The organism is Bradyrhizobium liaoningense, assembly GCF_018130825.1.
Classification (GTDB): Bacteria; Pseudomonadota; Alphaproteobacteria; order Rhizobiales; family Xanthobacteraceae; genus Bradyrhizobium; species Bradyrhizobium liaoningense_B.
On sequence record NZ_JAFCJS010000015.1, the window covers coordinates 1 to 57,671 of the forward strand.

Below are 57,671 nucleotides of genomic sequence, written 5' to 3' on the forward strand. Positions count from 1 at the left end.
CTGGCGCTGTCCTGGTGCAGCGACAGATACTGCTCGACCGTCACCGCGCCCGTCGTGCCGTCGATCGAGATCGCAAACGCGGCCTGGGTGGCAAAGCTGCCGGCCTGCACCACGCCCACGATCACGCTGCCGTCGCCGTTCACGTCGACGAGGCTGATCGCCGAGCCGTCGGTCACCGACAGACCCGACACCGCATTCGTCACCGTCAGCTTGTAGGCCGTCGACCCCGCGGTCGCCGGACCGTCCGCGCCGAACTCCGGCGTCGCCGTCACCAGCGACACGTCAACCGCGTGCGCGATATAGCCCGTGCCCGTGACGTCGGGATCATCGCCCTTGGCGATCGCCCCGGTGTCGATGGTCGCCGCCGTGCTTGTCGGCGGCGAGCCTGCATCCGTGTTGCCCTCGTCCAGCAAGACCCGGGCTTCGTCAGCCAGGGTCGCCGTGACCTTCGGGCCGTCATCGTCGAAGGTGATCTTGCCGGACACGTCGACCGGCGCGCTTGCCTGGTCGCCGTCGCCGTCCGTGATCGTCACCGTCACGGCCAGCGAGTTGGCGTTCAACGACACCCCGTCGTCCGGTGTGTCGCTCGCGCTGTCCTGGTGCAGCGACAGATACTGCTCGACCGTCACCGCGCCCGTCGTGCCGTTGATCGAGATCGCAAATGCGGCCTGGTTGGCAAAGCCGCCGGCCTGCACCACGCCCACGATCACGCTGCCGTCGCCGTTCACGTCGACAAGGCTGATCGCCGAGCCGTCGGTCACGAACAGACCCGACACCGCATTGGTCACCGTCAGCTTGTACGCCGTCGCATCCGAGGCCGCCGGGCCGTCCGCGCCGAACTGCGGCGTCGCCGTCACCAGCGACACGTCCACCGCATGCGCGATGTAGCCCGTTCCCGTCACATCCGGATCGTCGCCCTTGGCGATCGCCCCGGTGTCGATGGTCGCCGCCGTGCTCGTCGGCGGCGAGCCCGCATCCGTGTTGCCTTCGTCCAGCACCACCTGCGCTTCGCTGGCAAGGGCCGCCTTCACCGACGGGCCGTCGTCCAGGAACGTCACCTGCGGACCGAGGTCGATGCTCGAGGCCGCCGAGTCACCATCGTTGTCGATGATCGTTGCCGTCAGCGTCACCACGCCGCTGGCCAGGCTGATACCTTCGTTGCCATCCGGATTGGTGCCGTCGGCTTCCTTCACCGCGCGATTGTCCGTGAACGTCACGTTGCCGTCGCTGTCGACCGACAGCGTGAACACCAACAGGTCGCTCGACGCGGTGTGGCCTTCCACCGTCGTGCCGTTCATCACCAGCACGACATCTTCGCTGGTCTGCGCATCCACCAGGCCCGTCGACTTGGAGGTATCGATCGACAGCGCATAGCTGATCGGATGCTGCGGATCCGCCACACCGTCCGCGCCGGTCACCGCCGCGAAAATGGCGCCGAACGAAGCGGTCGCCGTGTTGTTGCCATTGTGGATCGAGCCGTCGATGCCGTTGGTCGCAGCCGTCAGGTTGCTCTCGTCGACGATCAAGTACGGAAGCGGTCGCTCCTCACCCTCCAGGACGATCTGAATCGACGGACCGTCGTCCAGGAACGTCACCTGCGGGCCGAGGTCGATGCTCGCGCTCGCCGTATCACCGTCGTTGTCGGTGATCGTCCCCGTCAGCGTCACCGCGCCGCTGGCGAGGCTGACGCCTTCGTTGCCGTCCGGACTGGTGCCGTCGGCCTCCTTCACTGCGCGATAATCCGTGAACGTCACCGTGCCAATGCTGTCGACCGACAGCGTGAACACCAGCAGGTCGCTCGCCGCGGTGTGGCCTTCCACCGTCGTGCCGTTCATCACCAGCACGACAGCTTCGCTGGTCTGCGCGTCCACCAGGCCGCTCGACTTGGAAGGATCGATCGACAGCGCATAGCTGATCGGATGCTCGGAATCCGCCACCCCGTCCGCGCCGGTCACCGACTGAAACAGGTTACCGAAGAACGCGCTCGCCGTGTTGTTGCCATTGTGGATCGAGCCGTCGATGTCGTTGGTCGCAGCCGTCAGGTTGCTTTCGTCGACGACCAAGTTCGGAACCGTCTGCTCCTCACCCCCCAGAACGACCTGAATCGACGGACCATCGTCCTGCAACGTCAGATGCGGGCCAACGTCGATGCTCGCGCTCGCGCTCTGACTGCTGTTGTCCGTCACGGTGACCGTGAGCGAGACGAGACCGGCAGGCACATGGATGCCCTCGCTGATGTCGCCATCCTCGCCCGTGCCTTCATGCACCGCGCGCAGATCCGTCAGCGTCAGCTTGCCGGTGGCATCGACGGACACCGTGAAATCCTGCGGGCCATTGGCCGCTGCAGCCGCGTCCTTGCCTTCGCGGCCGACCACGACGCCGTTCTCCAGGAACAGAAACACGTGATTTCCGGTCTGCGAATCGATCAATCCGGTGTCCACGCCCGGCGCACTGATCGACAGCGCGAAGGTCAGGGACTGCTGGCCGCCCGGCACATTGAGCGTGACGGGCAAAACGCCAAACGCCACCGTGCTCGCCAGAAAGGGCGTGGAGCCGTCGATGCCGTTCGTCGCCGATGTCAGGAAGCTCTCGTCCACGACCAGCTCGGGCAGCGTGCCCAGCGAAATCGTCGGAGCCAGCGGGGTCGGCGTCTGCGGGATAAAACCGGTTGGCGGCTGATCTGGAGTCCGCGGCAGATCCTCCGGGCCAGCCAGGATATTGCTGGGCACCGGCGGCAGCGGATCGACAATGGGAGCGCTGAAGTTCGCGCCGCTCGCCTGCGCATTATTTTGACCAAGCGAGCCGCCGGCTGCGGGGAGAACGGACGAATCATTGATGATCGGGAAGGCGCTGGCGAACTCCGCGACGGTCAGGTCGCGACCCGGCGCAACCTGGATGGTGAGATTGCCGAGTTGATCGTGGCGGGAGTCGAAGAACGGCTCGACCGTCACCGTGGAGTGATTGTCGAAAAGAATGATCAGCTTCTCGCCGATATGAACGAGCGTAATCTTCTCGTTCGCAATAGCCGAAAAGTCGACTTGAACCTTCTGGTCGTATCCGAGGTTCAAAACGACCGCCTGATCGGCGAACGGCTTGGTCAGCTTGAAGATACGTGGCGGCGAGGAGTTGTTCGAATTTCCAGCAGTAACCTGGGCAACCCGAAATTGCTCATTCATGAAATCTCTCCGCCAAAAGGACGTGAAGTGAAAAATTGCAAGCAAATTTACGTCGAAGTGTATCTTTAAGCTATTGTTAACCCCGGCGAGGGTCAAGAAAACTATTTGGTTAATCAATACTTTCGATCAGGATGTGGTAAAGGGAGCGCGCGGCCGCGATATGTCGCGAAACGGGCCAGATGAACGCCGTTTTGGCGCATGTCGCTCCAGGCCCTGAGGCGCGGCAGCTGGAGCAAAGGATGAGGAAACTACTGGTAACGGCCGTGCTGGTCGGATCTTTTGGATTGCATGCCGCCGCCGCTCAGAACCAGCCGGCGCCGGACGCCCAGATGGTCGAACGCACGGTCAAGGCCCAGCCGAACAAGGACACGCAAATCGGGCTTTACGTTAACGTCAGACCCGATTGCACCTCCGGCCCGCTGCCAACCATCCGATTGGCGACCTCGCCGACCTCGGGAAAGGTCGTCGTAAAGTCCGGTAAGGTGAAGGCGACCAACTACAAGGCCTGCCTTGCGCTGGAAGTGCCGGCTTACGTCGCCTTCTACAAATCGCCTCCGGACTTTGTCGGCGACGATACGCTGACCATCGAAGTCAAGTATCCCGGCGGACGGACCGAGATTCAAAAGATTACGGTCAACGTCGCCGGCCCCGGCGGCCAGAAGATCTAGGGCTAAATATCATTGCGGGGTCGGCACTGACATTACGCGTCCGTCATCGACCGGGCTTGAATTCAATCCACCCGCGTGACCTCGCATTGGCTGCGTGAGTTCGGCCCGACCACGCCGATATTGACGTTCTTGAACTGGTAGCTCGCACGCGCGGGAACGGGCTGGTTGGCCCACACCAGAACTTTCGTGGCGCGCTCCCGATCGTCGTCCATCCAGCAAGTCAGCTCGATGCTGTCGATCTTCTTGTCGGTGCCGTTGGACAGCACAAAGCTGGCGATTCCGTAATTGTCGGCCCGCCGCGTCGCCTGGAATGAGTCGATCTTGACCAGCTCGCCGAGGCTGGAGTCTGCAGCGGCCGGCCGAGTGTCTTGCGCCGCCACTGCATCAATCAGGGCGCACAGCCCCACACAGCAGAAGATTCCGGTCAACGGCCTCATGACACGCCTCATCCCCGAACGCAGCGATATTTCCGCGTCTGCTGGTTTGGCGCAAGGGCCAGCCGCCATTGCGACGCGGAAACTGCGCAGCCGCCGTGCGGCGGCGCAGCGTCAATGCGACAGCGTCTTCGCGCCGGAATTCTGCTCCGGGCCCGCACCGCAATCGCCGATCCGATGCGCCACGACCAGCTCGACTCTCGGCATCTGCCCCTCACTGAGCTCGTTCTGCTCGGTGTAGGATTCCTCGCTATGAACCGTGATCACCGTGCTGACGGGGCCCATGAAATCGCAACGGTTTGCGAAAGTGTACTGATTGTTCTTCTTTTCGGGTCTCGCAGAGACGCAGCTGCCGACCGAGGGAGACGAGAACGTCGCCTTCATCGCGACGGTCGGATCGACACAGGCCGTCAGCTCCCGCTCGAGCAAACGGTGCTTCGGCTTGCGATGAGCGACCATATCGAGCGTACGAACGAAGTGCCAAAGACCTTTGCGGAAGGTCGGCCCCTGGAATTCATCCGCCTTGGCTACAGTGCTGATCGAGGTGATCAGAAGCGCCAGAGCGCCACAACGAACGAAAGAGGTCGCAAGGATTGAACGCCGGCCTGTGGTCATCGTCTCCATACCCGCTCGCTTGCTCCCCAAGGAATAGCCGCACACTCGAAAAGCACAGCCTCAGGTTCAGGCACCGTCGTAAAGCAAACATTAACATGGCGAGAGGCCCGTTAAATTACGGAAAACCCGCCTGCCCGACCTGCTGTTTCGAATCGCGCGTGACCACACCTGCTCCCCACGCGACTTCTTGTCACGGCGTCGGACGGTCGGTCAACCACGCACCATTACGGAAGATCAATGCCGAGGCTTAACGGGCAGTTCACGCGCCATTAATTCCTGCGACCGCGGCATTTCGGTAACAGTGGGCCGGCGGGATCAGGGGGAAGTCGACCGCCTAACGGACCGGCCGCTAGCGCGACTGCGTTTCACTGGATTCGGGCAAGACCTAAATGCGCCCGGCGTGATCGCAAGGCCAGCCGCAACTCGCGGGGCTAAATCGGATTTATCCGGGGCTCACCAAGAATCTCCCGCATCAAAACACGTTTTCGCGCGAACGACGGCGGCAGCGGCAATGGACTTCTGAAAAGCTGAAATGGCCGATCCCCAGCGCCCCGCGCGAAGCGTTGGGGATGACGCGCCGCGAGTGGTCCGCGCACACCGAAAGGAGGCCGCGCTGATTGACCTTTGATGCCATTTTTGCTCTTTTAGTCGAATATTTCTCGCTATTGGGGGCTGCGATGCAGAGCAGATTCAACGGATTTCTTTGGGCAGCGGCCTTCTTGAGTCTGGCGATCGGTACGAACCAAGCCAGTGCGGCCGATCTGGGCCTGATGGCCTCACCCGCGGCGGTCGGAAATTGCAGCGAACTGGTGTTTGTCTGCGAGAACGGCAAGCAATATCCGCTTTGCCCGATCGCGGTCTCGGTCGTCGGCGAGGTTGTTACGGCATCTCTGCACACCGGACGCCATGGCGGCGCGCATGTCCGGCTGGTTCCCATGGGCGTCGGGTATCGCTACGCCGGACGGGGCATCTGGCTCGACGGCTTCCGCGAGAATGCCCTGCTGAACTTCGGCAAACATAGCCAAGTCGCCTGCACCCTCGCCCGCTAGAGCCTTTCCCGTTCCGATGGAATCGGAACGGGGCTCTAGATTCTTTGTTTTGACGCGTTTTCTTGGCGCGAACCGGTACCCACTTCGCCGGAAAACGCTCTGGGGCGAGGAGCGCCTGAGGCGGGCTGATCAGCCCTTGGTGCGCAGCACGGCTCCCTGCGACCTCGGGTGCATATAGGCCTTGGGCTGAACGTAGACCGGGCAGTAATTATTCCATTGATACTGCTGCCAGTTCCACTTCCAGCAGCCGGCGTCGATCTGCGGCGCGGGGCCGAAATCCAGACGATACGGCTCGTCGCCGAAGGGATAGGGACCGCTGTGAGCGGCGCTTGAAACGAACATAACTGTCAGGGAAATGGCGGTCGCGGCCAGCAATTTCGGCATGTTGCCCTCGATCTTCACGCGCTAATGCGCAACAGTGCCAAAGCGGGAGTTTCCAATCAAGGCCCTGGCGTGCGAATAGTTGATCGCCGTCCGGTTGTTCGCTCGTTTCGCCTGTTTTGGCCTGATCATCGTGGTCGCCGTGCAAGCCAGTCTCGCCATCCTTGCTGCACTTGCGAGTCGTCCGAACGGACGGATTGCGTTTGCCGAGCTCGAGCGGCAACTGCAGGCGCATGACGAGAATGGTGAAGTCGAAGACCGGATCGAGGAACAGGTCTCCGCCGGAATCGAGCTGATTGAGGCCGGCCTGGCCGTCGTGGATGGCGACAGCCTGGAGATCACCGAGGCGGGCCGCTCGGTCGTCGGGGCCCTCCCAAATCAGTCGAACTCTCTCGGAAACATCGATCATCTGGTTGGCGCCGAAGTGCGCTCGAAGATGTTCAATCTTGATCTCCGCGGGGATACCGAACCCCACTCTGCCCAAGGCTCGAACGCTCCCAGGACAGGCGGCACCGACGGCGCACCGAGGCATGTGGCCAAGCTGGGCCCTGCCGAGCTGGATGTGAACGCTGCTGTTGCCGAACCGGCAATTCCGCCAGCTGTAGCGGCTCCGCCATCGACAACGGCCCGCCCCCTCACCTCACGCGAACCAGATCCAGAGCCGGACAATGGCAACTGGCGAGCTCGCGCGCTGCAGGCAATTGCCCGGCCGCTGCATCGCCTGGCCGCGCTATGGCGGCGGCACCTCGAGGAGGATCTGCCGAAAGCGCGGACCGTCAGCCGTAAAACCAACGTCAATGGAATTTTAGTTGCGCTCATCAGCCTGCTGGTCGTCATCATCTGCGCCGGCGCCGTGATTGCCCTGCGACAGATCAGGTCGCTGCAGACGGAAATCTCCTCCCTGCAGCGAGAACTGTCGCCGCTGAAGGAGCGGCTTCTGCGGTTTGAGACAGAGAAAGCACGGCAGGCCGAGGAAAAGGCGCGGGAAGAACGCAGCAAACGGACAACAGACAATCCGCAGCAAGCGCCTCCTCTCGCTCTGTCGCGGGAGGAGATTCAACTCATTCGCGACTATATCAAACCCGCCCCTAGCGTCGGCTCCTCCACAGCGCCGGCGGTTGGCGATCCGCTTCCCGGAGCGACGATCCCCTTCCCTTCACCGGTCACGGAAAAAGTGCCCAAATTGCTCGGCGCGAGATTCGCGATCCGCAACGGAGCCATCATCATCGTCAGAAGGGACAGCCGTCAGATCGACGCTGTACTTGGGCCGAACTGACCGCTCCGGTCCATCAGAGCGCGAGCGCGTAAGGAAATTGTCGCGTCAGATCGAGATCGAGGTAACCGCTGCCGTCGATCCATTGATGCGGGCAATAAGCAAGCGTGGATGGATCGACAAGCAGACCGTCTCGAAGAATTGCCTCGCGGGTGCCTATTCTCCCCGTCGGTATCTCGCCTTCTTGTGGGTCGAAGCGCAACGCATCAAAAACAGCGGTATCGTTTGTCACCCGAAGCCCCTGCTGAAATGAACATCTCGAAAGTAACAAAGACTATCGATCCGATTAACCGAGGCAAGCCTTATCGTTTTTGCAGCTGCTAACTCACCGCCGTCCAGACGCCGAACCACAAGCGCAAACCGCGTGGTCCATGAACAGCAGCTGACCTCCCCCTTATCCGCTACCGCTATCACGCGAGAGCGGATAGGCTCACGTGCGTCTACTCCTGTTTCTGACACCCAATGTGAGAGGAGAAACGCGATGCGAGGCACTTCATCCATCCTGGCGGCTGCCGCACTTCTTGGGATCGGCACCCTCGTGACATCAGGGTCGGCCGTTGCTGGCGGAACGCGGATGGGAACGGGCGGCCTTCCCACGGTCGAAAATACGTGGGGGTTTGGATACGGCCAGGGCCCGTCCTTCTATGGGCAGTATGCGCCGCTTGCAGAAGACAGCTACGCCTTCGGTTACGAATATCCTGTTTTTGCAGGCTACGATGTGCGAGCGATCGCCGTCGACCTCTCCAATTCGCGCTTTCGACACCGGCCGGTCGCCGGACCTGGAGTTATCTACTACCGCGGCCAATATCCCCGGCCGTATCGCATGAACCAATACTGGTGAGCTGATCGATCGTGCTCTCCTGCGCGGCCGCCAGCGCCGCGCAGGCGACGGAGGCGCGTCATCCCTCTCCCGCTTGCGCGTCATGGCCGGGATCATCCCGGTCGCTCTTCGATCCATGCCCGCGCCTGCTCACCCATCCCTTGATCGCGTCGTAAGCTTCGAGCAAGGGCGGCGTTAACGAGAAGAATGCGCCGAGCGCAATTGCGATGACGACATGCCGTAGCAAAACGCTCTCGTCCCGCGCTTCAGTCGTGCCCGAGCTCATCCCGGCTGCGACAGCCGTGGCGTCGCCCGCCCTGCCGGCAACGTTCGCCATCCGCGGCTTACGCGGCGGGATCATCACGACGACGAAGAGCACGTTAATCAGCAACCAAATGCCGAGAATGATTAAGAGCGTCCTCATTCGCAAAATCCAAAAAATCGATACGACTATTCTCTCGCTACCCGAAGGCTAAATGTGCCTATGGATCAGTCACATTTGTCCAGGCCACCCCCTGATGCAAGCCTAAATCTTGGTCGTTAAATATTAAATCTGCCAATAAAAACGTGATCGGCGCGGACGCCCAGGGCTTCCCTGGCACCGGCACGGCTCCCTTTGCTCGGCCTCAATGGCGGTCTTGAGGAGCACGACCCGGCATGCAGCGCATCGCCGGCCGTGATCGCGATCCTCAGTCCAGGAATTCAACACCGATACGATTTCCGCTGGACCAGACGACACGGCAATCCCGGATGATGCGATCCTTCTCCAGCATCAGCTTGATGCGGGGTCTGACGTAGACCTTGTCCGCCAACTCGATGGCGGCGCCATGATCGGAAAGGCTGACCACGCGGCATCGCATGCTGGATCCATCGCCGGCGATGTATGCGACCTCGTCGACTGTCGCGCGCTGCTGCCTGCGACGCTCCTCCACGACGACTCACCCCTTGCTCAAGTTCTTGCCGCGCAGGAAGTGAACCCCGATATGGTCGCCGTTGATCCAGGCCAATTCGCAGCGGCGGAAGGCGGCGCCCGTCGTCGAAAGGAGCAGGAAAAACTCCTTCAGCGCAAGCCCTTCGATCGATCCTTCAATCCTGAGCTTTGCTCCGGCCTCGGCCACGTCGGTCATCTGACACTGACGGCTCCACGTCCCGTCGATCGCCACGATGTGCACGTCGACGCCGCGCGAGAACTCGATACGTGCAGTCCCACGTTTTTCGGGTTGCGGTGAACCAGCCATACCTGGTCGAAGCCTGGGTTAAAATCTTCAATCATGCCGCCGCTCGCTGATTGCTCGCCAGGACAGACTTGGCCTGCCGGCACGCGAGAAGCTCTTTCAAAAATGGAGCGGCTTCGGCCGCAGTCGAAGCGACTCAGCACTGCAATTGCGCGTCTCCCGATAGTGCGAGAGAAAAATTCAGGAAAGGCTAATGCGCCTGTCGGATTTCGGCAAACGGCGACCGGAGTTTGCGAAACGGCCCGCTCGGCGCCATTGCACGCTCGGGGCACTTCCTACTTTTTCGGCATTTACGAGCATAAATTTGTGCACCGAATCTTCGCAAACCCGGCTTAAAGTCCTTAAATCCGGGATTTTGCATGACCCTCCCGGGGCTGGCGCAGCGCCGCTCGCGACTATTTAAGCGAGCGGCGTTGTTGTTTCGGTATTCCTGCGGATTTCGGCTCGGGTTCCATGGTGCTACGGTTCCATCGCGAGCGACGGGCCCCCTAGCCAGCCCCGGGTGGACCGGCGCCGCAAACGGCCTTGGCCCGCCTCCACTGCGCTATTTTGCCGGAGGCGGGCTTCCTTTCTGCCCGCTCAGACTGAAAGGGGCCGCTCATAGAGCGGCCCCTTGCCGGTTGAAATGGGTGTCCGTGATGAAATGCCAGCCCCGGCATCAGCACCCTAGCGGTACTGAAGTGCCATGTGGATTCCGTTCGACTACGGTGAACCATACTGCCGTAATTTCGGGTCGGTTCCGGGCGCCGGGACGGCCCGGCTTGCCAGAGAAACCGGCGGTCAGCGCGCAGGCGCGGGCGTGGACGCGGCCGCCGGCGCAGTCGGCCGCGCAGTCGGCGGCGGCTTCGGTTTTGCGGCCGCCGGCTGAGCTGCGGCCTGCGGCGACGAGGCGGCTGCCGCGGGACCCGGCGCAGCGGGAGCCGCGAGCCGCGGCGGAGGCGTCACTCTCTTCGCCGCCGCAGCCTGCTCAAGACGGGTCAGCTGATCCCTGACCGCCTTGATCTGCTCGACGGCACTCGCATTGTCGCGCTCCGCCAGCTCCTGGCCGGCCTTCACTTGATCGGAAAGCCGGGCAACGGCGCGGCTCACCTGGTCCTGGCTGGCCTTGAGCTGTTCGCCAAGACTTGCGTTATCGCGGATCGATTGATCGCGATTAAGCTTGAGCTGCTCGATCTCCTTTTTCAGGCTTGCGATATCGCGCGACATCGATTGGAGCAGCGGGGTCAACTCCGGCGGCAGAGACCCCGGCCCGGCCACGGCTGCGGGCGAGGTTTGCGAGGTCGCCTTGGCGACATCGCCGGGCGAGCCCAGCCAGCCCACAGCGGCGACACCTGCTCCTGCGGCCAGCACGACGCCTGCAAGCGCAAACAAGCCCCACCGTCGCGGTGAAATCCGGTTGCTTGACGCGGCGGAGCGTTGGGCGTTTAGCGTCTGCGGGTCAGGCCGGAGGCTTGCGGCTTCCAGCTTCGATGGCGGCTGCTCGGAGGCTCTGCTGGCGCGTTCGTTCTCATGGGGCCGGACGATGTGCGCGTCGGGCGGCGGATTTCGCGAAACGCCGGCTTCGCGAGAACTCAGCTTTCCGAAGCTCCCCTTCGGAGCCTCATCGACATGCGCTGGACCGCCAAAAGCGCTTGCTGCGCGTTCGCCGGCCGCATTCCCGTCGTGCGGCTCAACGTCAAAATAAGTAACGGGTGATGGCGGCTCGTTGAGTATGCCGGCAATGGTATCGCTCAACGCCTGCAATTTATCTGTACTCATCTGCTACCTTCGGCAAACCCGAACAAAGTGCGGTCGGTCTCAACGCGACGGGGCGGGAACGTTATTTCTGCGTTAATGTTTGTCAAGATCGGGCGCTGCATTCGAGCGCCCTCGATCCTCGGCCATCTTCCGGGACACGGTCGCAATTCACGACCCGCAGCTTCAATCAATGCACATCGCGAGACCGCAAAATGCCGTCACGCCAAAGGGTTTTACGACGAATTAGTTGGGCGCCTGGACGATACGAGCTCCTCGCAGCCGATGAACCAGAGCTCCGATTTCCTGATGGACGGCACGGAAATAGAGCAGATGCGTAATCGCAAAGGACAACATGCAGGTGCCGAGAATGGTCGCCATCACGAACAGGCCACCTGACGGGACGGCGATCGCTCCAAGCGACGCCTGCCTGACAGTGGGCATGCCGACTTGCCAGGATGCAACCAGAAAAACCGCGTAAGCAGCACTCAGATGCGTTGCGATCGTGAAGAGCGGCCGCGACCGGGCAACGAGCCCGAGGCAGGCAAGCACGAAGATCGGAAGCGCAAGTCCGAAGAGCTGAAATCCCTCAATGCTGACGAAGTAACTCAGATACGCGTCGCTGCGCTGAAAAATGCCGAACAGCTTGAGATTGATGAACCAGAGAACCTGGGAGCTCGGGGCGTATTCGAGAGCGCGCGCAGCCAACTCGGCGCAGAGCGTGGTGGTGAAAAGCGCCAGCGGTCCCAAAAACTGCAATTTAAAGAGCCGGTTCATAGGACAAGCCATACGTCAAAAACGTTGAGCTAGTCTTAAGGTTCCCGGGTGGTCGCGCCGGCTCCGGCGGCTGAAACCGCTTTAATTATAGGCTCTCTTGAAAAGGTATTTCGACAATCCGAATTTATTGGTATTCAAATGCTCCAGACCTGCGCCGACGTCAGGTATCCACGTCGGCCCCGTTCCGCGGATTGCGGCGGGTCTCGTCTGCGCCTCGCAATAATACTCGCACTATGAGCCAGAGCAGAGTGACGAGCAACAAACCGTCGAACGCGGGCTGTTCAATCGATTTTCCGTCTTGAATGGTCAGCCGTAAAATCTGGAACAAGCCGTAGAACCCTGACATGAACGTCAGGCCATAGATTGCAGCGCGCTCGCCGCCTGTTGCCAGACGCGTCAGATCCGGCAGCAACAGGGCCATTCCTACACCGAGAATTGGCAGGTCGTAGTCGTAGGCGTATGGGCTGATCAACAGCGTGGCGACGGCCGAAATGCCCAGGGACCAGCGCGCCGGAAAGTCGCGATAGATCGCGAAGGCGACAACCGACAGCGCGACTACGGCAACGGCCGCTTGGCCCAGAAATGCCCATGAAGCAGAAAAACCGACTGTTCGCATGATCGCATAGAGGGAAATCGAGCGAAAAACATCGAAGCGTCCGCTTCCCAGAAACACGGCGGACTCGTGTGCACTCGTGAGAAACGCACTCCAGATTGAGACCCCGAACAGCAAGGTGCACAGGATCGAGCTCAAAAGGATGACCGTCATTGCAGTCATGACGGCGATCCAGCGACGCGCGAGCAACGCATAAATCCCGATAGCAACCGCAAGATGAGGCTTGATTACCATCATGCCAAGGCCCAATCCGGCGGCGATCTGCTTCCGCTCCATGGCGAGGCAGGTAACGCCGATGAGGCTGCCGGTCAGAAAGCCATTTTGACCGCCGAAAAGCGTGAGGAGCAGGACCGGCGCAAGCAGAATCACCACCAGAGCGAAACAGCTTCTCGAGATGGCCCTCAATGTCAGGAGATAGCAGCCAAGCGTGCCCGCGACGAACAGAAAATATGAAGCGCCGACCGGAAGCAGCGCCAAGGGAGCGACCAGCAGAGTGAACTGGGGAGGATAGGTCCAGTACCCGAAAATGTTGATGTCGCGGCCTATGGTATCGATCTGCAGTTTTGCGAACTGATCGAAATAGTAGACTTGCGCGACGTCGCCGAGCCAGACTCTTTGCGCAACGATGTAGAAGGCGTCAAAATCGAGAAGGTGCCTGAATTGCCCTGCCTGCCAATCGGAGAGCGAGGCAGTCATCAGGACAAGAACGATCGCCAGCCCGTAAAGGATGAAGCGCGCGCCCATCGCCCATTTGCTGCTGGAATTTGGGCCGGGTCCACCAACTTGACTGACTCGGCCCTCTCTCATCGGTCGAAGAGCCCCCAAATTGAGGTCCAGAGGCGCCGTCGATGATGCGGCCCTCTGGTGGTTCGTTCTGAAATAATTTCGACGGTAATCCTATTTCGTCACGGAGGGTGAAAGCAATCGATCTTGGTGCAATGTTAGCGGGGGAGTTAACGCCCCGGACAAGGACACCTTTGTTCGGTGACAGTCGTTCCCGGTTCAGCGAGTTTTGCAAGGGTCTTATTGTGGGAAATGAGATAAAGGCGAAGCGGGAAACGAAATGGACCACGGCCTTCGACCTGCGGACGGCCTATTTTGTCCTGCTCGTGGTAATGACCCTACCGGTGCTTTTCCTGATCCCGCGCACGGTGGATCTCGTAAACCACTGGGCTCGGCTGACTATTCTCACCATGCCGGCGTCCGATCCGCTCAACGCTTTTTACGTCGTCCAATGGGGTGCCTTTCCCAACCTCGGCATCGATCTCATCTACGTTGCGTTGGCGCCGCTGTTAAGTCCCGAGTCGGTCGCACGGCTCGCCTTCATCCTGGCGTTCTGGCTGCCGGCGGTCGGCGCCTGGGCCTTGCATCGCGTATGGGCGCGGGAACCATCGCCGACAATCCTCATCGCGCCAGTTCTCAGCTACAATCTCGTAACAACGGTGGGGCTGATCAATTTTGGATTGGGCATCGGTGTCGCGCTGATCGCACTTGCCTGGTGGATCGCCCAGACGCACCGGCAAATCGCGCGCGATCTTCTGGTGATGAACGCCGTGGCCGTCGCGTTATTCTTCTGTCACATCCTGGCGCTCGCCGCTTTCTGCGTCATTTTCGGACTGCTGGAAGCCACGCCACGTCCGGGCGAGCCGCTCAAGCCGGCATTCCTGCGCGCGCTGCGATCTCCGCTTTACGTCGCGGCTGGTTTGGCCCTCGTCTGGTCGATGCCGCAACTGCCGCAAGGCTATGTCATCGCGAGCGACAAGTCCTGGATCGTCATTGCGCCCTTCTTTGGTGGCCTCCCGCTCGACCATAAATGGGGCCTCGGGTTGCTTGTCCTGCTGCTTGCAGTCATGCGCTTCATCGCCATTGCAACGCCTGCGAGGCTCACCGTGTTCGGCTTCTTTGTCGTCGCTGTTTGCGCGCCTTCCTCCTTGAGCACGGCGAACCTGGTAGATGCACGCCTCGTCGTGCTTTGGGTATACCTGGCGCTGGCCGCGACCGTCACGCGTGTGCCGACGCCAGGGCGTCTGGCCGGAGCGGTTTCGATTGCCGTCTTCGCCTTCGCTTTGGTGCGGCTTGCATTGCTGATCCCAACGTGGAGCGCCTATAACGCGGATATCGTGGAGTTGCGGACAGCGTTCTCCGCCATTCCAACCGGCTCGAGCGTGCTCGCCGTGGCGCCACCGGATTGTCGCGATCCGAATATCTACTTCGAGCACAACCTTTCGACTTTCGCCGCCATCGACCGACGCGCACAGGTGAACATGCTGTTCGCCGGACAGGGCCTGCAGCCTGTGCGCGCGAAAGACCCGGCGATCGCGGCCGCACCGCAGGTCATCGTGAACTCCGAGTGGCTTTCAGCCTCGGGACAGTCGAAACTGATGGCGGATGCGCCCGTGCCGTGGGTCGATATCATGTCGCGTTGGCGCGACCATTTCGACGTCGTCGTCGACATCCATGGCACTTGCGAGAGCACGATTGCAGCAACGGGCCTCGAGCGCGTCGCACGTTCGAACATCGCGGATATCTATATCGCTGAACGACCGCGTTGAATATCGGCCACGGCCGATACATTCACGGCTGATTGTTCGGCGGCCTCTCGATGAACTGCCGACTGCCGTTGAGAAGCTCGAGGTTGTTCGCGATGACCGGATTGCCCGGATCCAGCGAGTATGCCTTCTCGAACTTCCGTCGTGCCGCATTCAGGTTGCCACGCAGCATGTACGAATAGCCCTGGTCATTCAGAACCTGCACGGTTTCGCCGCCGAGGCGGATCGCTTGCGCATAAGCCTGATCGGCGAGATCAAAGCGGCGGATCCGATCATAGCTTGCTGCAAGCCCGATCCAGGCCGTTACGTCCTTTGGCGCCTTTTCGACGGCGTCCCGGAAATAGCGATTGGCGATGCCGAAGTTGCCGCGGTTGAAATGCTCGAGGCCCATCCGCACCGGCTCGTCGGAGGGATAGTATTTGACGTCCGTGGGTTCCTGGACAGGGTCAGGACCGGCGGGAGCAACGGGCGCAACCACGGCAGCGTCGCGGACGGTTGCTTCCTGCACCGTTTCGCAAGCCGCCAAGGCTGTCGCCAGCACGGCGCAGGCCAGCCATACAAGAAGGCGCCCCATAACCATTATCCCCGTCGCACCACCGGCAACAAATCAATCATCAAAATCATCGGGTGGGACCTGCGCCCACAGTGGCCGCAGCCGTGCCTACATCGACGATGCCGCCTGCGTCCACAATAGCCCCCGTCGCACCGGCGACCCCCATTGGAGGATGTCCCGTTGCCGGCGTATTTCCGCCAAACGCCGGCAGCGGATCGCGCGGCTGGTTACCGCTGCGATAGCGCCTGATAGCACCACTGGTCTTCGCCGCATCAACAACAATTCTGCGATCGCCGACACCTCTCGGCCAGGGATGAATCGTGTGGATGGCGGCGTTGACTTGTTTGGCGTCGCCGGCGCTCAGCGTAATGGTGTCAGACCGCTGAAAGTAGCGGTCCATCTCGTCGTTGCCGGCCAGGCCGTTGCAAGCCCCGAGCGTGAAGACCGCGAGTAACGTCGTGCATGTCATATCGGTCGCCCCTTAATTGAGTGTCTTGACGACGGGCTGGTCGGTTACAACCGGCGGCGGTGCGGGCAGGCGCGCTTCGGGCGCGATGATGTGGCCATACGGTCCCTTCAGCTCACCACCGGAACTGACGTAGTCGTTGTAGCGCTTCTTCACTTCCATCTGGCCGTTGAGGAAGAAATCGACGTCATTGGCCGGCATGCGCGAATCCAGCGGCGAGGCCAGTGGCTGGCCGGGCGCCGCCGGCGCGACAAGGCGCGGCGTCACGATGATGACGAGATCGGTTTCCTGCTGCTGGTAGGACGACGAACGAAACAATGTCCCAAGCACCGGCACCGACCCAATCCAGGGCAACTGCGAGATATCCTGCCGGTTACGGGTCTGCAGCAGGCCCGCGATGGCAAAGCTCTGGCCGTCACGCAACTCGACCGTGGTCCGGGCGTTGCGGCTGGTCAGGGCGGGAATCGTCGTACCGGCGATCGTGACGGCGTTGGTGAAATCGAGTTCGCTGACGGACGGCTCGACGCGCAGATTGATCACGCCACGCGAAAGCACCGTGGGAACGAAGCCCAGTTCAACACCGAACGTCTTGAACTGGATCGAAACAGTCGCCAACGCGCCGTTAGCGGGCGGCGCCGAAGCCACCGGCACCGGGAATTCGCCGCCGGCCAGGAACCGGGCCGCTTCACCCGACAGCGCCATCAGGTTTGGCTCGGCGAGCCGACGTACCAGCCCCTTCGTTTCCAATGCTGTCACAAGCAAATCGATGGAGGCGCCGCTGCTCGTTCGGAGGATGCTGGTCAGGAGGCTCCCAAACGGGACAGCGGGCGCTCCCGTTACCGTCGCCGCCAACGTGCCGGCCGTGCCGAGCAGAGGGATCGAGCCTGCGGGCGGGCCCGTGTTCGGCAACGCCACGCGACCGCTGTTGGTATTGATGGAATTGGGCCCGCCAAGCCCGGTATTGCCAATGTTCGTTCCGTTTGCATTAGCACCATAGAGATTCATTCCGAGCTCACGTCCGGCAGACCGGTTAACCTCGAGGAAGCGAACCTCGAGCATCACCTGCTGCGGCCCCGCCACGTTCATGGCGTTGACGACGACGCTGGTCTTCGGAACTGTGCTTTGCGCGATCTCCATCGCGCGCTGGGCGGCGACCGCATCGGGGGCCGTTCCGCCCACGATCACCTGTCCCTCGGAGGCCGTCACGCGGATGCCGCGGATGCCGGTCGAGGACTGAATGTTCTGCTGCAGATTGCCGATGTCGATCGTGACCTCGACATCGAGGATGCCGATCTGTCTCATCGAGGAATCGAGCAGGATGACGTTGGTCGTGCCGGGCTGCTTGCCCTGGATGTAGATCAGGTGATCGCTCAGCGACTTCACGTCGACGATGTCGGTCGAGCCCGCCACGATGGTGGAAAAGGGAGTCTCGACCCTGAAGGTGCGCGACTTGTTGACGGTCACCTTGATCCGCTGGACGTCGTTCGCTTCGCTGACGAAGACGCCCCCGCCGGAGCTCCGCCGATCGGCCGCGTCGGCACGGTCAACACAGGGACCGACAAGGACGGCACCAAGCAGCAGCGCGCTCACGGCCGCGAACTTTGCCTTCCCTTGCGTCGAAATACGGACGCCACCCATTCCAGTCCCCCTCGCCGCGATCCGCGGCCATCCCGCAACGCACACTTGGCGGGTCAACAACCCTCCCCCGAACGACCCGGGGTTGCACAAATCGTCTACGTAAAAATCGTCAGCCTGGGTTTATGTCCCCAGACTCCCTGCATTGCGATCATCGTCCGCCGGGCGCATCCGCCGCAAGGCGAGAGCCCTCATATCCCACGTCAATTCGCGAGAAAGTCGCCAAATGTTGCTTGCAAGCACCACTTTTGCGGAACCCGATCCCCTGGGTTCCATCCGCCGGCGGCTAGTTCCCCTCGTGCTTATTGGGCCGCAAATAACATTCTTTTCCGTTAAATTCGTAAGACCCCTCTGGACTCGGCGGGCGCGGCATTCGCAAAAGACGCGATTCGGGCAACGGTATCCCATTACAACCCCTAATAGGGGATCGACGTGCTCGCCGTCGGCGTCGAGTTCAATCCGCTCCACAGCGGCGTCATCATGGCGAAACCGGGCAGAGACGCCGTAATGGTCAGCGCGGAACCGCTGTCGCTCGCGCTCAATGTAGGCGTCAGCCCCATGATGTTCGTCACCGACGTCAGGTAGGTGCTGGTGTAGTAGGTGCTGACACTGGTGCAGCCCGACGGCGACAAACTCTGCGTCACCTGAGGCGTGTAGCACTGAATCATCGTCGCTCTAGCGCCTTCGCTGGCGAGCGTGCGCAACAATTGCATGGTGATCGCATAGCGTCCGAGATCGAAGATCGCGAACACGAATGTGAAAAAGAACACGGCGACGAGGCAGAACTCGAACGCTGCCGAGCCGCGCTGGTCGAGCCTTTTCATCAACGTACCATCGCAATGACCTTGGTTTTGCCCAAGGTGTTGGACGTGCAACCGGACGAACTCAAATAGGTATTGCCGTTGATCGTGAGAGAAGCGGCAATCACTTCCGTACATTGTGTATTCGCGCTTTGAGCCGTACCGCCGTACGACACATTGGCATGCGGGAAATACATCGCACCGCCCAGGGTCGACGTATTGCTGCCGCCTATGTTGACTGCAATCTTGTTCGCGTTGGTGTTGTTTGCCTGATCGTCGATCAGGATACCATTGAGGTCACTATCGTACGAATTGGTCGTGGGCGCGGAAAGGTTGACGGTGCCGCCACTGATAGTGAGATTTGAGCTGTCCCCAAGCAAGACGAGCGTTACGTCCGTGCCGGTGACAGTGCCGCCAAAGTTGATCGTTGCGTTGTAGAAAAAGTATGTTCCTGCTGCGAGATTCAACGTGCCGCCGGAATTCACCGTCAGGTTACCGTAGACCCCGCTACCGGCGTTTGGAGTCAAGTTGCAGGTGTTGCCGTTGGTCACTTTGCCCTGCGCGTTGCATGCGGTTAATACGGGGCCCGTCGTTGAATTGAACGATTTCGAATCCAGCACGGATAGCGGATTCTTTGCGGTAAGCGTGTTGTAATTGTATCCCGCACCGGTCAGGGCGCAATGTCCCGATGACGCCTTGCAACCGTCCACCGCATTCACAGCCCAGCCCGAGCCGCTGAAACTCGCGGTGCCGTTGTACTTGACGTTGGTGTTCGACATCATCGCGCAGCCGGTGCCGGTGATGGCGCTGCTGCCGCCGATCGTGAGCGCATCGTTTCCAGGTCCCAATCCAAACGCGCATATCGGCTTTGGATTCTGGATCTCGACCACCGCGGACGACCGGATGGTGACGCTGGACATGCCAAGTATCTGCGCAAGATATCCCGGCTGCTGCTGCGCCACGGTCGCAAGCACATGCATGCCGGATGCCGAGCTGGTCCAGGTGCCGGCAGAGTAGGTTCCTCGATCGATCAACACGGTTTGCGTGGTATTTGCCTGCGCCGTACCGCAATTCGAGCCCGGATAGACGGGATCGCCGCTGGAGTTGCAGAACTTGTTCTGCGCGGCCATTTGCTTGCCGCGGTAGATGTAATCCTGCGATCTGTCGCAGTCGCTATCGGTTATTGAGTTCAGCGAACATGCCACCGACAAGCCGCCCGAATAGGCCGCCGCATCGGCGGCATTCTGCGCATTCTGCTTGGTCACGTACCACGACCCCGCCTCGGCGCCGAGAGCGATGAACCCGATCAGCGGTACCAGCGCAATCACCGTTGCGAAGGCGACGGAACCGCGTCGGCAGCGAGCCAGTTTGCGCACGGCGTCCTCCTACTGAAATCGCTGGGTGTAAGTGATGGTACAGGACGTGCACAATGCCGAGCCAAGCACCATGGGCGTCAAGGTAAAGGTGGTCGAGAAGGTGTAGTATTTCACGATCGATGCCGCCCCCGAAGTACAGGGAGCCTCCGTGCTGTCGGGAGGAGCACCGCAGTATATCCGCGGAGTAATCGTAAATCCGCTGATCGTCGCGGGCAGCGCGCTCTTCCAGGCGCTGATGACGGAGGAGTCGGTGACGTCCGCCGGCGGGGAATATTGGGTCCGCTGCCCCATGTCGCGAAGCGCCTGTTGCGCCGAAATGAACCGGAAGCCGGCAATCGCCAGATCGGCCAACGGCAGCAGCAGACTGAACACCAGGACAAGATAGATAATGGCCATTTCGAACGCGGCAGCACCGCGCTGATCGCCAACGAAAGAGCGTTTGCCGCTCTTGTGCCTGCCTGTCCGAACTTCACTCATGACGCTTCGTTCGTGACTAGAGTCCCTTGAAGGAACGAATGAGATGCAAGAATGAACTGCCGCCGAGAATGACGAACATCGCGGGCAGCAGGAACAACACCATCGGCACGGTGAGCTTGGCACCCAGCTTGTGAGCGCGCTCTTCGAGGCTGGTGATCCGCTCCCGCCGCAGGTCGGCCGCGATGGTGCGCAGCGCCTGGCCCAACGGCGTTCCGTATTGCAGGCTCTGGCTGACCATGATGCCGAAACGGCGAAGCCCTTCCGAGGTGGACGCCAGTTTCTCGAATGCCTCGGCTCTGCTCGGCAGGATCCGCAAGTCGTCGAGCAAACCGCGCAGAACGCGCGAGATGGCCGGATTGGTCTCGCCCATTTCCTCGGCGACCCGCTGCAGGGCGCTTTCCAGGCCCATGCCCGCCTCGGCGCACACGACCAGCAGGTCGATCGTATCGGGCGTGCCCGACCGGATAGCGGCATCGAAACGCCGCTTCATCACCAGCAGTATCAGCCGCGGCCCCATGATCCCGATGGCCAAGCCAAAGAGGGCGATCATCAGCACGCTGGCCGGCGCCCATCCCGACAGTTGCGCGAAAAGGAAGAAGACGATCGGGAACAAGACCATGCTGACGATCTTGACGCCGATCCAGATCGGCAGGACGCGGTGATGGTTGAATCCGGCCGATTGCAGAACGGTCCGCAGTTCGTCGAGATTCTCCTCGGCATAGAACTTTCGGTACCGCATGCCGATCGACGAGAACCAACCGACCATGCCCTGGGACCGCGTCGACCGATCGGAAATGCCGAGCACCGCATTCGAGACGCGCGCGTTCAGCGTGCGAATGTGGATTTCGCGGATCACCAACAGGAACGTCACCGCGACGGCGATGACCATGAGGGCTGCCACACTCGCGCCGGCAGTCATAGCGACGTCTCCCTCTGGATCATCCAGCGTATGACAAAATGCCCGAGAAGGACCGAGCCGACCGCGTAGGCCAGCAGCATGTTGCCGGTCGGATCAAGAAACAGAAGATTGATCGATTGCGGATTGATCACGTACAGCAACCCACCAATGATCACCGGCGACAACGAAAGCGCGCGCGAGGAGAAGATCACCTCTCCCGCAAGCGCCTTCGCGCGGGCGGCCAGTGCGACGCGCTGGCTCACGGTTTCCGCGAGGATTTGCAAAGTCTCGGCCAAGCTGCCGCCGGATTTCAACTGGACGGCAAGCGTCACCGAAAACATCGCGTACTCCGCAACCTGCGTACGCCGGTAGACGGCCTCCACAGCGTCCTCCGGGGCCACGCCCAGGCCAATCTGGCTGCAGACGATGGCGAACTGACCCGCGGTCGGCTCCGGCATCTCGCGAGCGATCGTGCGGAATGCCTCGTTGACCGGCAGACCGGCACGGACCGTGCTTGTGACCAGCTGGATCGTATCCGGCAGCTGCCGGAAGAGGCGATTGGCGAACCGCCGTTGCTGCCATCCAAACAGACCACGCACCACCAGTACCGCGACGATCGCAGCCGCGATGGACACGTTGGAACTGGAAAACCCGAACGGCTGATTGGCATAGAACACAGCCAACGCGGCGAGCGCACCCGCAAGCAGCACATAGATCGGGTGCAGGACGTAGGCGATGTCCGGATTGTAGTTCGCCAGACGGTACAGCAGCATCGAGCGGGCCCCGGTTTCAGCCCGGCGGATCGAGGTCAGGCCGGCGGTCGGCGCGGTCTGCAGAGCGACCGAGAGCTGGCGGTTCATGCGCCGTTCCCGCTTGTCGAGCCATAGCGTAACGAGTGCCGCGCACAGCAGCAGGCCCAGGACGATCGCGATCACGTAGTTCGGAATCATATCTGTCTCATTGCATCGGACCAGGCTTGCTGAAGCCCGTAATAGGCAAGACGGCTCTTGAATTTTGGAAGCGCGTGGGTCGACTTGTAGGTTCCCATTATCCGGCCGTGAGTGTCCTCTTCCTGATACTCGAAAGCCGCAATGTCGTTGGTCGTAATGACTTCGCCTTCGAGACCGATCACTTCGCTGACCTGGATGATCCGGCGCTGGCCGTCCCGCATGCGCTCGACCTGGACGATGACGTCGAGCGCAGCGACAATCTGCGACCTGATCGCCCGCGTCGGCAGATTGACCTGCCCCATCTGCACCATGTTCTCGATGCGGGTCAGGGCATCCCGGGTGCTGTTGGCATGCACCGTGGAGATCGATCCGTCATGGCCGGTGTTCATTGCCTGCAGCATGTCGAATGCCTCGGCGCTGCGGACTTCGCCGACGACGATGCGGTCGGGACGCATGCGCAGGGCATTCCAGAGCAGATCGCGTTGCGTCACCTGCCCGGTGCCTTCCAGGCTCGGAGGCCGGGTCTCCAGGCTGATCACGTGCGGCTGTTGAAGCTGCAATTCCGCCGCGTCCTCGATGGTGACGATGCGTTCGCTGTGATCGATGAACTGGCTCATGGCGTTCAGCAGCGTCGTCTTGCCGGAGCCGGTACCTCCTGACACGAGAACGTTGAGCCGCGCCCGCGAGGCGATCTCCAGCAATTTTCCGATCGCCGGCGTCATCGAGCCGTTCGCTATCAGGCCAGCCATATCCAGACGACGGCTCGGGAATTTTCGGATGGAGATGCAGGGGCTGTGGATCGCGAGCGGCGGCAGAATGATGTTGACGCGGCTGCCATCGGGCAGGCGGCAATCAACCATGGGACTGGATTCGTCGACACGCCGCCCGACCTGCGCGGCAATCTTCTGGGCGACCGATGTGATGTGATCGTTGTCACGGAAGCGTACGGCGACCCGCTCCAGCCTGCCGCTCCGCTCGACATAGACGTTGCTGGGACCGTTGATCATGATGTCGTTGATCGTTTCATCGATCAGAAGCGGACGGAGCGGCCCGTATCCGGTCATGTCATCCGCGATATCGTCCGCCAGCTGGATCTGCTCGCGGCCGGACAGCTCCAGCCGCTCGTCGTTGGCGATCCCGTGGATGATTTCCTCGATCTGGCGTCGCAGCACGTCGCGCGAAACGGTTGCCGCCGCCGACGGATCGATCTGCTCCATGACCCGGTCCCGCAGCGAGTTGAGCATCACGGGATGATGGAGGGACGGTTCGTTGCCACGCCTCGGCGTGACGCCCGGCGCCGGTGCAGGCGAACCCGGACTCAGGGAAGGAGGTCGAGCGGCCGGTGCGGGCAAGTCCGGAGGCGAAGGAGCGTCCGCTGTCAATGCCGGCGCATCCACGGTCGGCGAAGCCGCGTTTTCGGTCGACCCGCGCAAGCTCGACGTCAGCGCGGACAAATCAACCATGGGCGACTCGTCTGGGCGTCTCCCGAACTTTTTCATAGCCCGAGCAACCTCCTGAGCCGTCCCTTGCGCTCGCCGGCGACGCCCGTGATCTCCCGCACGATTGGCTTGAGGTGACGCCGCAGTGCCGAGACGTGCTTGAGCGCGGGAATGCCGAGGTTGACCGCCTGGGTCATCCCCTTCCCGAGATCAGGGATCACCATGTCCGGCTCGGCGCCCAGGGCCTTGACGATCGTCGCCTTGGGAAGACCGCCGGCACGATTGGCGCGGTTGAGCAGAGTAAAGACCCGGTCCTTGCCGGCGATGTTGGTGACGGCGGTGCGAAGCGCGTGCGCGTTACGGAGACCCGTCACCTCCGCTTCCAGCAGCACCAGGACGTGACGAGCAAGACTGATCACCGGATAGATCGAGGGAGGAAACGGGACGGGTACGTCGACGACGATGTAGTTGAACCGTTGACGCAGCAAGCCCAGAACATGTCTCACGCCAGCTTCGGTGATGTTGAGCTGCGCATCCAGCTCCTCGTCCGCGGAGATCAGGCTGACCCGATCGTTGATTTCAATTGCCGAGCGCTCGAGGAACAGCGTGTCCGCACGCATCGGATTTTCCAGCGCGATGCGCAGTCCCGGTCCCGGCCGAACGCCCAGCATCACGGCAGTTTCGCCGTTCTGCAGATGGAGATCGAGCAGCGCGACCTTGGCCTTCGTCGTCTCCGCCAGCTGCAGCGCGAGGTTGATGGCGATGCTTGTCGCTCCGGCTCCGCCCTGCGCGCCGCAGATCGAGATCACGTGCCCGCCGCGATCCGGCTGGGCCGGCGCCTCGCCGCCGAGCAGCTTCGGGCGCAGCAGATCCAGCACCATGTCCCGCGTCAGCGGCCGCGGCAGGTACTCGGTCACGCCGATGTCCATGAGCTCGCGGTAAAAGCCGATCTCCCTGCTCTCTCCGATCAATGCGACCCGGACATCGGGCGGACAGACGCTGGCCAACCTTTCCAACTCGGCAAACGGATCGTCGTACCCACTGATGTCTGCGACCAGTGCGAACAGGTCCGTGTCGGTCTCGAGCATCCGTACGGCGTTGCGAATTGTGCCGCGCCTGAGCGACAAGTGGGCGCCGTCGAGACCCTTGCGCAGAGCCGCGGCGCTGTCCTCGTCGTTGACGAAGCAGACGATGCGGTCGCGCGTGACGACAGATGCTGTTTCAAGCGGATTCACGACTGCCATGTTCATCATCATCGCTTCTCCGCCGAATTGCCAGCACCTGCCGATACGGCGGCCTGACGCGCAACATCCGGCAATCCGTCGCAGTTGACGCTTGCATTGCCGACGCCTGTGACCTGCTTCCTGACCGTGAACTGCTTGGCTTCGCCGCCGGAATAGAGCACCACTGCAGTGGTCTGGCCGGCAAGGGCATTCTGGCGGGCGAGCTCCGGCGACACATCGCAGCTCGACATGACGCCAGCATCGGCATTATCGCGCTTGTCGACGGCGGCCCTGACCGAAAGCGAGAGCTTTCCGAGTTGCTTGGCAACCGTGATTCTCTGCACCTGCTCAGGCGTGAGCTCCAGCGACACCGTCTGGGCGGGCTTGCCCATGGTGGTGGCGATGCCTCGCCCACCCTGCGCGATTTCCTGGTCGATCGCGATGATCCGGACGTTGCGGAGCACGGTTTCCGTCAGCGCGCGACGTGAGGGGTCCGCCTTCTCGAACACCTGGGTCAGCAGGACGTCCACCTGGTCGCCCGGCCTGATCAGACCCGAGACGCCGGACTCTTCGTCGACCTTGATGCTGATGGCGCGACTGTCGGGCGCCAGCACACTCGCAAGGAAACCCCGATCCTGAGGGCGCACAATGTCTTGCAGGTTGATCGGATGGCCGGCCTCGACGAACTTGCGCACGAGCGAACCGGCAAGCGAAGCCTTGGAGTCGGGCGTTTCCAGGATCGCATCCGCCGGAACATGATCGGCCTGCACCGAGCGCACCGCGAAATCTTCGTCACGGGCCAAGGTCCCTCGCGGCAATGGCCGCGCCGCGACATAGTATCCCACGACCTTTGCGACCGGCTGCGCGACTTCCGTCGTCGCCGTTGCCTTGGGCGTGCTCAGGTTGAGCGCGATGAGGCCCAGCGCTGTGATCGCGAGAAGCAACACCGCAATAATCGAAAGCCGCAAAGCCGATGACATATCAAAAACCCCTGTTCAAAATCGCTCCGATACCGCCGCAGGCTATGGCGACGCCATAGGGAAGCGGCGCACGCCGCAAATGACGCCAGCGCTCGACCGCATAGACGCGACGCGGCAGCGATGATCCGGCTGGCGCTACGCTGGGATGAGGCAGGCTCCGCATCATCACGTGCACCAGGGCAAGAACGCCGCCCGCCAAAGCCGTGATCGTCAGCAGCTGAACGACGCCCATCCACGGCAGACCAAGCGCCAGCGCGACCAGCAACTTGACATCGCCCCCGCCGATCGATCCGTGCCGGTAGACAATGAACAGCACCATAAACAGAACCGTCGCGATCAAGAGCGACCCGGCGATGCCAGCAGGATTGGTCAAATGACCGGCGATCCCGAGGATCGCCAGGGCCAGACAAATCTCATTGCTGATTATGCGTGTCGCGACGTCCATGGTGGCGACATAGAGAAGCAGCAAGATCTGCAAAATGGCGGCTATGGAGACGATCCAACTCATCAAGCACAAACCCCGAGCACGTCCAATAAAGCGGCCTTAAAGAGGCCCAATTAGAACGGGCCACGGCGGCCGTATAAACAATATAAATCGCAGTGGCGCCTATGGCGGCCCTGAATCCGTCAATGCAACCTTGATGGGCTGAACGCCAAACCGGAAAAATATATAGTCAGCGTCCAATCCATCATCGAGTGAAACTCACTGAAGCAATCGCCATACTATCCGGCGGCAGCGATGACCTTCGCAGAGATGCTCGAGATTGCACTGCTCAGCGCGGCTGAGATCGGACCGCTTCCGCCGGCACCGAACGCAAGACCGACCGCGGCGACGATACAAGCGGCAACGATGACGTACTCGAACGACACCACGCCCCTCTCGTTCTCGCGAAGACGCTTCAGAGCTTCACTGACTTCGACAAAATGCCTCAACACGTGACACCTCTTCAGTTGAGTTCAACGCCGTGGCCGCCCTGGTTCGGAACGAACGACGTCAGCTCGCACCATCCATGGATCACCCTATCGGAATGTCTGCCGACGAGGTCTTCAACGGTAGACTGGCTGGTGGCACAATTGGTTCAACCGACATGGCCACGAAGCAGTCGCGCTCGAGCCGTAGAAGACAGGGCCACAATTCACTGACCCCGTCTTCTAGTCCCGATCAATCGCTTATCCGACCGCCGAAATGACCTTCGCGGAGATGCTCGAGATTGCACTGCTCAGGGCGGCCGAGATCGGACCGCTTCCGCCGGCACCGAACGCAAGACCGACCGCGGCGACGACACAAGCGGCAACGATGACGTACTCAAACGACACCACGCCGCCGTTGTCGGCCCGCAGGCGCTTCAGGGCTTCCGTGGTCTTGATGTAAAGCTTCAACATGGGAAATTCCTTCTACTAAGATTAAAACCTGAGGGTGCGTCGGCCGATGAAAGCCTGAGCCAACAATTTAAAATTTATATACAGAACGTAAATCTTGTCACCTGCTAATCCTTTATTAACCTTACTCCATAAGGGCTATTCCTGTATTCCTACGGTGATTGGAACCATAAAAGGAGGCGATTTGCCGCTTTTTGCCGCTCCCTGCCGGCTACCGAGGCACTCCTAACTCAGAAGCCAGAACTTTGCGCTTGCCGTAAAAGAACCGTCAGCGGTCTTGTCGGATTTTTTAATTTTCGAACTTTTTTTATTATTCCGAATTGATCCGCAGCGCGAATTCGCAGAGGCCGAATTCTCCGATGCGCCAATAAAGCGGCCTTACAACTCCGACGCCGTCACAAACCTGGGATTGCATCAGTTGGAGACGGACGGACGCTTCCTTGCGCAGCCATCGGTCCTTTTGCTGGGCGAACTTCCGTGGACGCCCCTATTTCGAGGTCGCTACGCTTTCCGGGTGCCTGCGCCGAACGTGGGCGACAGCCACGTCGTCGGAATACGCGCGTTCCCATTCAGGCAACCGGTCGAGCAGACCGACAGCCGGGGTCGTCGGGAAGAGCAGTGTCGAATCGATTTTGTATTCATCGAGCAGCTTGATGAAATCCGGGATATCCTCAAGCGAGAGGACCCGCATGTAGCGGCTGAGAAATTCCGGACCATACAATTCGGCGCGCGAATCGATGAATGTCGGCATGCGCTGGAAGATCAAATAGCCGCCGAAGTAGTAATCATTCAGGACGCGCTCTGCCTTTCGCTCCTTGAGCTTCTCCACTGCAGCACCCGGAACAAGCGGCAGCGATCGATCCTTCGTCACAAGGATCACACCGGTCACGATCGATACGACCGCAAAAAACGTGATGAGGTGCGTCGTCCTCACCGGAATCGCCTTCCGGTGCTCCTGCCGCAAGACATGCTGCGCCAACGGGTCAGCAATCAGGAATGGGGCAACCATCGCGAACACGTCGACATAGCGCTGGTGAGCGAGAGTTTCGTAGACGAGCGCGAGCAGTGCGGCCATCCTGAGAAAAGGCAGCTTGAACCCGCTGTAGAGCGCGTAGGCAGCACCACCAAGCAGGCAAACCGTAAACGGGTGTAGAGAGCCGAAATCAATCGGCCTCCACTCGCCAATTGTCGAGAGGACCGACCCAAGGCTCAAGATCCGTGTTGTAACCAGGATGGATTCGATCCCATACGGGGTCACACAGCCGGCCCCAAGCGCCAACACCCCAAATCGGAACCAATGCAGCGCGACCGTCAGGCGGGACGATTTGTCCGCGTTCCAAATCGCCTCAAGGGCAAACGGTGCGATCATGGCGATGCCCAACGTGAAGCTTCCGTGGAGATTCGCCCATAGCGTGATGATCAGAAGATAGGTCCATGGAGGCGTCCGTCGCGCGTCGGTAGCCCGAAGCAGACCGTCGACCCACAGCACCATCAGTGGAAAAATCAATACATGCGGCCGGGCCAGGATGTGGTGCACCGTCATGGCTATGCCGGCACTCACCAGGATCGTGACCGGCACGTTCGACAGTCTCTTAAGAAGACAATGGGCAAGCAGGAAGAACGCCGTAGAAGCCGCCAACGCAGCTAGAAGCGCAGGGCCGAGCCACCCTGCCAATTTGAATGCAAGAAAATACAGGACTTCTGACAACCACGCGCTGGTGATCCAGGGCGCGCCGTGCTTCGTAAAGGAAAAGGGGTCAACATAAGGTACGGCGCGATGATCAATAATCCATTCGCCGACCACAACGTGCCAATAGGTATCGGCATCACGTAATATCTCGCCGATCTTGCCGATAAGAATCAAATAGGCCGTTGTGGCGAGGATCAACGGCAGCCAGGCCCGAAGATGATCACTACGCGGAAGGCTCTCTGTCTTTACGCTATTCGCATCCATGTGTTGCGAACCAATGCTTAACCGGTATGTTTTGCGTCCTTGAAAGCCAATCATTGTCATTTTAGGCTCGTGGAAGCAACGTCAAGTGTTCAAACTGATTAATCGCCTCACCATCATCATCGATAGCAGCAGATGGATCGCGTGGCCTGACGATACCGCAGGAAGGGCTGAATGGAGTCCGGGAAGACTTGGAGCGGCGGCCCGCGGCCGGAACCGAGAACACTGACGGGCTTCGTGGCGTGGCCGGCACGACCGTCGCTTTGGCCCCCTTTCAACAGTTTCCGCCCGACGGCGCCGACGCGTTTTTCATATGGTACGCTGCCGTTTTTTGCCGTAGCGGCTTCACGCTCTCCTTTGCCCGCGCGCAACGCCATCCGCGGGCTCCAGGGCATGCGCCCTGCTCCGATTGTTTCCTAGAGCACCGGACCTGGCCATGGCTTGCTCTTCCCACGAACCCGCCTCGGCCCAAACCAAGGTCCCCGCTTCGTCCCGGAAAATGCTTTTTGCAGTGCTTTTTGTGCTGTCCGCGGCGAACCTGACGGCTTGCCTGATCGCTTACATTTCGCGGGTATGGATTTACGATGGCGATGGATTCGGCATTCCGGTGGATTTCGTCAGCTTTTGGGCCGCCGGGCGCCTTGTGCTCGATGGCTTGCCGGCACAAGCCTTTGACTGGGACATCCATCGGCAAATCGAAATTGCGGCGCTTGGACAGGATTTCGCCGGTACCTTCCCCTGGCACTACCCGCCACCATTCCTCTTCGTCGCATCACTGATGGCGCTGCTGCCCTATGGTGCAGCGTACCTCGGGTGGGTTGTTGTCAGTTTAGTGCCGTATGTTGCCGTCGTGCGGGCAATCGTCGGTCACAACCTCGGCGTACTGCTCGCACTCGCCGTACCGATCGTTTTCTTCAACGCGCTGGTCGGACAGACCGGATTTTTGACCGCTGCGCTGATTGGCGGCACGCTCTATCTCATTCCGGTGCGCCCGGGGCTCGCAGGCATTTGCCTTGGTCTATTGACTTACAAACCGCAATTTGGGCTGCTGTTTCCCATCGTGCTCATGGCGGCGGGACATTGGCGCGTATTCATTAGCGCCACCGTGACGACCATCGCGATGTTGCTCATCTCCACACTCGCCTTTGGCACTGCGAGTTGGCTGGCATTTTTCTACTGGCTGTCGCACTCCTCGAATGTGATCTTGGTCGATGGTAGGTTTAGTTGGTGGAAATTGATGAGCCTCTACTCTCTGGTGCGTCATTTCGGCGGCACCGAACAGCTGGCCTGGGCCCTCCAGCTCATCCTCGTTGTGAGCACGACGCTGGTCCTCGTGCTGATGTGGCGCAGCCGCGTACCCTATGGTTTGAAGGCGGCCGCCCTATCCGCAGGCACGCTGTTGGTCACGCCTTATATCGCCATCTATGACATGTTGATCCTCACGATTTCCATCGCCTTCCTGTTTCGCGTAGGACTGAGGAGCGGCTTCCGGAGCTACGAGCTGCCTGCGCTGGCCGGCACGCTCGTACTCGTTCTCACTTTCCTTACGAGCACGCCAACGGGACTGGGAGCGACCCTCATCGTCTCGATACTGATTCTTGCGCGTGCCGGTTCGTGGTGGCGACGCGAGCCCGCGCCACAATCGGCCACGGCAGGCGTTTAGGCGGCGGTTGGCGTCGCCAGCCTGTCAAGACAAATTGCGTGAGAAGAACGATCCTGATCCGCACCGGTCGACCCGCCCAGGCCAAAACCCAAGTAACTTGACCTGGTCATGGGATAAGAGCGCGCAGTCAAACTGCTCGCGTCGCCTTCCCTCAGTGTGTGAGCTCGAGCTTCCGCATTTCGGTCATGCGTGCCAGACAATATTCGCGGTACAGGTCGTTAAGAATTGCCCACATGATGAATCCCCATCGCTCGAAGCAAGGACAGACTGGCCCGGCAACGTTTCAGCGCGATGTCGGCAATCGGGGAAACGAGTTTCCGGACGGTTTCGCAGCCCGCTAATTGGGTCAGGCTTTATGCCATTTTAATGGTGCGGGCTTGGATAGCTTCCTTCCCTTTAAGGGTCATTTATCCCGGATCAGCCGGCTCCGTTGCGGCCCCGGTCGAGAGAAAACGGAAGTTTGGTTTTGGCAACGTACGCCCCTCGTGATCGGACAGGGCCTTGGCGTGCTCGCGTGTGTGCTTGGCCTCGGCGATCAGGAGGCAGCGCCTCAGCTCCTCGCTGCAACGCCTTGCCTGGGCGCGCATCTGGCACTTGTCGTCAGCGGGAATGGAGGATTTGGCGAGACTGCTCCATGTCGCCGCCAGCGACTTCTTGAGCAGCTCAATCTTGCGCTCCAGATCGTCCAAACGCTGCTCCGTCGATCCTCTACGGATACACGCTTCGAACGAAGCTAAGCCGATTCTCCTGTTTCGTGGAACCCCGTAGGGTACCGCCCCTCGCGGTCCGCCTATGAAGTGCCGAGCCTCGTCCAGACTGCATGGACGATGAGGAAAATGGATAACGCCCCCAGCAACCAACCCAATTCGCTGCCGGTCTGGCGCTCATCAAATTCACGATTGGGGTCGCTCTCGCGGCCGAACGGGACCTCTGGTGCCGGCCGTTGCGAGCGACCGGCTCGTCCGGGTACGCGCCGCAACAGTCGACGAACGATCGTCTCCCGCTCGGCAATGCTGCTTCCGTCAGGATCGGCCGGCATCGTCAGTCTCGCCCGGCTTTACGAGAGGGTCGTCGTTGCATCAAGGACATGAGGCGCGCCAGGCGGTTGACGCGGCGAATGCTGTCGGAAAAGCGGGCTGCGGGAGTGCGGTGTCGAATGTGGAAAACAAGCTTTCGAAGGCGACCGAGCATGATGTTCCTCGCAACATGACAGAGCGCATGAGAACCCGAGTGTCCTGGTCAGCTGCCGCCGACCAGCGAGCGACGAGCGCGGCAGACGTGGTGATCCGGCATGGCGCGTCGGGACAGGCGCGCGATGGGCATTGGCGAGGAAGGCGCGCAGCTTCAGGACTTCGTCGGCGCGAGCCTGCCGAGGAGAACTCGGGTGCCGGTGTCGTCGACAACACGCGACGGAGGACGGGCCAGATTCCAAATGCTCAGGGTGCTGAAATTTCTGTTCATTGCATCGCCTCGAATGACGCGTTGGCGGCTGAAACGAAATTTACGTGGGGATTAAATTGGCTTTAACTGCGAAACTATGTCACGGACCCAACTTGGCCACAAGCGCCGCTGGCAATCATAGCTCATCGACTACGCGTGAAATCGATTCAGGTTGAAACGCGACCGTGGTTGCAAACCCGACACCCCGACGATCATTGCCTCCGCTCGCCGGGTGTGCGCCTTCTGAATAACTCCGGGAAAGCGCAGCCCCGGTTGAAAGGCGCCCGCAAGCGCGCAGCATCCAGGGTTGCCCGACTGACGGAGCCGTTTGGCGCCAGGCGAGCCCCCCGCGTCAATTGCAGCCTGGTCGATTTCGTGAATTCCGATATAAACGCCGGTAAAGGAGCCTGGCGTTGTTCGCCGATATCCCCGGCCGAGATACGGCGCTTCGCCTTCTAGATTTCCCGATCGCTGGCCGAAGAGATCCGGACATGGAAGCCTTTTGCCTCGATGGCGCGGATCAGCTGTTCGAGGCTCATCTCGTCCGGCCGCAGCGAGAGCTGATCCGAGGGAGCTTGATCCTGAGTATTCACAAGGTGAACACCGTCCTCGAGAAACTCAGCGCTGACGTTAAGCACCCTTGCCACGGCCTTTATGGTGGCGGGCTTGGGCACCCTGCCGCGCTTCTCCCAATGCCAGATCGCGGGGGGCGTCACGTCAATCCGCCTGGCCAGCTCGGTGATGGTCATCGACCGCTCCTCGCGCAGCTGCTTCAAGCGCGAACCGAAGTTGGCAATCGTCTTGTTCTTTAATTTAGGCACCTGTAAATTCCATTTGCATGTGTGGGAATCAACGTTAACGACCACAGGTAGGTGAGATTACGGTCTCGTTCGTTTTCAAGTCAATCATCGATCCATAGGATTTCGCCTTCAGAAAACCGGTGCGGTTCGTTGCAATCCCGTGCAATCGGTCAGCCCAACTGCCCTCTTCGGTCTCGTTCAGCCGGCCGGGTATGCAAGGTCCGAGCCACAAACTGGAAAGACAATTTCGCTCGGCGTCACACGTTCCTAACTCCATAGCTCGACGCTGGCGTGACAGGTGACCCGGGCTGCGGACGGCCGCTCCGCCGAGGGAAAGGTTGGCCGGTTACGGCCCTGTAATGCCTCGGCGGCGTTAAGTAAACAGGCAAGACAGTCCCCGCCGCTCCTTCACTCGATTGATCGGTGATCGCTCCAATGTCACTATGCGCCGGATTGAGCGGGGTAAGAGTTTGGCCGGACGGGCTTTTCTTCGTCGCGGGACACGGCCCGGCAGAGGGGATTGCGTGAGCATTTGGCGGCGTTTTTTATGTCGGATGCGGTCCGGGCTGTTGCTGTCGACCGGGGCGCTTTTTGCTCTTGCGGCTCCTTGCGCCGCGCAGACGGCCGGGCCCCGTCCGGCAGCGGAGCAAAGTCCCGACGCTCCCAAGCGCATCGAGCATCGTCAGCCTCTGATCGACATCCTTGCACACATGTCCGGCAAGTGCACGACCCTCAAGATCGCGGGTCGCAGCTACGCCTGCAAGGCCGTCGCCTACGCCCATAACGAAGCCGGACGTGTGAGCTTCGCGGTGGCCATCGAGGATCCGGCGGACGACGGCCACGTCGTGTCTTTCTCCGGCGAGAAGGGAAAGCGCTTCGACGACAATTCCTACGAGCTTCCGATCGATCGGATGCTGTTGAATTCAAAGCACCGGCCGAAAGTCCATGGGCTGCCGGTGCCTGCGGAGGAGGCATCGACCGGCATCTGCCGCCAGTTCGGCAACTTTGCCGCGCGACGGGTCTCGAGTGTCACCTGCAGTGCAACGGACTCGCGGGGGCAGAGCTATGAACTGCTGTTCGTGTCGGACGGCTCTCCCATCGGCGTTCGACGCGTGAGGCAGTCAGCCGCGTCGATCGACGACCCGTTTAAGTAGTCCTGCAGCCAAATAGTCCTACAGCGACGCGGGCAGGTTTTCTGCGTTGCCCTTGCGGACCAGGATTTCGCTGCCGCCTCGCCAAGCGAGTTCAATAGCAATTCTGAGAATTGCCCCCGAGCCGGGCACACGCATCCGAATTGGAAGCCCGCCACTGAACCACGGCTAACGGGCCGCGTCCCTGCCCGCCTTCCGACGGCGCTCCTCTCAGCCTTTCCGCCTCTTCCGCCACGATGGCCCTGTGCGCCTTCGCAATCTGGTCATTTCGTTCAAGCAGCGACACCTTGCCGGCCGCGACCTGGACGGCGAGCGCTTTGCGCAATGCATTTTCGCGGTCGAGCAGCTCCGGAAATGGCAAGCCGGGCCGGACCAAGAGCTCCGTTGCTTTCACGATGCAATCGGCACGCGCAACGGCTTGCGCGCTCTGATCGGGAAATGCATTGCGGCAGTCCGCAAGCGTCTCGGCAAGATTCACCGACGAATCTTCGCTTTCGCTCTGAAGCGCCAGTCGCGTTCCGCCGCACCCCGCAAGCAGGCTGAACAGCAGCACAACAACGGCATGGCGCATCATAAACGGGGCTTTAACGCGTCGGCGCCGCGAGCTGATGGCCCGTGCGAGCTCGACCGGGCCCATGCTTCCTATTTCTGGCGGAAGGAGTGATTGAACGACATGATCAACGGGCCGACGAGATATTCAAATGCCGTGCGCTGGACGGTCGGGATCATGACCGTTGCCGGCATTCCCGGATAGAGCCTGATGTTCGGCATGGCCGCGAGCTCGTCCTGATCAATTCGCACGAAGGCCGTGTAGTATGGGTTGTTGCTCTTGGGGTCGGTCAGACGATCTGCCGAGACCTGGATGACGTCGCCATGAATGATCGGCACGATCCGCTGCTTGTAAGCCGTGAGGTGAACTTCCGCACGTGTGTTGGGATGCACGTCGCTGATGTCCTCGACCGCCACCTGCGCTTCGATCGTGAGCCCATCCAGCTCCGGGACGATGTCCAGGATCTTGTCGCCGCGCTGTATGACGCCGCCGACTGAAAAGACGTTGAGGCCGACCACCTGGCCGCTGTAGGGCGCGCGGATCTCCATGCGCCCCAGGACCGCCTTGGCGTTCATGGCCTTCGGGATGACCTCCAGAATCTTCGCTTGCGTGTCGCGAAGGTCCTTGGTCACGTCGGTCATTCGGTCATTGTCGAGCTGCGCCATTTGCTGCTGTTGCTCGGCAATTGCCTGGCGCGCTTTGGCAATGTTGGCGTTCGAATCCGCGATCTGGCCCTCGAGGCCGTAGGCGGTACGCTCCAGTTGCAGAATACGCGGGCGCGCGATAAGGCCCCGCTCGACGAGAGGCGCGATATCCCGCGCCTCGCTGTGAACGGAGTTGATCTGGTCGGTAAATGACTTCACCTGCGCCTGGGCGCCGACGATCTGCGAGCCGAGCTGGTTGATCTTCTCGCGGATGACGCTGCGCTGTCCCTCCAGCGCGGCCCGGCGGCTCTCGAACTGGCTGACCTGCCCGTTCCAGACGCTCTTGAGATAGGGATCTTCGGAACGCGCCTTCAGATCCGACGGCATCACGAGCTCGGAGCCGTGATCGAGCTCGGTCAGGAGCCGAACCTCCGTGGCACGAAGCACGGCCCATTGCTGCGTCAGAACTTCGTATTCAGCACGCGCCTGGGTCTCATCCAGCACGATCAGGAGGTCACCGGAGCGGACCTTGTCGCCCTCCCTGACCCGCAGCTCCTTCACGATGCCGCCGTCAAGGTGCTGGACGCTCTTGCGATTGCCGTCAACCTTGACGACCGCGTTCGCGACAACGGCGCCGTTGAGCGGCGCGGTCAGCGCCCACGCACCAATCCCGCCGAAGAATACGGCAATAATGACCCAGCCGGCGAGAGAGATACGCCTGATCGAGTCGCTGGGCGGCCCGGCGGAATGACCGGCCCGGCTGCCAACAGCGGCGAAATTCTTGGGTGTTCCATCTAGAATGGCCATTGGGCGAGCCTAGCTGCTGGAGCCTTGCACGGCGTGCACGGGGACAGGACGGGTCAGCCGCGCCATGATCTCGGCACGAGGCCCGAACATCTCGGCGACGCCATCTCTGAGGACGAGAATCTTGTCGACGACCCCGATGGTCGCCGGCCGATGCGAGACGATGACAACCGTCGTCCCGCCCTTTTTCAGTTGCACGATGCAATCTGCCAGAGCGACATCACCTTCGGCATCGAGGTTCGAGCTCGGCTCGTCGAGCACGACGAGGCTCGGGCTGCCATAGACGGCGCGGGCGAGGCCAATCCGCTGGCGGAAGCCGCCGGACAGAATAGCGCCGCCTTCTCCGACCTGGGTGTCGTAACCGTGCGGAAGCCTCAGGATCATTTCGTGCACGCCGGCGAGCTGGGCGGCGAGGATGACGTCCTTGTCGCTTCCCTCGTCAAAGCGGCCGATATTGGCGGCGATCGTGTCCGAGAACAGCTCGATATCCTGAGGCAGGTAGCCGACATGGTCGCCGATCGCCCGCTTGACCCAGGTCGAGACGTCGGCGCCGTCCAGCCGCACGGCGCCGGCCGAAGGCGTCAGCACGCCGACAAGCTGGCGCGACAGGGTCGATTTCCCGGCCCCGGATGGGCCGATGACCCCGAGCACCTCTCCCGCCTCTACGGCAAAGGCAACGCCGCGCAGAATGGCCTTGGAGCTCCCCGGAGGAACGAAGGTGAGCGCCTCCACCGAGACGCGCCCCTTGGGCCTCGGCAGCGTGAGGCCGGCATCGAGAAGAGGATGCGCCGTAAGCAGCTCGCGAATGCGCAGGAACGCAGCACGCGCCGAGACAAGACCGCGCCAGGAGCCCACGATCTGCTCGACCGGCTGCAGCGCGCGGCCGAGCAGAATGCTGGCCGCGAACATCGAACCGACCGTCGTGACCCGCTCGATCACGAGATATGCGCCCAGCCCCAGGATCAGCGATTGCATGGCGAGGCGCAGAAAACGGATCAGGCTCTGGATCGCGGCGGCGCGGTCGCTTGCCGCGACCTGGCGCTCGAGCATCCGGTCGCGATCGCGACTCCAGCGCCGCAGCAGACCGCCGGTCATGCCCATGGCACGCACGACCTCGGTGTTGCGCAGGCTCATTTCGGTGAAGCTGTAGCTGCGCGCCGCGGCTTCGTTCGATTCCGTGAGCGGCAGCTTCACCAGCCACTCGCTCAGCAGCGCCATCAGCACCAGGATGACCGAACACCCCAGCGCAAAGGCCCCCAGGAACGGATGAAGCGCGAAGATCACCGCGATGTAGATGGGGGCCCAGGGCAGATCGAAGATCGCGTGGATGCCGGTCCCCGTGACGAACTGGCGAAACGTATCGAAATCGCGGAGCGCCTGGCTGCGGGCGCCGCCCGCGCCGGCGGAACGATCGATGATTGCCGTCATCACCCGTGAGGCGATCTTCCGGTCGAGGCGGATGCTGGCGCGGGTCAGCACTCTTGCGCGAACTGCGTCCAGCCCGGCAAGCGCCACGAACGCCAGCAGCAGCGCAATCGTGAGCATCAGCAACGTGATCTCGCTGGCGCTCGAGATCACGCGGTCATAAACCTGCAGCATGTAGAGCGGGCCGGCGAGGTACAGCAGGTTAATGGCAAGGCTGAAGATGCCAGCCGTCACGAAATAACCCTGGCATGTCTGCAGCAGGCGCCGGAGCTCGTCCGGCCTTTTGAAAGGCGCGTTCACAAAATCCGGCGGAGACCCGCCCCCCTAATCAAAAATGACGCCGGAGCGACAACGCCCGGCGGAATTAAAGACCTACTGGCAGCCGTTACAATTCTTGTCTAATCGATCACAATCTTTAGCACAGCCGCCGGCCCTGCGAAATAATCCTCGCTGGAAGGTAAAGCTGCCCGTAGAGCTACGGGGGCTTGCGCGTTTACGATATTTATCTTGACCAACCCACGGCTAAATGCAGCGGGTGTAGGCAGGCGGCACCAGCGGAACGCCGGCACGAACCCAAACAGCGGACATGGTTCGCATTTCCGCGGCGCAACATGCGCGAGCACGAGCTGAAAATTCCCTTTCCGGAAGAATGGGCGCAGGGAAGACCGGGCGCCGGGCTGCACCCGCAACCCCGTGTGCGGAGAAAGTGCGCACGGTCCGGCCTTCCCTGCGTGGATGGTTTAACGGCTTCCTTCGCGCTCTCCCCGGGGAGACAAGCTCTATTGCCACGAAAGGGCGGGCGTAACGAACATAAAACCCGATTTATGCGCCGTTAAAGAGATTGCGAAACTTGGACTGCCGTCGTCAGCGCTCTGGAACCGCTGATCCCAGTTTAACGGCTCGATTTACCCGCCTTTAATTCGCGCGGCCTTCCGATCCCTGCACCGACGCGCGACATCGCGCGCTTTTTCTTCCGTCGCACAGGGCAAGGAGCTTCAATGGCCAAGCGGGGCGTGAATGATCAGTACGGGAATTTCTCTGAAGCGAATGCAAATGCTCTGGAATGGGAATTCATCGGACTGAACATCGCCTCGGCAAATGTCGGATCGATGGACACTCCGGCGGTGCGCCAGGGTCATGGCATCGAAATGAGCTTTTCGGCTTCGGACGGCGGCGGTCCGGAAAGCTTCGCCGGGAAAAAGGGTGGCGGAGGTGCCACGAGCAGCGGAACGACAGGCGGGAGCACATCGGGTGGAAGTGGCACCTCGGGCACCGGCACTACTGTCGGGCAGGGAAACACGACCACGAAACTTGTAGCCGTAACAATCCTGTCGCCGACCCTGAACCCACCCACCGGCAACAGCACGCTGCCCAGTGACACGTACTTTTACAAGGAATGGAATCTGACCAGTAGCACCGGCGGCATCAATGTCACCAAGGCCTGGCAGAACTATACCGGACTGGGCGTCAAGGTCGGCGTCATCGACGACGGCATCGATTACAACAACACCGATCTTCATTCGCACTATCTCTTCAATCTGGACTATGACGCGACCAACGGCGGGAGCGATGCCTACGGCACGTCGACCGACAGTCATGGGACGACGGTTGCCGGTGTGATCGGCGCCGCGCGTGACGGCAGCGGCACTGTCGGCGTGGCTTACGATGCCGGGATCGCGGGCTTCCGCATCAGCTACGGCACCGGCGGCGGCCCGAGCCAGATTGCCGATGCCTTCAACCACGCGCTCTCGAGCGGCATGGACGTCGTCAACGCGAGCTGGGGCTACACGACCGCCTACTCGGACAACTTCTTCTCGTCTGCGTTCGCGTCGTCCAGGACCGCCATCCTCAATGAGGTCATGTACGGCCGCGGCGGCCTCGGGACCAGCATCGTCTTCGCGTCCGGCAACGGCCGGAGCTCGGGTGACAACGTCAACTACCACAACTACCAGAACGACCCGTATGCCATCGTCGTTGCCGGCGTCGATCCCACCGGACGCGTTGCAAGCTTCAGCACGCCGGGCGCAGCGCTCCTGGTCTCGGCACCGGGGGGCGCGTATAGCGACGACCGGGTCGGCAGCGCCGGCTACAACACCAGTGGCGACTACATCTCGATCTCCGGCACGTCCTATTCGGCCCCGGCGGTCTCCGGCGTCATCGCCCTGATGCTGCAGGCCAACCCCAATCTGGGATTTCGCGACATTCAGGATATCCTGGCCTATTCCTCCAAACAGACCGACCCGACCAGCGCCAGTTGGCACGTGAACGGTGCCCATGACTGGAACGGAGGCGGCCTGCACTACAGCGAGGACTACGGCTTCGGACTGGTCGACGCGACGGCGGCGGTTCGGCTTGCCGAAAGCTGGCGCTACCAGAAGACCTACGCCGACATGTCGACGGAATCGGCGACGCATGGTGACAACGCCGCGATTCCGGACGGCATCGGAAGCCTGAGCAGCCAGATCACCTTCGCCTCGTCGCTCAAGGTCGAGAAGATGGTGATCGATCTCAACATCACGCACGCAAGCCCCGGCGACCTCACCGTGACCTTGACCGGGCCCGACGGTACGAGCGCCACGCTCGCCTCGCATCCCGCGGGCGGCACCGGCAGCGGGATCGTGTTCGAGACCACCGCAAACAGCTTCTGGGGCGGCGACGCCAAGGGCACGTGGACCCTGACGGTCACCGACAGCGCATCAGGCAACAGCGGTACGCTGAACGGCTGGACGCTGACGGCGCTAGGCGATGCACCAACCACCCCGACCACCTACGTCTACACCGACGAATTCGCGACCATGGCCGGAAGCAACCGCGTCGTGCTCACGGACTCCAGCGGCACCGCACAGATCAACACCGCGGCCGTGACCACCGGCTCCTACCTGGATCTCAATCCGGGAGCGACCGACACCATCGCTGGCAAGACGCTTCAGATCGCGTCCACCTCGATCATCAAGAATGTCTGGGCGGGCGTCGGCAACGACACGATCATCGCCAACGATTTCGGCGACACGATCCAGGCCGGCCTCGGCAACAACACGATCGTCACCGGCAAGGGCGCGGATATTCTCTACGCGGCGCAAGCCGCGGGAAGCAGCGACATTTTCATGTTCAATGCGCTTTCGAGCACCACCGACACGATCCTGAACTGGGTGGCGGGCAACAACACCATCAATGTGGGGCAGCTGCTCAGCTCGATCGGCTATGGCGGCAGCAATGCTTTCACCGATGGCTGGCTCAGCTTCGTCTCCGATGCGAAGGGCGGCACCAACGTGGTCGTCGACGCGCACAACGGCGCGGCGCCGCAGGTCATCGTGGACATCGTCGGCATCGCGCCGACGCTGCTTCACGAGAGCACGACATCGTGGAGCCTGATCGTGTGATCAAGAAAAAGGCCCTGCGGCGATTTCGCCGCGGGGCCTGCTTGGGACTTCGTAGTTCGTCCCGCCTAGGCGTGATTGGCGATTCCCGCGATCGGATGCAGGCCAATCAGGTTCTGATCTTCCAGGATGCCCCAGAACGCGTCCACAGTATTGGCTTGAACGTCGTAGACCGGGCCGCCAAGGCTGTCCTGCCAGCCGATCAGGCTGCCGTCCGTCGATATCACGAAGCCGCCAGTCGAACCGTCGAGCCCATGGTTGTAGGCGGCGAGAGCGTTCTTCAGCCCCTCGCCGCTTGCATACACGGTGGTGGTGACGTCGTTGCCGGCATCGCTGTCGGTATTGGCCGCGATGTAGGACGACTTATAGGAGTATCCGGTCGAAGCAAGCTTCGACCACGAGTCGTCGCTCGAGGACATGCTCGTGCTCTTGAACGTGATGGCGCTGCCGTTCAAGGTGTAGTCCGTTCCGGCCCCATCGTTGATGATAGCCTGAACCGCTGGTGACGCCAGGTCATTTGCAGTCGAGAAATTGATCTTGCTGTTGCCGTTGCTGAAGGCACCCTGCCCCTTCAGCCACAACACCGCCTCCTCGATCAGGCCGGTTGGGGATGCATCAAAGCCCGGTGCCAGCCCGCCATGCGCCTGATCGTAGATATAGTCGTTGTACTCGTTGAGCTGCGCCGCAACCGCCTGGCTCGCCAGGATGATGCGGGCGTCGCCGGAGACCGGGCTGTTCGCGAGTATCTGAGCGGAGGCCAGATCAAAGAACAGATGACCCGACTCGCCAGTGACCAGACCGTCATGGTTCAGGTCGCCCATCAAAAGCCCGGAATCCCCGCCTCCGTTGTTGGCGCCCTTCACGAGGCCGAGACTGCTCGAAGGGCCGTTCGTCGTGAGCGTGCTGAGATCGTTCGAGCCGATCTTTGCGTCGTGGTCCCAATCGTACTTCGGAACCACGTTGATCTCCGAGCCGGAGCCTTTTTCGTCGCCGGACGTCGCATCCCACAACGTGAGGTGCGTCGACCAATAGCCCTTGGTCAGGCCGGCCAACGTCACGCCGATCGGCGTATAGCTGCTGGGATCGGTTGCGGTGGGCGTCGTCGAGTCACCGCAATCGTCGGAGACCGCATTGGTCGTGGCTGTGCCGATGTTGGTGTAGGCCGTTGCCCCCGCAATTCCGCTCGCCTTGAATTGCCAGGTTTCGCCGACATCGAGCACGTTGTTGTTGTTGAGGTCGCCGATGTTGTGGGTCGTATCCGACCCCAGTAGATCCGCGTTGGATCCAAACACCGTTGCCGCGGCAAAATCGTCGGCCGTCGTGCCCGTAGTGCCATTGTTGTCGGAAACGCCGACACCGGTCAGCCCGACATTGCCGTCGTTTGTGACCGCGTAGGTCCAGTTGATCACCTGCCCCACCAGGACTTTGGCGGAATCCGCACCATTCGTCTTCTTGTCCAACGTGATGTGCGGAGCGAGCCCGAAGTAGATGGCAGAATCGGAAGGATCGGCGGTGAACGTGTTGCTCGCACCGTCGGTGAAGCTGACGCTGACATCCGCCGTGTTGGTGTTGGGTCCACCGGCAACCCAATCGGCGAGCACGGTGTAGGTCCAGGTCTCGCCGACATCGAGGATGTTGTCGCCCGCCGTCCCGGTACCGGTGTCCGTGTGCGTCCCCAGCGCAAGCTGCGAGTCGGTGACGACCGGGTTCGCAAACGCGACGTTCCCAGTGTTCGTCACCGTAATGCGATACTCGACCTTGCCGTCGGAGTCCTTGAGCAGGTTGATCTTGGTATCGGCTTTCAGGACATCGCCGTCATCCGGACAGATGATGTCCTTGGAGATCGTCAGCGAGGGGTTGGCGCCGAAATAATTGGCGTCGTCCGAGTCGCTTGCGGTCGCGGTGTTTTCACAGTCATCGGTGAAGGTCGCCGATACCGTCGCGGTGTTGGTCTGCTGCCCTTCCGCCCAGGATGCGGTGATTGGACTACCACCGATGGCGTCGACGAGTTCGGACCCGCCGCTGCCGGCAACGGTGACGACCTGGTCGATTCCCAATTTGGAGTCGACCAGGTGAATGTCGAGGGACACGTCGCTATTGTTGGTGATCGTAAAACGATACTGAGGATCGTCGTACCCGGTGAGCAGGACCGGTCCAGTCGGATCGTTGGCGTCGGACCAGGTCTGACCGCCGTCGACGGACACCTCCTTCTTGATGGTGATCGAGTCGGGAGCCACCGTTACGCCGGTGTAGCCGCTGATGTCGAATGCGGTTGGATTGAGATCGGCGGGCGGATTGGCCGGGTTGTAGCCTGTCGCGCTCGTCGTGACGGTCCCCGTGTTCGAGTAGGCGCCGGCAACCGTCGTCCCCGTTGCAGAGTACTGCCAGGTTTCGGCTTCGTTGACACCGGTCGTTGTGGCGTCATCGGCATCCAGGATACCGTTATGATTGACGTCGCCGACGTTGTACTCCTGGCTGTTGAAAGTCACGGTGACGGCAGTCGCAGTGAAATCGTCGGCCGTCGTGCCGGGCGTCCCGTTGTCATCGGTCACAACGACGTTGTTCAGACCCACCGTTCCGGTATTCGTGACCGCGTAAGTCCACTTGACGTCTTCACCCGAGAGCAAGGTCTTGCCGGCGACGCTCTCTCCATCCTCCGGGCAGACAGTGTCCTTGGCGATGGAGACCGTCGCATGCGGGGTGGGTGGAGGCGTGACGTTGCCGGACGCCCGGTACGACCACTCCTCGAAAGTGCCGTCGACCCGCTCGCCGCTCACCCCACCGAAGACCGAATACAGGTATATGTAGGAACTGTTGCTAAGCCCCGCGAAGAAGGAGTTCGGGACGAGGAAGCTGTAGTCCGGATGACCATTGCCTGACGAGAGGTCGTTCAGCTTGAGCGAGACATCTCCGTCGGCACCTGCATCCATATTCCAGATCAGCGTCGCCGCCGCACCGAAGCCGGTGTCGGTGCCGCCGAGGGCACCTATCGGATCATAGCTGGTGAGTGCCGGATTGGATGAATAGTACAGCTTGAGAACGTCCAGGGAGATCAGGTTGTTGACGTTCTCGCCCAGATCCAGCCGGAATTCCCTGTAGTCCGTCCCGCCGACGTTGACGATCGCCATCGATCCCAATTGGACAGAATGGGTGAAGTTGCCTCCAACCTGATCGAATTGGAAATCCTGCGCACCGGTGCTGGGCTTGACGTCACCGTCGGTGTTGTAGCCCTGTTCGGTGTTATTGTTGCCGGCATTGTGGACCCGCAAGAACGACGGAAACTGACCGGTGCCGGACGAGCCCGTTGAACCGACCGGAATCTGTTCAATGGTCACCTGATTGACCTGGGCCGTAGAGCCCACGGTCGAAAGATCGACCTGCACCTGGTAGGAAATGTCTGTCGTCGCGGTGCCGCTGGAATCGGTAAAGGCGGTTGTGGCCATCAGGCCTGCGGTCTGGTCGATCGCGCTCAGCACGAAGGACTCGCCGGCTGCGTCGAAGCCGACGTTCCAGCTCGTCTGAACGACGCCGTTCGCGACGTTGTCGAGATCGCCGGCGCCGCCGTCCGTCACCGTCCATGGCGCATTCGTTCCGGATACAGGGATGCCATTCACGTCAGTGACTTCAAAGGTGACGGTGTCGCCGACGCCGACGTTCGCGGTGAAATAGGCGGTCGATCCCGGCGCATAATCGGCTTGGTCGGTGCTGATCGAGATGGCCGCGAGCGTGGGATCGGCGATCAACTGAGAGTCGTCGACAAGAACGTACACGCCGCTCGACGGATCGTACTTGTAAACTGCCATGACCTAAGCCTCCAAAAAAATCACAACAAAAATTCCAAAGTCACGTGGGAGGAGGCAGGAATGCCGCCTTCGGTTGCGCACGAAAAAAACCGACACGCGCGGACGCGCGTGCCGGCCTATGCAGACCTCCGTCGGCAAAAATCAATCAAAACAGCCTTGCCTGCCCAGAAATTCAAACAGGGAACTTTAAGCAACTCTTTACGATTAATGCAACGTTTACCCGGTAATTTGATAGTGACCGGCCGAGCCAATACCGGGAAATCTCGGCAACCTCCCCTTCCGAAGGTTAAATAATACCCCTCAGCGGATGTGGGCGGAAGGTCGCCTTGCCTTCAGCTTTCGGCTACGGACGGCGAAGCCATCGCCGCGGCCCGCGACTGCGCCGCGCCGTGCAACTCCCAAGCGCGCTGCATCCGCTCGGGTCGCGTTTCCTTCAGCAGCCTTCCCCAGGCTGTGCTGAAGGCCCTGATCGCCGTGTCCCTGTCCTGCGCTGCACCGCTCGCCCATGCCGGAAGGCCCATCGGGATCAGGACGAACCACTCCCAGGAACGATCGGCCCCGCTTGCATCGAGGGCGTGGCGGATCCTGCCGATCTCGCGGCCTTGCGACCAGACCGCGTAGTGATCCGAGATCTCGGGCCATTTCGGGCGAATGCTGAGGGTGATCGCGCTATTTATCATCGTAAATTCTTGTATGAATGGAGTTTAGGTGACGCGGGGCCAACGCTCCGCGGGGAGACAGCCGGTTCAGTCCTTGGGTGTCGCCCGCTGCGCCAGCAATGCATCAGCGCTCTTGGTCAGCCCTCCGGCCAGTTGTTTCGCAGCGTCCGGCGAGAACGCGTAACCGGCCTGGCCTTCCAGCCGGTGATTGAGGATGAAGAGCACGAGGCCGCGGCCGCTCGTGTCCGCGGAAATGGTGCAGTTCTTGGGGATTTCGAACCTCACCTCGTCGGCCTTGCCGGTCGCGCCCGGCTTGGCCTGCGCTGCGGCTTCAGCACCGGGGACGGCTGTTTCGGCGGCAAGTGCCGGCCCCCCGCCATGTGACGCCGCCGGCTGCGCGCCGCCTCGCACCTTTGTCAGTGCCGCGATCAGATCATCGACGCAGTCGCTGGCGAATCTCAGCTCCAGCGCCCCGGTATATTTGCCCGTGGTCTGGACGATGAATTCCTTTTTGTCATCCGACATGGTGGCGGAGCTCACCGCCGCAATCCTGATCGCCATTACTCAATGCCCCGAAATATGGTTGGAGCCTCGCTGGCCCCCTCTTGCCCAGTTCTGTGCCGACTATACCGCCTGGGGCGGCCCGGGATAACACCTCCGCTGGTCGCCCGAAGACCAGGCGCTGGATCAACCTTGCCGCATCCGCCTTGCCGCCTCCACATGAGCGACCTAGGATAAAGCCAAGTTACGGTCAATTCGCATTGCAACACGATGAATATAAATCCAGCTCACCGGATCATTGCAGAGTTGCGGCCGAAGTACGAGATCAAGATCGACCTCGACGAGCGATGCTTCCTGTTTCCGGCCGGAAAGTCGGTCAGCCAGCTGCTGTTGCTATCGGACGGCCACACCATCCTGATCGACGCCGTGTATCCGTTCAACCAGGCGCGCACGCCACCGCGGCTCGCAGCCCTTGATCTCGACGATGCCAGGGAGTTCGGCCGGCGGCTGGTCGAAGCGGTGCATACGGCGCGCACCCAGCTGGTAGGCACCAATGGCATCAGGATATCCATCAACGTCGTCGCCAATGGATATCACCTCCAGTTTGGCGACATGAACGCAGCGACCGAACTGTTTCTCGGCACCGGCTGCATCTGGCGTGTCTGCCAGGGCCTGCTCCGCATCGTCGACCTGATCGCGCCGATCGAATCCAACTGAGGCGGTGCCGGCCGATTCAGGACGCGGTCTCGACCAGCGGCTCCAGATAGCTGCGATGCAGCGTTTGCGGATGCTTGTGGCCGTCCAGAATGACCCGCAGCGCGTTCTTGGTCTGGGCAAAGCCGATGACCCGTCCGGTCCTGCCGTCCAAACGCTTGCTATGCTTGCCGAGGGACCTCACCCGGAAGCGGCTGCCGATCGCAAGATCCAGCACGAGCGCGTCGTTTTCATTCATGGCGATCAACTCTTCATCAAATGTCTTCCAGACACGATCACCCGGTCAACCTACAGGCTACGCTTCTCCACGAGGCTGCTGCAAAGCCGGCGATCATCCTCCGACATGCCGGGCGGCGTCTCCCCATATTTGAAATAGGCCAGGATATGCGCGAGACGGGCGGCGTGCTCGACGGCGCTTCGCCTTTTCGCGCGCTGCCAGGCCGTGCGCTGGTGCCCACTCATTGCGAGCTTTGTGGCAGTCTGCACCTCCATGGACAACACCGAGATCAGCGTGCCACGATCGACGTCGACGAGCGAATTCAACAAGACCTCTACGTCACGCATTCAGTTCAGTCCACCTCCCGTTGGCGCCGACTACACATGGAAGATGAAGTCGGCCGGTTTGAGGTTCGACGCCACGATATTCTTGAGCAGAATGGAGTCGTTGGCATCCAGCGTCACCAGCGTGTCGTTGGGACTATCGGCCGCCGAGGCCCAGGACACGTTCGTGAACTGACGCACGTCGAGCCGGTCGATTCCCTCCGCGAAATCGGTGATCGTATGCTGGACGGGCGTCGAAGCCGGGGGCGACGCGAATACGAACTGGTCCCGTCCCCCGCCCCCGGTGAGCACGTCCTGGCCGCTCGCAGCGAAGATGACGTCGTTGCCGGAGGTACCCTGCACGGTCGTCCCCGTGCCGTTCTGGAAGATGAAATTCACGGTTTGAGCGGCGCCGGCAATGTCCGACAGCGTCAGCGCCACCTTCTCGTACGCGGGTGGCGTACTGCCGGGCGTGTAGGTCACGACAGGCGCGGTCGGAACGGTGGGATCGCTGTCGGTCACCTGTATCCCGGTCACGGTGTACGTGCCACTGTTGAGACTGACGGTCAGCTGGCTGGTATCGATCACGGGCCCCTGATGATTCCAGCTGATCTTCGCGCCACCTTGCCCGTCGGAAGCGATGAGGAATCCGGCCGGATCGTAACTGCCGCCGAGAGCGAACGAACCGGTGCCGAAATCGACGTGCAGACCACCCGAACTGGAGACGCTGACGTTCGCAGGAGCGATCCCGACGAGATCGATCGTGTCTCCGAGTGCAAAGCCGGTGACCGTGCCGGTGAAATGAGCGGCATCCGCAAGCACCAAGGTCCCGGGCGTACTCGTGCCGGTATCGAATGCGACGTTGGCGTCCGACGCCGCGCTGAACACAAGGGAAGCACTATAGATCACCGCAGCGCCGCCGCCGGTCACCGCGCTCCCGATGGTCAGGCTGCCGGATTCCACCGCGATCGTTCCGGTATTTGTGAAACCCGCCAGGCCCAGAATCGACGACGTGCCGGTGCTCTCGATCGTGCCGGCATTCGCGAGCGTACTGGTGCCGGTGAACGCGCTGGCGCCGCTGAATTGCCAGTCCGCCCCCGCCTCGTTCGTGAACGCCGCGTTGTAGCCGAGGACGACGCCCGCAACGAAGCCGGCATTGTCTATGGTGACCATGCCCGTACCGGTCGTGGAGACGTCGAGCCCCGCTGTGCCACCCATCACCGAACCGTCGATCGTGACGCTCACATCGCCGCCATCGAAGCCGAACGCCGCAACGCCGTACCGGCCCGCGAACACACGGGAATCCGACTCGACCGTAACAGCTATGTCGCCGTCGCCGTAATTCACCGCGCGGATGCCGTCGGTCCCGGTCGGCGCGACGATCGTTGCATGGTCGTAGACCAACACATTTCCGTGGACCGCATTGTTCGCCGTGTTCTGATTGTTGGGATTGTAGCCGGCCAGGATGCCTGCGGCGGGGTCGGCGGCGACGGTGCCCGTCGGGGTCGTTCCGGAGTGGATCGTGCCGGACGCATTGACGAAGACCTCCGCCGTCGCCGGCACGACCACGGAGGGATTGAGCGGATCCGCCGTGGTCGCCTTGTTCAAGGCAGCGATGCCCGTGCTCCCGGAGGTAATGCTCGTGCTCGCTGATGTCGTGACATAGACGCTACCCGGCCCGAAGTTCTGGGCGAGGATTCCAACACCCGATCCGTTTGGTGGATTTGCACCGCCGAGCGCCGTGATGGTCCCCGAGAAGTTGTCGACGCTAACGTCGCCAACACCAAAGTTATAGGCCCTGATGCCATCGCCTGCATCGGCGGTGATATCGCCGAAGTTATTGACGACGACCTCGCCATAGACGTTGTAGTTCGCGGGATTCGGTGGATTATTCAGACTCGGGTCCGTCGCCTGGCCGATATAGCCTGCGAGGATACCGCCCGGCTGGCTGTTGAATCCCGTGGTGCCGCTGCCGGAGTGTATTGAGGCTGCGTTCGTCACGATCACCGAACTGTTGAACGACGGTGCAATACTGGTGGCCTCGTTGACCGCATTGATGCCGGCGCTGCCTTGGTGGGAGTCGATCGTATCTCCCGTCGACGTGACCACCGATATGCTACCGGCGTTGGTGCTCAGGGCGAGGATGCCGTAAGCCTTGTTGAACGTTGCGGAGCCGGCGGTGATGGTCGTGTTGGCATAGACGGCGACGGCAATGTCGCGGGTCAGCGCGCTCGCCGTCACCGGATCGGTGAACCCGCCATCGGCGTGGGCATAGATGCCGTTCGAGCCCGCCGTGATGTTGGCACCGGAAGCAACGTCAATGGTGATATTGCCGTAGCCGTAATTATAGCCCTGCAGACCGAAGCCGGCGGCGGACACGACCGCCGCGTTGTTGATGAAGACGTTGCCACTGACATATTGGTTCGGATGCCCGGCGCCGCTCACCGGGGCAAAGAAGCCAGCGGCGATACCGGACGGCGTGCCGCCGCTGTTGGTGGACTGTCCGCCGGCGGTGATCGTGCCGGCTGCCGTCACCGAGACCACGGCAGGTTTGCCAGCGGCGACATTGGCTGCAAACAAATTGGCCAGATCTGAGCCCGCCGTCGGATTTGCGTCGTTGACCGCGTTGATGCCGGTGCTGCCGGAATTGATGGAGGACCCATTCGACGTCACGACAACGATATTGCCCGAGCCGCGATTGGTGGCGCCGATGCCGTAAGGAGCGTTGCCGCCCCCCGACGACGTTGCCGCCGTCAGCGCCTGAATCGAGACACCCGAGCCGACGGTGACCGTGATGTTGCCGACGCCGTAGTCGTACGCAAGGATGCCGGGCCCCGCCGCGGCGAGCAGAGTCGGATTGGGGTTGCCGAAGGGATTGCCGTCGCTCGCGACATAGACGATCACGTCGCCGTACACGGCCGAACTGAACGCGCCGTTGCCGCCGGGATTGTAGCCTGCCTGAATCGCAGACTGTGCGCTGCCTCCGTTGTTGACGTTCGTTCCGGATGAGATGAAGCCTTGGCTATAGACCGCGACGGTACTCCCGCTGCCCGAAGCAATCGTGGTGGCCTGGTTGCCGGCATTGATGCCGGTGCTGCCCGAGGTAATGGTGGTGCCCCAGCCAGCATTCACCAGAGAGCTTCCCGTACCGTAGGTGAAGGCAAAGATACCATACTGGGTGAGGCCGCTGCCGACGCCCGTCGCTCCTCCGTTGACCGCCGTGATCGAATACTGGCCAGGCGCAAACGTAACCGACGTATTTCCTGAACCGTAATTGTCGGCAAAAATGCCTGCGCCGGCCTGCGCGGTAATGCTGGCGCGATTCTCGATCGTGACGTCGCCTGTGATCGCGGCGTTCGGCACCGTCGTGTTGTTGTTGAGAATCCGCGCGCGAAGACCGGCCGCACCGCTGCCCGCAATGTTCGCAGTGTTCGTGCCGCTCGTAATGGTCGACGAGTTGTAGATGATAATGTTGCCGCCCGGCCCGGGGGTAGTTTCCTGCAGCTCGGCGGCACGAATACCGTTGAAACCGGCAGTGATCGTGCCGCCCGACGCCGTGATGGTGACGCCGCCCGTGCCGTTGGACACGCCCAGTATTCCGTACGAGTTCGTTCCGGTCAGCGTGCCTGCCGAGCTGACGATATTGATATTGCCGTTGACGGTGTTGGCGGAGATGGCGACCGTCACCGCGCTCACATTTGCGTAGTTGACGATATCGGCAGAGCCGCTTCCGATGTTGCTGTTCTGTGTGGTATCAACGGTGAGGCCAACGTTGGGGCCGGAGCTGGGCGTCGGGCCGGAAATACTAGCCGCGTTGATAATCGCCCCGCTCGCACCCTGCGTCGCAACGCGCAGACCCGGAAACGCGCCGTTGATCACAAAGTCGGAGCTCGTATTGGCCACGACCGTATACGTGTTGGCGGCAACGCCGTCGCTCGTCGCCAGGTTGAACCCGGGTCCGGTGCTGCTGTTGATATGGTCGTTGTCGAGGATGTAGAAGCTTGCCGGCGTCAGCGGCGATTGCGACGTGGTGACGCCGGAGATGATCGTCGCGCTGGTCGGCACCAGCACGATACGGTTCGGCGAGAGAACATCGAACATATTTCCGGACAGCCCGGTTCCGGACACCTGGAACGCATAGTTTTGCACACCGCTGACGGTCAGCGTCGAGCCGCTGATGTTCGCAGCCGTGATGCCGCCGCCCTGCAGGGTGATGATCGAGCCAACATTGCCGCTACCGCTGGCGCTAAAGTTGAGCGGCAGATTCGTACCAACCGAGGCCGGGTTGTCGAACGTCAGAAGTCCCTTGCCGCCGAAATTGATGGTCTGTGTGGCCGCAACAGACAGTCCAAGCTCGAGGGCCGAGCGGTCGCCCAGGAGGATCGAGCCCGCGCCGGTTACATTAGCGAATATCTGCGCCGAAGCGTTGGGCAAAACGGATATATTGCCCGTGTTCGACAGCGCAATCGCGCCTGCCCCGGACAAAGCGGCAAGGCCGAGCATATTGATGATGCCGGCATTGCTGATCGCGTTCGTGCCGCTGCCAAAGAAATTCGAGCCGTTGATATTCCAGGTTGCCCCGAGCGCATTGCTGACGCTGCCGCTACCAGTTCCGCTGAAGCTGATATTGCCGGTGATCGAGCCGTTGTTGGTGACCGCCCCATTGCCGGCAATGACCGAGATGGCGAAATTGTTGGTCGTGCGGGCAAAGAGATTCGAGGCGATGAACTTGCCCGCGGCGTTCGAAACCGTTGCCGTCTGAGTGCTGTTGCCGTTGCCGATCGTCACGACGGGCATGAACGGCACACCGGGCGCATTGATCGTTCCGGAGTTGGAAATCGAGATCAACCCATTGACCGAAGCACTGGATCCGTTGCCGACCGAGATGCCGATGGCCGCCGCGCTGATGGCGCCCTGGTTGTTGATCGTGATGCTGCCACCCGCGGCCGAGAATGCCGTGACGCCGGCTCCCTGCGCCGCAGTGATCGACGACGTCGGCCGCAGCGTTGCGCTGATGCTGCCATTGCCATTGTTGTAGAGATTGATGCCGGAACCCGAAGCCGCGGTGACAGTCGCCGCATTGTCCACAACGACGTTGCCGTGAATGTTGGCCGGCGAGAGGACGGAGTAGCCAGCGGAGATGCCGGCAGGCGTGCCGCCGCCCGAGAAGAAGTTGAAGCCGGAATTGATTATGCCTGTCGACGTGGTGACCGATATCTGATTTCCGGACGCGACGCTGACGGCCGCTGAATTGGCGTTGATGCCGGAGCCGCCGGACGTGAACTGGTCATTGGCGCCGGTCGTGATCGTGATATTGCCGCCGCTCGAGTTGTTGGCGTTGATTGCGGCAAGCCCCATGAGCGAGCTCGCAGTCACCGCGGCAGCCGTCGGCGTCGAATTGGCTTCGACGCTGATCGAGACATTGGAAGGCGACGCGGTGCCGTTGACGGACGAACTCGCGGCGATGCCGAATTGCGCACCGCTCACCGACTTGTCGGCCCTGTTTATGATCGTGATGTTGCCGTAGCCGAAATTGAACCCAATGATGCCATAACCGGCTCTCGCCGAAATACTGGCTGCGTTGTCGACGAGGACCGAGCCGTTGATGTTCGTGTTTGAAGTACCGTTGCTGCCATAATATCCAGCTGAAATGCCCGCCGGCTGGGCACCTCCGGCCGACAGATGTACACCCGAGTTGATCGTGCCGGCGGCCGTGACGGTGACGGTCGAGCCCAGGCTCTGCAAAATGGAAGTGCCCTGGTTGATCGCGAGGATACCGTGCGACCCCGAGGTGATGCTGGAGCTCGCAGTCGTCGTGACCGAAACGTTGCCAGTGCTGTTGCTTGAACCGACGATGCCATAGACATCTCCGGCAATGATGGTCCCGGAATTGCTGATGCTGACGTTTCCGGGCCCGAAATTATAGCCGCGGATGCCGTCACCACCGGCCGCATTGATGGTGCCGGTGTTGGTGACGGAAACGTTGCCGAACACGTTGGCATTGACGGTATTGGTCGTGCCGCCCTTGTAGCCGGCGAGGATGCCGGCTGGACGGCTGCCCTGTCCGGTCAGGACCGTACCCGAGTTGATCACGCCGCTCGCATTGACCGAGATCGAGCTTGCGATCACGCCACCGACCTTGGGCAGGGAGACCGCTTCGTTGTACGCGTTGATGCCGACACCAGCTGACGTGATAACCGTGCCGGCGCCCGCATTGATCTGGATACTGCCGGTCCCCTTGGATTGCGCCTCGATACCGTAGAGTGTCGAACCAATGATCTGCGCGGTCGCCTCGAGCGGATTGGGTGCCGTGGTTATGCTGATATTGCCGTTGCCATTGGTTTGGACGCGGATGCCGTCGTGACCGCCCGTGATATTTCCGCTCTGGCTGACGGTGATATCGCCGTTGTTCGCGGAATTGAGGTTGACAGCGACGATCCCGCTGAACGCGGCGCCCGTTCCTGTCACATTGCCTGATCCGTTGATCAGGATACCGCCCGTGCCTGTCGCATTCTGCTGAGCAAGGATGCCCCTGCCCGCCTGGCCGATCACTGTTCCCGACGTCGTGACCGTGATTGATCCGGCGGCATTCTGAATCACGGAGATAGCGCTTCCGGCTCCGGTGATCTGGCCGGTGGGATTGACGGTCAGGTTCGCGGGATTGCCCGCACTTGCGCCGGTCGCATAGAGGTCGATCGCGTCGCCGGCGCTGGTCGCAATGTTGCCGCTTCCGCCGATCGCAACCGGGCCGCTTGCGATCGAGATGGCATTGATCGTTGCAGTGACGGCCGCGCCAATCTGCAAAGTGCCGCCGGTTCCCGTGAACTCGACGACGCCGCCTGCCGGGCTCATCGCGACGCTGGCGCCGCCGCTGGCAACCAGTATCGGAAGGCTCGCCGTCGCGCCGACATTGCCCGCCGAGTCGACCACTCGCGTGAAGTATGTGAAATTCGCACTTCGGACCGTACTGTCGGTGAAGCTCCACCGTGTCGAACCGTTCCGGACAACATCCGTCCACGTCACGTTGTCCGTACTGATCTGGACTTTATCGCCGAACGCAAGCGTGCCATTCGTCCCCGTCACGGTGATCGAGGTGCTCGTGGAGGACGAACTGCCGGCGACGGACGTAATCGCGACGGATTCCGTCGGCGAACCGGTGTCGACGACGTAGCTCGCGTTGTCCGCCACCGCGGCCGCGGTCAGCACGGCCGCATTGCCGGCGGCGTCCGTGATCGTGCCACCGTTGAGGCTCAGCGCATTGGCGTCGAGGCTGATGCCGTTGGCATCGGTCTGCCCGGCCTGGATCGTGTAGGTGAACACCAGCTGGCTGCTGCCGCTGCCGGAGGCGTAGCTGGCCTGCACCGGCGTCCCGCCAATGTTCAGGACAAGTTGCGGCGTCCCCGTCACCGTGACGCTCTCGCTGAACGTCACGGTCACGCTGACGACATCGCCGGCACTGAGCGTGCTGTTCTGCGCCCCCGTCGCGCTGGTGATCGCCTCGCTGCTCACCGTCGGGGCAGCCGTATCGAGCGTGATGATCAGTGCAGCGGTCGTTGAGCTGTTGCCGAAACTGTCGCTTAGTCTGGCCGAGATCGACTTGGCGCCGTCAGCGCCGAGGTCGCCGTCGGTTACGGTCAAGCTCACGCTCTGCGCGCCGATGTCGACTGCGCTGATCGTGTGCGTGACGGGATGGGCGAACGGCGACCCATTGAGCAACAGCTGGATCGTATCTCCGACCGCGACGTTGGCACCGAGCACGACCGTGAAAGTCGGCGCGGTCACGTTCGTCGTGTTGTCGCTGCTGGAACTGCCGGAATCGGAGCCTGCCACCAGGTCCGGCGTACCGCCGGATGGAGCATTGGTGCTCAGGGTGAAGACCACCGTGTTGCTGACGCCCTGGTTGCCGGCGGCATCAGTCGCTTGTGCGGTCAAGCTGTTGGTGTCGCTGTGCAGCGTGACGTCGGTGCTCCAACTGCCGTTGGCCTGGATGGTTGCGACGCCGACCGAGATGCCATCATCCAGCACGGTGACAATCGCACCCGCGTCAGCGGGATCCGCCGTGCCGGTAATCGTCTGTACGGATTGATTGGTGTTGCCGCCAGGATTGGTGATCGCCAGCACGGGCGCGCTCGTGTCGAGCGTGATGGTCAGGGCGCTGGTGGTCGAGCTGTTGCCCGCCAGATCGGTAAACCGGCCGGAGATCAGCTTGAGCCCGTCGGATCCTAGATCACCGGGGCTCACCGCGAAACTGACGCTTTGGGCTGCAATGTCGCCTGAGGTGACAGTTCGCACCAGAGGATGGGAGAATGACGACCCGTTCAGCAGCAGCTCGACCGTGTCGCCCACCGCAACACCGGCACCAAGCGCGACCGTCAGCGTCGGGGCCAGGACGTTGGTGCTGTTGTCGCTGCTGGAGGAGCCGGAATCCGAACTCGCAATCAGATCCGGCGTGCCACCGGACGGGACGGTCTGGTCCAGCACGTAGCTGTGGCCAATGCCCGCAGCGACATTGCCGGCCAAATCGATGGTGCGCACCGACAGCAAACTGCCTGCCCCGGAAAGGATCACACCCGATGCGGACCACGCGCCCCCTGCTGCATTGGCCGTCACCCAGTTCGTACCGTCGATGCTGAGCTGAATCGACTCGCCGGGACCCAGCGTGCCCGTGTACGCTCCGGTCACGGTCTGTGGCGCCACATTGGTGACGAAATCGCTCGCCGAACCGCCGCTGTCCGAACTCAGTGCCGTTACCGTCGCGACCGCGGACGGCGCGCCGGTGTCCAGCGTATAGGCATGCCCGGTGCCGGCGAGGCTGTTGCCGGCCAGATCGATCGTCCGGACCGACAGCGTGCTCCCGGCGGCCAACAGCGATACTCCGGATGCCGCCCAGGTGCCGTTCGATGCATTGGCGATCGCCGTGACCCAGGCTGCGCCGCCGTCGGCGCTGACCTGGATGGACTCGCCGGCACTCAGGGTGCCGGAATAGGTGCCGCTGACGGTCTGCGACGCGACATTGGTGACGAAATCACTCGACGAGCTGCCGCTGTCCGAGCCCAGTGCCGCCACCGTCGCAAATGCGGACGGCGCGACGGTATCGAAGACGTAGCTGTGGCCGGTCCCGGCCGCGATATTGCCCGCAAGGTCGATCGTGCGGACCGACAGCGTGTTTCCCCCGGGCGACAGCGTAACGCCGGATGCTGACCAGGTGCCGTTGGCCGCATTGGCCGTTGCGGTCACCCAGCTCACACCGCCATCCGCGCTGACCTGAATCGTTTCGCCGAAAGCCAGGACACCCGCATAGGTGCCGCTCACGGTTTGCGACGCAATGTTGGTGACGAAATCGGTCGAAGAACTGCCAGTGTCGGAACTTAGCAGCGTCACCGTCGCGACCGCCGTCGGCGCCAAGGTATCCAGAGTATAGCTGTGTCCCGCACCCGCCGTGACGTTACCGGCGAGGTCGATGGTGCGAACAGAGAGCAAGTTGGTGCCGGACGACAGCGATACGCCCGACGCGGACCAGGCGCCGCCCGATGCGGACGCCGTCACCCAGGTGGCGCCATTGTTGGCGCTGACCTGGATTGTCTCCCCCGCACCCAAGGCACCGGTATAGGTGCCGCTGACCGTTTGCGAGGGCACGCTGGTGTTGAAGTCGGTCGCGGAGCTGCCGCTGTCGGCACTCAATGCCAACACGGATGCAACTGCCGCCGGCGGCGTCGAATCCAGCGTCAGGACGACCGTATTGCTCGAGCCCAAATTGCCGGCGACGTCCGTGTCCTGGGCGACGAAACTATTGCCGCCCTCGGAAAGCTGTACGATCACGCTCCAGCTGCCGTCTGCCTGGACGACGGCACCGGCTATGGCCTGCGCATTGTCGAACACGATCACGGTGGTTCCGGCATCGGCCAAGCCGACCGTTCCGGAGATTCTCTGGGTGGCCTGGTTGGTCAGCGCATTCGAATTTTCGATCGTGACCACGGGCGGAGCCGTGTCGATCGTGACGGCCTGTGCGGCGGAGCCGATGGTGTTGCCGACGGAATCGACGACGCGCACCTGATAGGAGAAGCTCGCATTGTGGACACCAGGATCGACCAGGCTCCATGTCGTTCCCGTCGCCTGAACAACGTCACTCCAGGTGAGACCGTTGTCGC

At 61.6% G+C, this 57,671-nt stretch carries 47 protein-coding genes (1 of these 47 running past the window's edge); 9 read left to right on the forward strand and 38 right to left on the reverse strand.

What is annotated here, in order from left to right; all coding sequences use genetic code 11:
* Positions 1 to 3,176 (reverse strand): DUF5801 repeats-in-toxin domain-containing protein (locus JQ603_RS36910; RefSeq protein WP_245004115.1); only part of this gene is annotated, 3,176 nt, incomplete at its 3' end.
* A gap of 239 nt (positions 3,177 to 3,415) precedes the next feature.
* On the opposite strand from JQ603_RS36910, the gene JQ603_RS36915 reads away from it, so the two are divergent.
* Positions 3,416 to 3,844 carry a hypothetical protein gene (locus JQ603_RS36915; protein ID WP_245004116.1) on the forward strand — a complete coding sequence of 143 codons (429 nt, stop codon included), beginning with the start codon at positions 3,416 to 3,418 and terminating at the stop codon, positions 3,842 to 3,844.
* A 62-nt stretch (positions 3,845 to 3,906) separates the two neighbouring features.
* On the opposite strand, the gene JQ603_RS36920 is transcribed toward JQ603_RS36915, so the two are convergent.
* Together JQ603_RS36920 and JQ603_RS36925 are read right to left on the reverse strand one after the other, a co-directional pair.
* Positions 3,907 to 4,281 carry a hypothetical protein gene (locus JQ603_RS36920; protein WP_212348214.1) on the reverse strand — a complete coding sequence of 125 codons (375 nt, stop codon included), beginning with the start codon at positions 4,279 to 4,281 and terminating at the stop codon, positions 3,907 to 3,909.
* Between the two features lie 111 nt (positions 4,282 to 4,392).
* Positions 4,393 to 4,893: a hypothetical protein gene (locus JQ603_RS36925; protein WP_245004117.1), complete on the reverse strand. Its 501-nt coding sequence runs from the start codon at positions 4,891 to 4,893 to the stop codon at positions 4,393 to 4,395.
* 617 nt (positions 4,894 to 5,510) lie between these two features.
* On the opposite strand from JQ603_RS36925, the gene JQ603_RS36930 reads away from it, so the two are divergent.
* Positions 5,511 to 5,942, forward strand: coding sequence for a hypothetical protein (locus tag JQ603_RS36930; protein WP_245004118.1), 432 nt, complete (start codon positions 5,511 to 5,513; stop codon positions 5,940 to 5,942).
* A 129-nt stretch (positions 5,943 to 6,071) separates the two neighbouring features.
* Here JQ603_RS36930 and JQ603_RS36935 read toward each other — a convergent pair whose 3' ends face one another.
* On the reverse strand, positions 6,072 to 6,326 hold the full coding sequence (locus JQ603_RS36935; protein ID WP_245004119.1) for a hypothetical protein: 255 nt from the start codon (positions 6,324 to 6,326) through the stop codon (positions 6,072 to 6,074).
* Positions 6,327 to 6,405: 79 nt separating this feature from the next.
* Here JQ603_RS36935 and JQ603_RS38225 point away from each other — a divergent pair, with 79 nt between their 5' ends.
* Positions 6,406 to 7,599: a hypothetical protein gene (locus JQ603_RS38225; RefSeq protein ID WP_245004120.1), complete on the forward strand. Its 1,194-nt coding sequence runs from the start codon at positions 6,406 to 6,408 to the stop codon at positions 7,597 to 7,599.
* A gap of 13 nt (positions 7,600 to 7,612) precedes the next feature.
* On the opposite strand, the gene JQ603_RS36945 is transcribed toward JQ603_RS38225, so the two are convergent.
* Positions 7,613 to 7,828, reverse strand: coding sequence for a hypothetical protein (locus JQ603_RS36945; RefSeq protein WP_212348220.1), 216 nt, complete (start codon positions 7,826 to 7,828; stop codon positions 7,613 to 7,615).
* A gap of 249 nt (positions 7,829 to 8,077) precedes the next feature.
* Between JQ603_RS36945 and JQ603_RS36950 the strand changes: the two genes are divergently transcribed.
* Entirely contained in the window at positions 8,078 to 8,437 is a 360-nt protein-coding gene (locus JQ603_RS36950) for a hypothetical protein (protein WP_212348223.1), read from the forward strand.
* Positions 8,438 to 8,495: 58 nt separating this feature from the next.
* Here the strand turns inward: JQ603_RS36950 and JQ603_RS36955 are convergent, their stop codons facing one another.
* The 6 genes from JQ603_RS36955 to JQ603_RS36980 all read right to left on the reverse strand — a co-directional run bounded on the left by JQ603_RS36955 (position 8,496) and on the right by JQ603_RS36980 (position 13,519).
* Positions 8,496 to 8,795, reverse strand: a complete 300-nt coding sequence (locus JQ603_RS36955; RefSeq protein WP_271580514.1) for a hypothetical protein — start codon at positions 8,793 to 8,795, stop codon at positions 8,496 to 8,498.
* Between the two features lie 310 nt (positions 8,796 to 9,105).
* Positions 9,106 to 9,348 (reverse strand): PilZ domain-containing protein, encoded by a 243-nt coding sequence (locus JQ603_RS36960; protein ID WP_212348226.1) that lies wholly within the window; start codon positions 9,346 to 9,348, stop codon positions 9,106 to 9,108.
* A 6-nt stretch (positions 9,349 to 9,354) separates the two neighbouring features.
* Positions 9,355 to 9,654, reverse strand: coding sequence for a PilZ domain-containing protein (locus JQ603_RS36965; RefSeq protein ID WP_212348229.1), 300 nt, complete (start codon positions 9,652 to 9,654; stop codon positions 9,355 to 9,357).
* A 777-nt stretch (positions 9,655 to 10,431) separates the two neighbouring features.
* Positions 10,432 to 11,022: a hypothetical protein gene (locus JQ603_RS36970; protein ID WP_212348231.1), complete on the reverse strand. Its 591-nt coding sequence runs from the start codon at positions 11,020 to 11,022 to the stop codon at positions 10,432 to 10,434.
* 609 nt (positions 11,023 to 11,631) lie between these two features.
* On the reverse strand, positions 11,632 to 12,162 hold the full coding sequence (locus tag JQ603_RS36975) for a hypothetical protein (RefSeq protein WP_245004121.1): 531 nt from the start codon (positions 12,160 to 12,162) through the stop codon (positions 11,632 to 11,634).
* A gap of 160 nt (positions 12,163 to 12,322) precedes the next feature.
* Entirely contained in the window at positions 12,323 to 13,519 is a 1,197-nt protein-coding gene (locus tag JQ603_RS36980) for a glycosyltransferase family 87 protein (protein ID WP_212348237.1), read from the reverse strand.
* A gap of 233 nt (positions 13,520 to 13,752) precedes the next feature.
* Between JQ603_RS36980 and JQ603_RS36985 the strand changes: the two genes are divergently transcribed.
* Positions 13,753 to 15,327: a hypothetical protein gene (locus JQ603_RS36985; RefSeq protein ID WP_212348240.1), complete on the forward strand. Its 1,575-nt coding sequence runs from the start codon at positions 13,753 to 13,755 to the stop codon at positions 15,325 to 15,327.
* A gap of 22 nt (positions 15,328 to 15,349) precedes the next feature.
* On the opposite strand, the gene JQ603_RS36990 is transcribed toward JQ603_RS36985, so the two are convergent.
* The 15 genes from JQ603_RS36990 to JQ603_RS37060 all read right to left on the reverse strand — a co-directional run bounded on the left by JQ603_RS36990 (position 15,350) and on the right by JQ603_RS37060 (position 29,515).
* Positions 15,350 to 15,865, reverse strand: coding sequence for a tetratricopeptide repeat protein (locus JQ603_RS36990; protein ID WP_349630776.1), 516 nt, complete (start codon positions 15,863 to 15,865; stop codon positions 15,350 to 15,352).
* 79 nt (positions 15,866 to 15,944) lie between these two features.
* Positions 15,945 to 16,346, reverse strand: coding sequence for a hypothetical protein (locus tag JQ603_RS38230; protein ID WP_245004123.1), 402 nt, complete (start codon positions 16,344 to 16,346; stop codon positions 15,945 to 15,947).
* A gap of 12 nt (positions 16,347 to 16,358) precedes the next feature.
* Positions 16,359 to 17,981 carry a type II and III secretion system protein family protein gene (locus JQ603_RS37000; protein WP_212348243.1) on the reverse strand — a complete coding sequence of 541 codons (1,623 nt, stop codon included), beginning with the start codon at positions 17,979 to 17,981 and terminating at the stop codon, positions 16,359 to 16,361.
* A gap of 413 nt (positions 17,982 to 18,394) precedes the next feature.
* Positions 18,395 to 18,802 carry a TadE/TadG family type IV pilus assembly protein gene (locus tag JQ603_RS37005; protein WP_245004124.1) on the reverse strand — a complete coding sequence of 136 codons (408 nt, stop codon included), beginning with the start codon at positions 18,800 to 18,802 and terminating at the stop codon, positions 18,395 to 18,397.
* Positions 18,802 to 20,154, reverse strand: coding sequence for a pilus assembly protein TadG-related protein (locus JQ603_RS37010; protein ID WP_212348247.1), 1,353 nt, complete (start codon positions 20,152 to 20,154; stop codon positions 18,802 to 18,804). The genes JQ603_RS37005 and JQ603_RS37010 overlap by 1 nt, the downstream gene beginning before the upstream one ends.
* A gap of 9 nt (positions 20,155 to 20,163) precedes the next feature.
* Complete coding sequence (locus JQ603_RS37015; protein ID WP_212348250.1) at positions 20,164 to 20,631, reverse strand: TadE/TadG family type IV pilus assembly protein; 468 nt, start codon at positions 20,629 to 20,631, stop codon at positions 20,164 to 20,166.
* A 16-nt stretch (positions 20,632 to 20,647) separates the two neighbouring features.
* On the reverse strand, positions 20,648 to 21,550 hold the full coding sequence (locus tag JQ603_RS37020) for a type II secretion system F family protein (protein WP_212348253.1): 903 nt from the start codon (positions 21,548 to 21,550) through the stop codon (positions 20,648 to 20,650).
* Positions 21,547 to 22,479: a type II secretion system F family protein gene (locus JQ603_RS37025; protein ID WP_212348256.1), complete on the reverse strand. Its 933-nt coding sequence runs from the start codon at positions 22,477 to 22,479 to the stop codon at positions 21,547 to 21,549. The genes JQ603_RS37020 and JQ603_RS37025 overlap by 4 nt, the downstream gene beginning before the upstream one ends.
* Positions 22,476 to 23,978, reverse strand: a complete 1,503-nt coding sequence (locus tag JQ603_RS37030; protein ID WP_245004125.1) for a CpaF family protein — start codon at positions 23,976 to 23,978, stop codon at positions 22,476 to 22,478. Before JQ603_RS37030 ends, JQ603_RS37025 begins: the two co-directional genes overlap by 4 nt.
* Positions 23,975 to 25,174: an AAA family ATPase gene (locus JQ603_RS37035; protein ID WP_245004126.1), complete on the reverse strand. Its 1,200-nt coding sequence runs from the start codon at positions 25,172 to 25,174 to the stop codon at positions 23,975 to 23,977. Before JQ603_RS37035 ends, JQ603_RS37030 begins: the two co-directional genes overlap by 4 nt.
* Positions 25,171 to 26,088: a Flp pilus assembly protein CpaB gene (gene cpaB / locus JQ603_RS37040; RefSeq protein ID WP_349630777.1), complete on the reverse strand. Its 918-nt coding sequence runs from the start codon at positions 26,086 to 26,088 to the stop codon at positions 25,171 to 25,173. The genes JQ603_RS37035 and cpaB overlap by 4 nt, the downstream gene beginning before the upstream one ends.
* A 34-nt stretch (positions 26,089 to 26,122) precedes the next feature.
* Entirely contained in the window at positions 26,123 to 26,629 is a 507-nt protein-coding gene (locus tag JQ603_RS37045; RefSeq protein WP_212348263.1) for an A24 family peptidase, read from the reverse strand.
* Between the two features lie 215 nt (positions 26,630 to 26,844).
* Positions 26,845 to 27,057, reverse strand: a complete 213-nt coding sequence (locus JQ603_RS37050) for a hypothetical protein (RefSeq protein WP_212348266.1) — start codon at positions 27,055 to 27,057, stop codon at positions 26,845 to 26,847.
* 234 nt (positions 27,058 to 27,291) lie between these two features.
* Complete coding sequence (locus JQ603_RS37055; protein WP_212348269.1) at positions 27,292 to 27,504, reverse strand: hypothetical protein; 213 nt, start codon at positions 27,502 to 27,504, stop codon at positions 27,292 to 27,294.
* 484 nt (positions 27,505 to 27,988) lie between these two features.
* Positions 27,989 to 29,515, reverse strand: a complete 1,527-nt coding sequence (locus JQ603_RS37060; RefSeq protein ID WP_245004127.1) for a hypothetical protein — start codon at positions 29,513 to 29,515, stop codon at positions 27,989 to 27,991.
* 373 nt (positions 29,516 to 29,888) lie between these two features.
* On the opposite strand from JQ603_RS37060, the gene JQ603_RS37065 reads away from it, so the two are divergent.
* Complete coding sequence (locus tag JQ603_RS37065; protein WP_212348271.1) at positions 29,889 to 31,115, forward strand: glycosyltransferase family 87 protein; 1,227 nt, start codon at positions 29,889 to 29,891, stop codon at positions 31,113 to 31,115.
* A 407-nt stretch (positions 31,116 to 31,522) separates the two neighbouring features.
* On the opposite strand, the gene JQ603_RS37070 is transcribed toward JQ603_RS37065, so the two are convergent.
* The 3 genes from JQ603_RS37070 to JQ603_RS37080 form a co-directional block, all read right to left on the reverse strand.
* Entirely contained in the window at positions 31,523 to 31,804 is a 282-nt protein-coding gene (locus tag JQ603_RS37070; protein ID WP_212348274.1) for a hypothetical protein, read from the reverse strand.
* Between the two features lie 101 nt (positions 31,805 to 31,905).
* The gene (locus JQ603_RS37075; RefSeq protein ID WP_212348277.1) at positions 31,906 to 32,154 is read right to left on the reverse strand and encodes a hypothetical protein; all 249 of its coding nucleotides are present in this window, start codon (positions 32,152 to 32,154) and stop codon (positions 31,906 to 31,908) included.
* An 856-nt stretch (positions 32,155 to 33,010) separates the two neighbouring features.
* Positions 33,011 to 33,421, reverse strand: coding sequence for a helix-turn-helix domain-containing protein (locus tag JQ603_RS37080; RefSeq protein WP_349630778.1), 411 nt, complete (start codon positions 33,419 to 33,421; stop codon positions 33,011 to 33,013).
* Positions 33,422 to 33,924: 503 nt separating this feature from the next.
* Here JQ603_RS37080 and JQ603_RS37085 point away from each other — a divergent pair.
* A complete protein-coding gene (locus JQ603_RS37085; RefSeq protein ID WP_433996673.1) occupies positions 33,925 to 34,509 on the forward strand; it encodes a hypothetical protein in 585 nt (194 codons plus the stop codon).
* A gap of 91 nt (positions 34,510 to 34,600) precedes the next feature.
* Here JQ603_RS37085 and JQ603_RS37090 read toward each other — a convergent pair whose 3' ends face one another.
* The 3 genes from JQ603_RS37090 to JQ603_RS37100 are packed head-to-tail and all read right to left on the reverse strand — an operon-like array spanning position 34,601 to position 38,229.
* Positions 34,601 to 35,143, reverse strand: a complete 543-nt coding sequence (locus JQ603_RS37090) for a hypothetical protein (RefSeq protein ID WP_212348286.1) — start codon at positions 35,141 to 35,143, stop codon at positions 34,601 to 34,603.
* Positions 35,144 to 35,148: 5 nt separating this feature from the next.
* A complete protein-coding gene (locus tag JQ603_RS37095) occupies positions 35,149 to 36,507 on the reverse strand; it encodes an HlyD family type I secretion periplasmic adaptor subunit (RefSeq protein ID WP_212348289.1) in 1,359 nt (452 codons plus the stop codon).
* A 9-nt stretch (positions 36,508 to 36,516) separates the two neighbouring features.
* Positions 36,517 to 38,229, reverse strand: a complete 1,713-nt coding sequence (locus tag JQ603_RS37100) for a type I secretion system permease/ATPase (RefSeq protein ID WP_212348292.1) — start codon at positions 38,227 to 38,229, stop codon at positions 36,517 to 36,519.
* Positions 38,230 to 38,927: 698 nt separating this feature from the next.
* Here JQ603_RS37100 and JQ603_RS37105 point away from each other — a divergent pair.
* Positions 38,928 to 41,309: a S8 family serine peptidase gene (locus JQ603_RS37105; RefSeq protein ID WP_212348295.1), complete on the forward strand. Its 2,382-nt coding sequence runs from the start codon at positions 38,928 to 38,930 to the stop codon at positions 41,307 to 41,309.
* A 65-nt stretch (positions 41,310 to 41,374) separates the two neighbouring features.
* Here JQ603_RS37105 and JQ603_RS37110 read toward each other — a convergent pair whose 3' ends face one another.
* From JQ603_RS37110 to JQ603_RS37120, 3 genes are all read right to left on the reverse strand, one after another.
* Complete coding sequence (locus tag JQ603_RS37110) at positions 41,375 to 45,109, reverse strand: beta strand repeat-containing protein (RefSeq protein ID WP_212348298.1); 3,735 nt, start codon at positions 45,107 to 45,109, stop codon at positions 41,375 to 41,377.
* A gap of 332 nt (positions 45,110 to 45,441) precedes the next feature.
* The gene (locus JQ603_RS37115) at positions 45,442 to 45,789 is read right to left on the reverse strand and encodes a hypothetical protein (RefSeq protein ID WP_212348301.1); all 348 of its coding nucleotides are present in this window, start codon (positions 45,787 to 45,789) and stop codon (positions 45,442 to 45,444) included.
* 66 nt (positions 45,790 to 45,855) lie between these two features.
* Positions 45,856 to 46,293 carry a hypothetical protein gene (locus JQ603_RS37120; protein ID WP_212348303.1) on the reverse strand — a complete coding sequence of 146 codons (438 nt, stop codon included), beginning with the start codon at positions 46,291 to 46,293 and terminating at the stop codon, positions 45,856 to 45,858.
* Between the two features lie 246 nt (positions 46,294 to 46,539).
* Between JQ603_RS37120 and JQ603_RS37125 the strand changes: the two genes are divergently transcribed.
* Positions 46,540 to 46,986, forward strand: a complete 447-nt coding sequence (locus JQ603_RS37125) for a hypothetical protein (RefSeq protein ID WP_212348306.1) — start codon at positions 46,540 to 46,542, stop codon at positions 46,984 to 46,986.
* 16 nt (positions 46,987 to 47,002) lie between these two features.
* Here the strand turns inward: JQ603_RS37125 and JQ603_RS37130 are convergent, their stop codons facing one another.
* The 3 genes in view from JQ603_RS37130 to JQ603_RS37140 are tightly spaced (at most 51 nt apart) and all read right to left on the reverse strand, a layout consistent with a single transcriptional unit that may run on beyond the window.
* Complete coding sequence (locus tag JQ603_RS37130; protein ID WP_212348309.1) at positions 47,003 to 47,221, reverse strand: hypothetical protein; 219 nt, start codon at positions 47,219 to 47,221, stop codon at positions 47,003 to 47,005.
* Positions 47,222 to 47,271: 50 nt separating this feature from the next.
* Complete coding sequence (locus JQ603_RS37135; protein WP_212348312.1) at positions 47,272 to 47,526, reverse strand: hypothetical protein; 255 nt, start codon at positions 47,524 to 47,526, stop codon at positions 47,272 to 47,274.
* Positions 47,527 to 47,577: 51 nt separating this feature from the next.
* A protein-coding gene (locus JQ603_RS37140) for an Ig-like domain-containing protein (RefSeq protein WP_212348315.1) crosses the window boundary here: on the reverse strand, positions 47,578 to 57,671 show its 3' portion. It continues 2,947 nt past the right edge of the window; 10,094 of the gene's 13,041 nt are visible here — the last part of the coding sequence; the start codon falls outside the window, past its right edge; the stop codon is at positions 47,578 to 47,580.

Bases quoted from the DNA above. Each gene is read 5' to 3' on its own strand.
- JQ603_RS36975 (WP_245004121.1), bottom strand. From the start codon at position 12,162: ATGAACCGGCTCTTTAAATTGCAGTTTTTGGGACCGCTGGCGCTTTTC.
- JQ603_RS37075 (WP_212348277.1), bottom strand. From the start codon at position 32,154: ATGCCGGCCGATCCTGACGGAAGCAGCATTGCCGAGCGGGAGACGATC.
- JQ603_RS37090 (WP_212348286.1), bottom strand. From the start codon at position 35,143: ATGGGCCCGGTCGAGCTCGCACGGGCCATCAGCTCGCGGCGCCGACGC.
- JQ603_RS36935 (WP_245004119.1), bottom strand. From the start codon at position 6,326: ATGCCGAAATTGCTGGCCGCGACCGCCATTTCCCTGACAGTTATGTTC.
- JQ603_RS36920 (WP_212348214.1), bottom strand. From the start codon at position 4,281: ATGAGGCCGTTGACCGGAATCTTCTGCTGTGTGGGGCTGTGCGCCCTG.
- JQ603_RS37035 (WP_245004126.1), bottom strand. From the start codon at position 25,174: ATGATGATGAACATGGCAGTCGTGAATCCGCTTGAAACAGCATCTGTC.
- JQ603_RS37030 (WP_245004125.1), bottom strand. From the start codon at position 23,978: ATGAAAAAGTTCGGGAGACGCCCAGACGAGTCGCCCATGGTTGATTTG.
- JQ603_RS37045 (WP_212348263.1), bottom strand. From the start codon at position 26,629: ATGAGTTGGATCGTCTCCATAGCCGCCATTTTGCAGATCTTGCTGCTT.
- JQ603_RS37025 (WP_212348256.1), bottom strand. From the start codon at position 22,479: ATGATTCCGAACTACGTGATCGCGATCGTCCTGGGCCTGCTGCTGTGC.
- JQ603_RS36950 (WP_212348223.1), top strand. From the start codon at position 8,078: ATGCGAGGCACTTCATCCATCCTGGCGGCTGCCGCACTTCTTGGGATC.
- JQ603_RS36915 (WP_245004116.1), top strand. From the start codon at position 3,416: ATGAGGAAACTACTGGTAACGGCCGTGCTGGTCGGATCTTTTGGATTG.
- JQ603_RS37065 (WP_212348271.1), top strand. From the start codon at position 29,889: ATGGCTTGCTCTTCCCACGAACCCGCCTCGGCCCAAACCAAGGTCCCC.
- JQ603_RS37005 (WP_245004124.1), bottom strand. From the start codon at position 18,802: ATGAAAAGGCTCGACCAGCGCGGCTCGGCAGCGTTCGAGTTCTGCCTC.
- JQ603_RS36965 (WP_212348229.1), bottom strand. From the start codon at position 9,654: ATGGCTGGTTCACCGCAACCCGAAAAACGTGGGACTGCACGTATCGAG.
- JQ603_RS37055 (WP_212348269.1), bottom strand. From the start codon at position 27,504: ATGTTGAAGCTTTACATCAAGACCACGGAAGCCCTGAAGCGCCTGCGG.
- JQ603_RS37125 (WP_212348306.1), top strand. From the start codon at position 46,540: ATGAATATAAATCCAGCTCACCGGATCATTGCAGAGTTGCGGCCGAAG.
- JQ603_RS37060 (WP_245004127.1), bottom strand. From the start codon at position 29,515: ATGACAATGATTGGCTTTCAAGGACGCAAAACATACCGGTTAAGCATT.
- JQ603_RS37130 (WP_212348309.1), bottom strand. From the start codon at position 47,221: ATGAATGAAAACGACGCGCTCGTGCTGGATCTTGCGATCGGCAGCCGC.
- JQ603_RS36925 (WP_245004117.1), bottom strand. From the start codon at position 4,893: ATGACCACAGGCCGGCGTTCAATCCTTGCGACCTCTTTCGTTCGTTGT.
- JQ603_RS37110 (WP_212348298.1), bottom strand. From the start codon at position 45,109: ATGGCAGTTTACAAGTACGATCCGTCGAGCGGCGTGTACGTTCTTGTC.
- JQ603_RS37105 (WP_212348295.1), top strand. From the start codon at position 38,928: ATGGCCAAGCGGGGCGTGAATGATCAGTACGGGAATTTCTCTGAAGCG.
- JQ603_RS37115 (WP_212348301.1), bottom strand. From the start codon at position 45,789: ATGATAAATAGCGCGATCACCCTCAGCATTCGCCCGAAATGGCCCGAG.
- JQ603_RS38230 (WP_245004123.1), bottom strand. From the start codon at position 16,346: ATGACATGCACGACGTTACTCGCGGTCTTCACGCTCGGGGCTTGCAAC.
- JQ603_RS37015 (WP_212348250.1), bottom strand. From the start codon at position 20,631: ATGAGTGAAGTTCGGACAGGCAGGCACAAGAGCGGCAAACGCTCTTTC.
- JQ603_RS37000 (WP_212348243.1), bottom strand. From the start codon at position 17,981: ATGGGTGGCGTCCGTATTTCGACGCAAGGGAAGGCAAAGTTCGCGGCC.
- JQ603_RS37020 (WP_212348253.1), bottom strand. From the start codon at position 21,550: ATGACTGCCGGCGCGAGTGTGGCAGCCCTCATGGTCATCGCCGTCGCG.
- JQ603_RS37095 (WP_212348289.1), bottom strand. From the start codon at position 36,507: ATGGCCATTCTAGATGGAACACCCAAGAATTTCGCCGCTGTTGGCAGC.
- JQ603_RS36980 (WP_212348237.1), bottom strand. From the start codon at position 13,519: ATGGGCGCGCGCTTCATCCTTTACGGGCTGGCGATCGTTCTTGTCCTG.
- JQ603_RS37120 (WP_212348303.1), bottom strand. From the start codon at position 46,293: ATGTCGGATGACAAAAAGGAATTCATCGTCCAGACCACGGGCAAATAT.